This is a genomic window from Mycobacteriales bacterium, assembly GCA_036497565.1.
Lineage (GTDB): Bacteria > Actinomycetota > Actinomycetes > Mycobacteriales > QHCD01 > DASXJE01.
The window spans coordinates 1-45,553 of the sequence record DASXJE010000090.1; the positions used below are offsets into that span (position 1 = coordinate 1).

The 45,553-nt window shown below is 69.7% G+C and carries 43 protein-coding genes and 1 pseudogene; 23 read left to right on the top strand and 21 right to left on the bottom strand.

The features are described from left to right. The 8 genes from VGH85_07950 to typA all read right to left on the bottom strand — a co-directional run. Positions 1–204 (bottom strand): hypothetical protein (locus VGH85_07950; GenBank protein ID HEY2173730.1); only part of this gene is annotated, 204 nt, incomplete at its 3' end. 117 nt (positions 205–321) lie between these two features. After that, positions 322–1,194 (bottom strand): N-acetyl-1-D-myo-inositol-2-amino-2-deoxy-alpha-D-glucopyranoside deacetylase, encoded by an 873-nt coding sequence (gene mshB / locus VGH85_07955; GenBank protein ID HEY2173731.1) that lies wholly within the window; start codon positions 1,192–1,194, stop codon positions 322–324. Between the two features lie 16 nt (positions 1,195–1,210). After that, positions 1,211–2,269 (bottom strand): oligopeptide/dipeptide ABC transporter ATP-binding protein, encoded by a 1,059-nt coding sequence (locus VGH85_07960; GenBank protein ID HEY2173732.1) that lies wholly within the window; start codon positions 2,267–2,269, stop codon positions 1,211–1,213. Then, entirely contained in the window at positions 2,266–3,390 is a 1,125-nt protein-coding gene (locus tag VGH85_07965; GenBank protein HEY2173733.1) for an ABC transporter ATP-binding protein, read from the bottom strand. Before VGH85_07965 ends, VGH85_07960 begins: the two co-directional genes overlap by 4 nt. Next, complete coding sequence (locus VGH85_07970; protein ID HEY2173734.1) at positions 3,390–4,310, bottom strand: ABC transporter permease; 921 nt, start codon at positions 4,308–4,310, stop codon at positions 3,390–3,392. The genes VGH85_07965 and VGH85_07970 overlap by 1 nt, the downstream gene beginning before the upstream one ends. A 36-nt stretch (positions 4,311–4,346) precedes the next feature. Beyond that, positions 4,347–5,324, bottom strand: a complete 978-nt coding sequence (locus tag VGH85_07975) for an ABC transporter permease (GenBank protein ID HEY2173735.1) — start codon at positions 5,322–5,324, stop codon at positions 4,347–4,349. A gap of 149 nt (positions 5,325–5,473) precedes the next feature. Continuing rightward, positions 5,474–7,309 (bottom strand): ABC transporter family substrate-binding protein, encoded by a 1,836-nt coding sequence (locus tag VGH85_07980; GenBank protein HEY2173736.1) that lies wholly within the window; start codon positions 7,307–7,309, stop codon positions 5,474–5,476. Between the two features lie 81 nt (positions 7,310–7,390). After that, a complete protein-coding gene (typA, locus tag VGH85_07985) occupies positions 7,391–9,259 on the bottom strand; it encodes a translational GTPase TypA (protein ID HEY2173737.1) in 1,869 nt (622 codons plus the stop codon). Between the two features lie 158 nt (positions 9,260–9,417). Between typA and VGH85_07990 the strand changes: the two genes are divergently transcribed. From VGH85_07990 to VGH85_08000, 3 genes and pseudogenes are all read left to right on the top strand, one after another. Then, positions 9,418–10,248: a hypothetical protein gene (locus tag VGH85_07990; GenBank protein HEY2173738.1), complete on the top strand. Its 831-nt coding sequence runs from the start codon at positions 9,418–9,420 to the stop codon at positions 10,246–10,248. 10 nt (positions 10,249–10,258) lie between these two features. Next, positions 10,259–12,157: a fumarate reductase/succinate dehydrogenase flavoprotein subunit gene (locus VGH85_07995; GenBank protein HEY2173739.1), complete on the top strand. Its 1,899-nt coding sequence runs from the start codon at positions 10,259–10,261 to the stop codon at positions 12,155–12,157. Beyond that, positions 12,157–12,903 (top strand): annotated as a pseudogene (locus VGH85_08000) (succinate dehydrogenase/fumarate reductase iron-sulfur subunit). The gene VGH85_07995 and the pseudogene VGH85_08000 overlap by 1 nt, the downstream one beginning before the upstream one ends. 244 nt (positions 12,904–13,147) lie before the next feature. Here VGH85_08000 and VGH85_08005 read toward each other — a convergent pair. Then, on the bottom strand, positions 13,148–13,996 hold the full coding sequence (locus VGH85_08005; protein ID HEY2173740.1) for an NUDIX domain-containing protein: 849 nt from the start codon (positions 13,994–13,996) through the stop codon (positions 13,148–13,150). Between the two features lie 84 nt (positions 13,997–14,080). Here VGH85_08005 and VGH85_08010 point away from each other — a divergent pair, with 84 nt between their 5' ends. Genes VGH85_08010 through VGH85_08025 form a run of 4 tightly spaced genes read left to right on the top strand, consistent with a single transcriptional unit; the run spans position 14,081 to position 17,610 of the window. Further along, a complete protein-coding gene (locus tag VGH85_08010; protein ID HEY2173741.1) occupies positions 14,081–14,380 on the top strand; it encodes a 4a-hydroxytetrahydrobiopterin dehydratase in 300 nt (99 codons plus the stop codon). 1 nt (position 14,381) lies between these two features. Beyond that, entirely contained in the window at positions 14,382–15,710 is a 1,329-nt protein-coding gene (locus VGH85_08015; protein ID HEY2173742.1) for a C1 family peptidase, read from the top strand. Further along, the gene (locus VGH85_08020) at positions 15,707–16,765 is read left to right on the top strand and encodes a Gfo/Idh/MocA family oxidoreductase (protein ID HEY2173743.1); all 1,059 of its coding nucleotides are present in this window, start codon (positions 15,707–15,709) and stop codon (positions 16,763–16,765) included. Before VGH85_08015 ends, VGH85_08020 begins: the two co-directional genes overlap by 4 nt. Next, a complete protein-coding gene (locus VGH85_08025; GenBank protein HEY2173744.1) occupies positions 16,762–17,610 on the top strand; it encodes a hypothetical protein in 849 nt (282 codons plus the stop codon). The genes VGH85_08020 and VGH85_08025 overlap by 4 nt, the downstream gene beginning before the upstream one ends. On the opposite strand, the gene VGH85_08030 is transcribed toward VGH85_08025, so the two are convergent. After that, positions 17,597–18,415, bottom strand: a complete 819-nt coding sequence (locus VGH85_08030) for an aminoglycoside adenylyltransferase domain-containing protein (GenBank protein ID HEY2173745.1) — start codon at positions 18,413–18,415, stop codon at positions 17,597–17,599. The two genes, VGH85_08025 and VGH85_08030, sit on opposite strands and share 14 nt — an antisense overlap. A gap of 64 nt (positions 18,416–18,479) precedes the next feature. Here VGH85_08030 and VGH85_08035 point away from each other — a divergent pair, with 64 nt between their 5' ends. Both VGH85_08035 and VGH85_08040 read left to right on the top strand, forming a co-directional pair. Next, entirely contained in the window at positions 18,480–19,124 is a 645-nt protein-coding gene (locus VGH85_08035) for a pyridoxamine 5'-phosphate oxidase family protein (protein ID HEY2173746.1), read from the top strand. Beyond that, positions 19,121–19,729 (top strand): GNAT family N-acetyltransferase, encoded by a 609-nt coding sequence (locus tag VGH85_08040; GenBank protein HEY2173747.1) that lies wholly within the window; start codon positions 19,121–19,123, stop codon positions 19,727–19,729. The genes VGH85_08035 and VGH85_08040 overlap by 4 nt, the downstream gene beginning before the upstream one ends. A 1-nt stretch (position 19,730) precedes the next feature. Here VGH85_08040 and VGH85_08045 read toward each other — a convergent pair whose 3' ends face one another. Then, a complete protein-coding gene (locus VGH85_08045; GenBank protein ID HEY2173748.1) occupies positions 19,731–20,087 on the bottom strand; it encodes a TraR/DksA C4-type zinc finger protein in 357 nt (118 codons plus the stop codon). A 24-nt stretch (positions 20,088–20,111) separates the two neighbouring features. Next, a complete protein-coding gene (locus VGH85_08050) occupies positions 20,112–20,996 on the bottom strand; it encodes a LysR family transcriptional regulator (protein HEY2173749.1) in 885 nt (294 codons plus the stop codon). Positions 20,997–21,088: 92 nt separating this feature from the next. Between VGH85_08050 and VGH85_08055 the strand changes: the two genes are divergently transcribed. Both VGH85_08055 and VGH85_08060 read left to right on the top strand, forming a co-directional pair. Beyond that, positions 21,089–21,880, top strand: a complete 792-nt coding sequence (locus tag VGH85_08055; GenBank protein HEY2173750.1) for a YoaK family protein — start codon at positions 21,089–21,091, stop codon at positions 21,878–21,880. Beyond that, positions 21,877–22,713 (top strand): NAD(P)-dependent oxidoreductase, encoded by an 837-nt coding sequence (locus VGH85_08060; GenBank protein HEY2173751.1) that lies wholly within the window; start codon positions 21,877–21,879, stop codon positions 22,711–22,713. The genes VGH85_08055 and VGH85_08060 overlap by 4 nt, the downstream gene beginning before the upstream one ends. A gap of 323 nt (positions 22,714–23,036) precedes the next feature. Here VGH85_08060 and VGH85_08065 read toward each other — a convergent pair whose 3' ends face one another. Further along, complete coding sequence (locus tag VGH85_08065) at positions 23,037–23,174, bottom strand: hypothetical protein (GenBank protein HEY2173752.1); 138 nt, start codon at positions 23,172–23,174, stop codon at positions 23,037–23,039. Between the two features lie 116 nt (positions 23,175–23,290). After that, positions 23,291–24,364: a redox-regulated ATPase YchF gene (gene ychF / locus VGH85_08070; protein HEY2173753.1), complete on the bottom strand. Its 1,074-nt coding sequence runs from the start codon at positions 24,362–24,364 to the stop codon at positions 23,291–23,293. Positions 24,365–24,495: 131 nt separating this feature from the next. Here ychF and rmuC point away from each other — a divergent pair, with 131 nt between their 5' ends. Both rmuC and VGH85_08080 read left to right on the top strand, forming a co-directional pair. Beyond that, positions 24,496–25,923 (top strand): DNA recombination protein RmuC, encoded by a 1,428-nt coding sequence (rmuC, locus tag VGH85_08075; protein HEY2173754.1) that lies wholly within the window; start codon positions 24,496–24,498, stop codon positions 25,921–25,923. Between the two features lie 92 nt (positions 25,924–26,015). Beyond that, entirely contained in the window at positions 26,016–26,417 is a 402-nt protein-coding gene (locus VGH85_08080) for a DUF6542 domain-containing protein (protein ID HEY2173755.1), read from the top strand. Positions 26,418–26,435: 18 nt separating this feature from the next. Here the strand turns inward: VGH85_08080 and VGH85_08085 are convergent, their stop codons facing one another. Then, entirely contained in the window at positions 26,436–27,407 is a 972-nt protein-coding gene (locus VGH85_08085; protein HEY2173756.1) for a 4-hydroxy-3-methylbut-2-enyl diphosphate reductase, read from the bottom strand. 98 nt (positions 27,408–27,505) lie between these two features. On the opposite strand from VGH85_08085, the gene VGH85_08090 reads away from it, so the two are divergent. Genes VGH85_08090 through VGH85_08100 form a run of 3 tightly spaced genes read left to right on the top strand, consistent with a single transcriptional unit; the run spans position 27,506 to position 29,533 of the window. Beyond that, positions 27,506–28,081 (top strand): lipid droplet-associated protein, encoded by a 576-nt coding sequence (locus VGH85_08090; GenBank protein ID HEY2173757.1) that lies wholly within the window; start codon positions 27,506–27,508, stop codon positions 28,079–28,081. A 1-nt stretch (position 28,082) separates the two neighbouring features. Then, positions 28,083–29,309 carry an exodeoxyribonuclease VII large subunit gene (gene xseA / locus VGH85_08095; GenBank protein ID HEY2173758.1) on the top strand — a complete coding sequence of 409 codons (1,227 nt, stop codon included), beginning with the start codon at positions 28,083–28,085 and terminating at the stop codon, positions 29,307–29,309. Continuing rightward, complete coding sequence (locus tag VGH85_08100) at positions 29,306–29,533, top strand: exodeoxyribonuclease VII small subunit (GenBank protein ID HEY2173759.1); 228 nt, start codon at positions 29,306–29,308, stop codon at positions 29,531–29,533. The genes xseA and VGH85_08100 overlap by 4 nt, the downstream gene beginning before the upstream one ends. Positions 29,534–29,538: 5 nt before the next feature. Here VGH85_08100 and VGH85_08105 read toward each other — a convergent pair whose 3' ends face one another. Continuing rightward, positions 29,539–30,078: a DUF4245 family protein gene (locus tag VGH85_08105; GenBank protein HEY2173760.1), complete on the bottom strand. Its 540-nt coding sequence runs from the start codon at positions 30,076–30,078 to the stop codon at positions 29,539–29,541. Positions 30,079–30,200: 122 nt separating this feature from the next. On the opposite strand from VGH85_08105, the gene glpX reads away from it, so the two are divergent. The 3 genes from glpX (at position 30,201) to VGH85_08120 (ending at position 33,271) form a co-directional block, all read left to right on the top strand. Next, positions 30,201–31,226, top strand: a complete 1,026-nt coding sequence (gene glpX / locus VGH85_08110; protein HEY2173761.1) for a class II fructose-bisphosphatase — start codon at positions 30,201–30,203, stop codon at positions 31,224–31,226. 67 nt (positions 31,227–31,293) lie between these two features. After that, positions 31,294–32,694, top strand: a complete 1,401-nt coding sequence (locus VGH85_08115) for a class II fumarate hydratase (protein ID HEY2173762.1) — start codon at positions 31,294–31,296, stop codon at positions 32,692–32,694. Between the two features lie 46 nt (positions 32,695–32,740). Then, entirely contained in the window at positions 32,741–33,271 is a 531-nt protein-coding gene (locus VGH85_08120; GenBank protein HEY2173763.1) for a ferritin-like domain-containing protein, read from the top strand. A gap of 13 nt (positions 33,272–33,284) precedes the next feature. Here the strand turns inward: VGH85_08120 and VGH85_08125 are convergent, their stop codons facing one another. The 4 genes from VGH85_08125 to VGH85_08140 all read right to left on the bottom strand — a co-directional run bounded on the left by VGH85_08125 (position 33,285) and on the right by VGH85_08140 (position 37,179). Then, positions 33,285–34,580, bottom strand: coding sequence for a PhoH family protein (locus tag VGH85_08125; GenBank protein ID HEY2173764.1), 1,296 nt, complete (start codon positions 34,578–34,580; stop codon positions 33,285–33,287). Between the two features lie 112 nt (positions 34,581–34,692). Continuing rightward, the gene (locus tag VGH85_08130) at positions 34,693–35,202 is read right to left on the bottom strand and encodes a hypothetical protein (GenBank protein HEY2173765.1); all 510 of its coding nucleotides are present in this window, start codon (positions 35,200–35,202) and stop codon (positions 34,693–34,695) included. After that, the gene (locus tag VGH85_08135; protein ID HEY2173766.1) at positions 35,199–36,398 is read right to left on the bottom strand and encodes a DUF885 domain-containing protein; all 1,200 of its coding nucleotides are present in this window, start codon (positions 36,396–36,398) and stop codon (positions 35,199–35,201) included. Before VGH85_08135 ends, VGH85_08130 begins: the two co-directional genes overlap by 4 nt. Positions 36,399–36,411: 13 nt before the next feature. After that, positions 36,412–37,179, bottom strand: coding sequence for an isoprenyl transferase (locus tag VGH85_08140; protein ID HEY2173767.1), 768 nt, complete (start codon positions 37,177–37,179; stop codon positions 36,412–36,414). An 83-nt stretch (positions 37,180–37,262) separates the two neighbouring features. Here VGH85_08140 and VGH85_08145 point away from each other — a divergent pair, with 83 nt between their 5' ends. Further along, positions 37,263–37,955, top strand: a complete 693-nt coding sequence (locus VGH85_08145; GenBank protein HEY2173768.1) for a hemolysin III family protein — start codon at positions 37,263–37,265, stop codon at positions 37,953–37,955. A 75-nt stretch (positions 37,956–38,030) separates the two neighbouring features. Then, positions 38,031–40,457 carry an EAL domain-containing protein gene (locus VGH85_08150; protein HEY2173769.1) on the top strand — a complete coding sequence of 809 codons (2,427 nt, stop codon included), beginning with the start codon at positions 38,031–38,033 and terminating at the stop codon, positions 40,455–40,457. A 10-nt stretch (positions 40,458–40,467) separates the two neighbouring features. On the opposite strand, the gene VGH85_08155 is transcribed toward VGH85_08150, so the two are convergent. Then, positions 40,468–42,474, bottom strand: coding sequence for a thioredoxin domain-containing protein (locus tag VGH85_08155; GenBank protein HEY2173770.1), 2,007 nt, complete (start codon positions 42,472–42,474; stop codon positions 40,468–40,470). 173 nt (positions 42,475–42,647) lie between these two features. On the opposite strand from VGH85_08155, the gene VGH85_08160 reads away from it, so the two are divergent. Both VGH85_08160 and VGH85_08165 read left to right on the top strand, forming a co-directional pair. Continuing rightward, positions 42,648–44,897: an MMPL family transporter gene (locus VGH85_08160; GenBank protein ID HEY2173771.1), complete on the top strand. Its 2,250-nt coding sequence runs from the start codon at positions 42,648–42,650 to the stop codon at positions 44,895–44,897. A gap of 17 nt (positions 44,898–44,914) precedes the next feature. Then, on the top strand, positions 44,915–45,553 hold a 639-nt coding region (locus tag VGH85_08165; protein HEY2173772.1), incomplete at its 3' end, for an alpha/beta fold hydrolase.

Here is a 45,553-nt window from a genome sequence, read left to right on the forward strand (position 1 = left end):
CCGGCGGTCGTCGACCTCGGCGACCAGCCGCAACGACGCCGCCGACAACCGCCGCGCCGCCGTCTCCAGCACCTGCTGCAGGTCGAGCAGCTCCTCATCCCCGCACCGCCACAACGCCGCCCCCGCCAACCCGTCGACCGCCGCGGTCAGGCAGCCGACCGCATCCCACACCGGATGCTCACCGGAACCCGAACCACTGACCATGCAACAACGATAGAACCAGCCACCGACAATTCCCCGAGCCCGGAAACCCCTGCCACACAAGAACTTTCCGTCACCCAACGATCGCTCACGGCATCGGTCGCACCTGCCGACGGAGCACTAGTCGGATTGATCGTCGAGCCCGGCGAACAGGTCCTTCTCCAAGCCGCTGTCGGTGCCGCTGTCGGCGCCGCGGAGCCCACGCACCAGGGTGAAGTGCTCGACGCTGAGCAACGGCTGGCCGAGGTTGTTCGACAGCGCGAAGAACGGCCCGTCGACGCTGATCTGTGTCGCGTGCGCCCGCATCGCCGCCTGCTTCGCGTCGAAGAACGCGGTGCCGTCCAGCTCCGTCGTGATGACCTCGTCGGGTACGCCGATACCGAGATCGTCGGGCGTCGCGGGGAGATCGAAGTTCCGGCCCTCGGCACGCAGGGCCGCGATGCCCTCCGCCAGGAGCGACCGGGGCACCGCCGCCCAGTAGACCTTGGCGACCCGCCACGGCGCGCCGCGGTACGCCGGGTCCGCGGCCACGTCGACCGCAGCCATCGCGACCCGGTGGGACTGGATGTGATCGGGATGGCCGTACCCGCCGCGCTCGTCGTAGGTCACGACCACCTGCGGGCGGACCTCCCGGACGATGTCGGCGAGCAGCCGGGCCGCCTCGCCGAGGTCGGCCTGCCAGAAAGCCCGCGGGGCATTGTTAGTCGCCAGCCCCATCATCCCGCTGTCGCGGTAACGGCCCGTCCCGCCGAGGTAGCGATGGTCGGTGACGCCGAGTGCGGCACACGCCCGCTCCAGCTCGACGATCCGATATCCGCCGAGTTGATCGGCGGCGTCGGCCGCGAGTCCGGCCAGCTCGGGGACGAGGATCTCGCCCTCCTCACCGAGCGTGCAGGTGACGAGGGTGACCGCCACCCCCTCGGCGACGTAGCGCGCCATGGTTGCGCCGGTCGTGATCGTTTCGTCGTCGGGATGGGCATGGACGAGCAGCATCCGCCGATCGGACACGTCAGATGATCTCGATCACTTCGGAGTAGTGACAGGCCGAGGGGTGGCCCATACCCCGGTCCACGAGAGCCGGCTCGTCGTTGATGCAGCGTTCCTGCTGCTCATCGGTCAGCTCGTTGGCGAATTTGGGGCACCTCGTACGGAAGCGGCATCCCGACGGCGGGTTGGCCGGGCTGGGCACGTCGCCGGTGATGATGATCCGTTCCCGTGCGCGCTCCCGGGTGGGATCAGGCAGCGGGATCGCCGACAGCAGCGACTGCGTGTAGGGATGGGCCGGCCGGTCGAAGAGATCGTTGGTGTCGGCCACTTCCACGATCTTGCCGAGGTACATCACCGCGACCCGGTCGGAGATGTGACGCACCACCGACAGGTCGTGGGCGATGAAGAGGTAGGCCAGCCCGAGCCGGTTCTTCAGATCCTCGAGCAGGTTGATCACGCCGGCCTGGATCGAGACGTCGAGGGCGGACACCGGCTCGTCGAGCACCATGACCTTGGGCTCCAGCGCGAGTGCGCGGGCGATGCCGATGCGCTGGCGCTGTCCGCCGGAGAACTCGTGCGGGAAGCGGTTGCTGTGTTCGGGGTTGAGCCCGACCAGCCGCAGCAGCTCCCGGATCTTCGCCGGGCTGTCCTTGTCCCACAGGTCGTGGATCCGCATGGACTCGCCGATGATCGCGCTGACCGGCATGCGCGGGTTCAGCGACGCGTACGGGTCCTGGAAGACGATCTGGATGTCGCGACGCAGCGGCCGCATCTGCCGCTGCGTCAGCGTGGTGAGGTCTTTGCCCTGGAATTCGATCGCGCCCGAGGTCGCCGGCTGCAGGTGCAGGATCGCCCGACCCGTCGTGGACTTCCCGCACCCGGACTCGCCCACCAGCCCGAGCGTCTCGTTCGCATGCAACTCGAAGCTGACGCCGTCGACCGCCTTGATGTCGCCGATGTGGCGCCGGATGATGCCCCGGCTCGTGATCGGGAACCACTTGACGAGGTCGGTGACCCGCAGGACGACGTCGTCGTCCTTGTCGGTGCCGGCGAGGGTATGGGACTCGCTCGTCACGCTCATGACGCGGCGCTCTGCGGGCCGGGGGTCTCGGCCTCGACCGGCACGGACGACTCGTCGGCAGCAGTGACGGCGAAGATCTCGTCGGGAGTGAGGTCGCGTTCCATCAGCTCGTTGCTGTAGTGGCAGGCCGCGAGATGCTGTACGCCGTCGACCGGCTTGAGCTCCGGCTCGTCCGTCTCGCAGTTCGCCTTGCGCATCGGGCAGCGCGGGGTGAACGGGCAGCCGGCCGGCAGGTTGAGCAGGGACGGCGGGCTGCCGGTGATGGGCGTGAGCTTCTGCCGCTCACCACGGTCGACCCGCGGCAGCGATCCGAGCAGGCCCACCGTGTAAGGCATCCGGGGCCGGTAGTAGATGTCGTCGACGTCGCCGTATTCCACCGGGCGTCCGGCGTACATCACCAGGACGCGGTCGGCCATCCCGGCCACGACGCCGAGGTCGTGGGTGATCAGGATGATGGCGGCGTGGGTCTCCGCCTGCGCAGTACGCAGCGTCTCGAGCACCTGCGCCTGGACCGTCACGTCGAGCGCGGTCGTCGGCTCGTCGGCGATGATCACGTCGGGACCGTTGGCCATCGCGATCGCGATCACCACGCGCTGCCGCATGCCGCCGGAGAACTCGTGCGGATACTGGTTGACCCGGTCCTTGGCGTTGGGGATGCCGACGAGGTCGAGCAGGTCGATGGACCGGCGTTGGGCGTCCTTGTCGGACAGCCCGTGGTCGTGCACCTTCAGGGCCTCCGCCAGCTGCACGCCGATCTTGTAGACCGGGTTGAGCGAGGTCATCGGGTCCTGGAACACCATCGAGATCCCCAGGCCGCGGACCCCGCTCATCGCCCGGTCGTTGAGCCCGAGGAGCTCACGACCGCGGAACTTCACCGATCCGGTGACCCGGGCCGTCTTGGGCAGCAGGCCCATGACCGCGAGCGACGTGACCGACTTGCCGGAACCTGACTCGCCCACGATTCCGAGAACCTCGCCGGGCTCCAACTTGTAGGAGACACCGCGGACGGCGTGGACGACGCCGTCGTCGGTCGGAAACCGGACCTCCAGATTGTCGACATCGAGGATCGTCGACGACGTCTCGAGCCGCTCCCCCTCGTGCATGTCGAGGAGCTCTGCCATCAGGCCCTCACCCTCTGCTGGGTCGGGTCGAGCGCGTCACGCAAACCGTCTCCGATGAAGTTGACCGTCAGCACCAGAAGGATGATGACGAAGCCGGGGAAGTAGAACAGCCACGGCCGGGTCTGCGAAGCCGCGACCCCGTCCTGGATCAAGGTACCCAGGGAAACGTCGGGCGGGGTGATGCCGAAGCCCAGGAAGGACAGCGACGCCTCGGTAATGATCGCCAGCGCGAAGGTGAGGGTCGCGTCGACGATGATCGGACCGAGGGCGTTGGGCAACAGATGCCGCATGATGATCCGCTTGTCGGTCGCCCCGAGCGCCCGGGCCGCCTCGACGTACTCCCGCTCCCGAAGGGAGAGGAAGACGCTGCGGACCAGCCGGGCCGTGAGGCCGGCGCCGAGCCCACCGATGATCAGGGCGATGATCCACCAGCTGCCGCCGGTGATCTTCTGCAGTACCGCGATGAAGACGAACAGCGGCAGGGTGAGGAGTACGTCGACGGCCCGCATCAAGGTCGCGTCGAGCTTGCCCCGGTAATAACCGGAGAACGCGCCGATGAGCACTCCGGTGGTCTCACCGACGATCATCGCCAGCGCCGACACCTTGATCGACGTCTGGGTGCCGCGGAGTACCTCGGCGAAAACGTCGTGGCCGAGCGAGTCGGTCCCGAACGGGTGCGCCCACGAGGGCGCCGCCGACAGCGTGTTAGTGATCGAGTTGTACTGGTACTTCCAGAAGAACGGGACGATGAAGGCGGCCAGCAGCATCAGGACGAAGACGACCAGACTCCCGACCGCGAGCTTGTGCGCGAAGAAACGGCGGGTCACCATCTGCCGCTGGGTGCGGGCCTTGACGGTGAATTCGCGCTCGGGCTGCGCCCCGACCGACGTCGATGCCGGGGTGACCGGTGTGCTTGTCATGACGCGGATCCTTCTCCGGTGAGACGAGCCGCCCAACTAGCCAAGGCGGATCCTCGGGTCTAGCGCGGCGTAGAGGATATCCGCAATGAGATTGAATAACACGACACCCACCGCCGCCACCAGGAGCCAGGCCAACGTGGTGTTGATGTCGGTGCGGTTCAAGGCCGTGATGAGGTATTCCCCCATCCCATGCCAGTCGAACACCGTTTCGGTGATCACCGCGCCTCCGATGATCGCGCCGAACCCGATTGCCACGACCGTCGTGAGCGGGATCAGCGCGGTGCGCAGGCCGTGCTTGATCAGCACCCGCCGCCACGGCACGCCCTTGGCCCGGGCCAGGCGGATGTAGTCGGAGTTGAGTACGTCGAGCATCGTGGCGCGCTGATAGCGGCTCCACGCGGCGTAACTCAGCAGTGCCAGCGAGATCGTGGGCAGGATGAGGTGGCTTGCGCGGTCGGAGAGGTTTGCGAAGAATCCGCCGTTGAAGCCCGGTGTCTGCTCGCCCGAGACTGAGAAGATCGTGCTGCCGGCCGCGGTATTAGCCCGGATCGCGACGTCCTTTAACAGCCCGGCAAACCAGAATGTCGGGATCGAGATCAGTAAGAACCCGAATAAGGTCGTTGAGTAATCGATGAAGCTGTACTGCTTCACCGCCGACACCACACCCGAGATCACCGCTAGGACCAGGGCCAGCAGGCTGGCCAGGATGACGAGCCTGAGGGTCACACCGAGCCGCTGGAACAGCTGCGGCCGGACCGCGTTGCCGTCGATGTCCTTGCCGAAGTTGCCGCGCACGACGTTGCCCAGCCAATAGGCGTAGCGCACCGGAATCGGCTCATTGAGGTGGAGCTGGTTCTCCAGTGCCTTGATGGTCGACGGAGGCGGCGGAGGCTGCCTGGTCTGCAGGGTCGCGAGGGGATTCCCGCTGTTCGCCGCCATCACGAAGACCAGGAAGGTGCTCACGATGAGGACGAGCACGGCGACGACGAGTCGCCGGATGATGAAGGGCAACATTGCCAGACCTTCCGACTCCGCGGGATCAGGCTACCTCCGCGTAGGTGGCCGTGCGGTCGGTCCACCGTACGTGAGCGCTCCCGGCGGGGGCTGGCAGCCCCCGCCGGGAGCACCGGAGAGTTCCATTGAACCTGACTTGGTCGATTCTGCTACTTGACCGACCAGGTCTCGGAGTTCCACAACGGGCCCTGCGAGGACGCATTGTCAGAGATCCCGCTGTAGTTGTTGCTGTAGGAGATCACAGTGGGCTTCTGATACAGCGGCAGGGTGAACATGTCGCCCCACAGCAGCTTGTCCACCTGGTTCCAGAGCGCGATCGCGGCGCTCGGGTCAGTAGTAACGACGGCCTTGTTCATCAGCTTGTCGACGGCCGGGTCACACCCCAGGGTGTAGTTCTGCTGCTCCTGCGCCCGGGAATTGTGCGGCGCACAGGCGTAGATCGACTTGTTTTGGCTCAAGGCCGGCGTCGCCACCCAGGCGAACAGGTTCAGATCCCAGTCCCCGGCCGCCGTGGCGCCCTGGGTCTTGTAGTCGCCGAAGAACGTGTCCGCATCCACCTGCTTGGGCTGCAGGTTGATGCCGATTGCCTTCAGCTGGCTCTGAACGAAGACCTCGGTGTCCTTGCGCAGCGCGTTGTTGGTCGTCGTACCCATGGTCAGGCTGACGGCCTTGCCGTTCTTGGTGAGCGAGCTGCCCTGGTACTTGTAGCCGGCGCCTTCGAGCAGCTGCTTGGCCTTGGCGACGTTCCGGCTGTTGTACTGGGGAGGCGCGTTGTCCTGGTAGCCCGGCTGGTTGTTGACGAAGATCCGGTTGTTCAGAGGCTTGATGCGGTTGTCGAACTGACCGGCGGTCCGGGCGACGAGCGCATTCCGGTCGATCGCCAGCGCGATCGCCTGTCGCACCGCCTTGTCCTTCAGGTACGGATTCTCGACGTTGAAGTCGATGTGCTCGAAGCTCAGCCCGAGGCTCGTCGTCGTGGTGATGTTGGGAACCTTCTTCAGCAGCGAGATCAGGTCGAGCTGCGGCTGGGGGTAGATCATCTGGGTCTCGTTGTTCTGCATATCCTGCGCCAACGAGGTGGAGTCGGTTCCGACCGTCTTGTAGATGAGCTTCGACAGCTTCGGCTTGGTGCCCCAGTACTTGTCATTGGGCGTCAGTGTGAAGGTCTGATTGGTCTTGTCGACCGCGCTCATCTTCCACGGGCCGCCCGAGATCGGCAGCGGCTTGTTGGCCGGCCAGCCGGTGTTGAAGGCCTTGCACGTCGCCGCCGGCGAGGACTGCATGAACAGGTGTGCCGGGAGCAAAGTGGAGAAGAGGCTCTGGTAGTCCGGGAACGGCGTGCTGTAGACCATCGTGACGGTGTGGCCACCATCGCTGCCGGTCACCGACTTGATCAAGTTGTAGTTGCCGGCGATGGTTTGGCAGGCATTGTCGCCGAGCTTGCTGCCGCTGCCACCGTAGGTCGTGTCGTCGGGGTTGTTGACCTTCCAGTTGAAGATGAAGTCGTCGGCGTTGATCGGCTTGCCGTCGCTCCACACCGCCTTCGGATTGATCTTGTACTGCACGGTGAACGGATTCTGGCTGGTCACCTTCGGCGTCTCTGAAAGCAACTCAGAGTCCGCCTGGTACTTGAACTTTGGATTGGTGTAGAAGGCGGACGGCAGAATCCGCACGATGCCGTTGGCGGTTGCGGTCAGGTTTCCCGCGCTGATGTCGGGCTGCCAGTTGGCCGGGAACTGGTCGGCGCCGTAGATGAGCTGGTTGCTCTTCTTCTGCGAACTGGCTGTATTACCGGCACATGCCGACAGCACGATCGCGCCCACGGCGGCCGATGCCACAAGCACCGCGCCCTTGCGACTGAAACTCACGACTGGGGGCCTCCTCATCTCCGCACTTGCGGAGAGAACACGACGGATCGCCGGGATTGCCGGCTGCGGGGAGACCGTACCTAGCGCGAGGCCCCGTACCGGACCGACAGACCACATCGTGATCAATCAGTGACCCCGATCTTGACCCAACCGTGACGCGTGCCTGCGAGCGGTCGAATCACCCTTGCGCCAGACGGATCAGCCCGCGTGGGGCCGACGGCCGCGCAGCTTCGCCCGCTCCTGTGCCGGGAGGACCACCTTGCGGAGCCGCACCATCCCGGGGGTCACCTCGACACATTCGTCCTCCCGGCAGAACTCCAGGGCCTGCTCGAGGGACAGGACCCGATGCGGAATCAGCCGCTCGAGCTCCTCGCTCGTGGACGACCGCATATTGGTGAGCTTCTTCTCCTTGGTGGGGTTGACGTCCATGTCGTCGGCCCGGGCGTTCTCGCCGACAATCATCCCCTCGTACACCTCGGTCGTCGGACCGACGAACATCGTCCCCCGCTCCTGCAGGTTGAACAGGGCGTACGACGTCACGGCACCGCTGCGGTCGGCGACCAGCGACCCGGTCGGCCGGGTACGCAGGTCGCCGGCCCACGGCTCGTAACGCTCGAAGACGTGGTGCAACAGACCGGTGCCCCGCGTCTCGGTGAGGAACTCGGTCCGGAAGCCGATCAGGCCGCGCGCAGGGACGACGTACTCCATCCGGATCCACCCGGTGCCATGGTTGACCATCTGCTCCAGGCGCCCCTTGCGCAGCGCCAGCAACTGGGTCAGGACACCGAGATAGTCCTCGGGTACGTCGATGGTCAGCCGCTCCACCGGCTCGTGCAGCGTCCCGTCGATCGTGCGGGTGACGACCTGCGGCTTGCCGACGGTCAGCTCGAACCCTTCCCGTCGCATGATCTCGACGAGGACGGCGAGCTGCAGTTCGCCGCGGCCCTGCACCTCCCACGTGTCCGGGCGCTCGGTGGGGAGCACCCGGATCGAGACGTTGCCGACCAGCTCCGCGTCGAGCCGGTTGGTCACCAACCGGGCGGTGAGCTTGTTGCCGGACCGGCCGGACAGCGGCGAGGTGTTGATGCCGACGGTCATCGACAGGGACGGCTCGTCGACGGTGATCACCGGCAGCGGGCGGGGATCGTCGGGGTCGGCGAGAGTCTCGCCGATGGTGATGTCCGGGATCCCGGCGATGGCGATGATGTCGCCCGGGCCGGCCTCGTCGACCGGAACCCGGTCCAGCGCTTGCGTCATCAGCATCTCGGTCAGCTTGACCCGGGACACCGTGCCGTCGGTGCGGCACCATGCCACCTGCTGCCCCTTCCGCATCCGGCCGTTGCGAACCCGGCACAGGGCGAGCCGGCCCAGATAGGGCGAGGCGTCGAGGTTGGTGACATGCGCCTGCAAGGGGGCGTCGGCGTCGTAGGAGGGCGCCGGCACCGTGTCGAGGATCACGTCGAAGAGCTCGCCGAGGTTCTCGGCGTCCGGCGAGGTGCCGTCGTCCGGGCGCTTCCTCGACGCCTTCCCGCTGCGGGCCTCGCAGTAGACGATCGGGAAGTCCAGGGCGGAGGCGTCCGGAGACTCGTCGAGCAGGTCGATGAACAGTTCGTAGGTCTCGTCCACGACCGCCCCGATCCGGGCGTCCGGCCGGTCGACCTTGTTGATCACCAGCACCACCGGCAGCCGTTTGGCCAGCGCCTTCCGCAGCACGAACCGGGTCTGCGGGAGCGGGCCCTCGCTCGCGTCGACGAGAAGCAGAACCCCGTCGACCATGGACAAGGCGCGCTCGACCTCGCCGCCGAAGTCGGCGTGACCCGGGGTGTCCAGGATGTTGATCGTCACCGGGTGTGACGGGTCGACGGCGTAGCGGACCGCCGTGTTCTTGGCCAGGATCGTGATGCCCTTTTCCCGCTCGAGGTCCATCGAGTCGAGCACCCGGTCGTCCACCGCCTGGTTGTCGCGGAAGGCTCCGGACTGCCACAACATCGCGTCGACCAGCGTGGTCTTGCCGTGGTCGACATGGGCGATGATCGCGACGTTGCGCAGATCGTCACGAGTGGGCACGTGGGCTCCCGGGAGAAGTGGGTGTGGGGGACGTCACGGCGCGGGAACCGCGCCCGACGACACCATGGTAAGTGGAGCGGAGGGCCGCCACCCCCGCCGCGCGCGACGATCACGCGCGGGGCATGCTTGACCGCGTCATCGAGGAGGACAGGAGACCCATGGCCACCGATACCAGGACGTCGGAACCCTCCGGGGCGTCGTCCGGGGGTTCAGGCGTCAACGCCCCGGGCCGGGCCCGGATCGGGGTCCGGACGCTGCGGACCGACCAATGGTGGCGGCAGCCGCTGCTCAACGGCGGCATCCTGGCGGTCTGCGGTGCCTACCTGCTCTATGCGGTGCTCGTGAACAATAACTACTTCTGGGAGCCCTACATCTCCCCGATGTACTCCCCGTGCATCACCGCCAACTGCGTCCCGGGCAGCGGCTGGCACTGGCTGCCCAGCATCGCGCCGGTCACACCGGCATTGATCATCATCATCTTCCCGGCCGGGCTGCGGGCCACCTGTTACTACTATCGCAAGGCCTACTACCGGGCGTTCTGGTTCGCTCCGCCCGCCTGCGCCGTGGCCGAGCCGCACGGCAAGTACACCGGCGAGAGCAGGTTCCCGCTGGTCCTGCAGAACGTGCACCGCTACTTCTTCTACATCACCCTCGCGTTCAACGCCCTCCTGACCTACGACGCGGTGATCGCCTTCCGCAACCACCAGGGTCAGTGGGGCCACATGGGCTTCGGGACCCTCGTCCTCATCGTCAACGCCGCGCTCCTGTGGCTCTACAACCTCTCCTGCCACGCCTGCCGGCACGTGGTCGGCGGCCGGATCAAGCACTTCTCCAAGCACCCGGTCCGATACTGGATGTGGACCCAGATCTCGAAGCTGAATGGCAAGCACCAGCAGATCGCGTGGGCTTCCCTGGTGTTCGTGACCCTGACCGACGTCTACGTACGGCTGGTCGCGAGCGGCACCATCAGCGACCCCCGATTCTTCTAGGAGCGACATCGTGAGTGAGCTGGAGCGATGGAGCTACGACGTCCTGATCATCGGCGCGGGCGGATCGGGGCTGCGGGCCGCCATCGAGGCGCGTGAGCAGGGCAAGCGGACCGCGATCATCTGCAAGTCGCTGTTCGGAAAGGCCCACACGGTCATGGCCGAGGGCGGCATCGCGGCGTCGATGGGCAACTCCAACCCGCGCGACAGCTGGCAGGTGCATTTCCGCGACACGATGCGCGGCGGCAAGTTCCTCAACAACTACCGGATGGCCGAGCTGCACGCGAAGGAGGCGCCGGAGCGGGTCTGGGAGCTCGAGACCTACGGCGCGCTTTTCGACCGCACCCCGGACGGCCGGATCAGCCAGCGCAACTTCGGCGGCCACGAATACGCCCGGCTCGCCCACGTCGGCGACCGCACCGGGCTCGAGCTCATCCGCACCATGCAGCAGAAGATCGTGTCGCTGCAACAGGAGGACGAGCGCGACCGCGGCGACGCCGAAGCGATGATCAAGGTCTTCGCCGAGTGCTCGATCACCGATCTGCTGCACGACGGCGACCGGGTGGCCGGTGCCTTCGGTTACTGGCGGGAGAGCGGCCGGTTCGTGGTCTTCGACGCGCCGGCGGTGGTGATCGCGACCGGCGGGATCGGCAAGTCCTTCAAGGTCACCAGCAACTCCTGGGAGTACACCGGCGACGGCCATGCGCTCGCCCTGCGGGCCGGCTCGACGCTGATCAACATGGAGTTCGTGCAGTTCCACCCCACGGGCATGATCTGGCCGCCGTCGGTCAAGGGCATCCTCGTGACCGAGTCGGTCCGCGGCGACGGCGGGGTGTTGCGCAACGCCGAGGGCAAGCGCTTCATGTTCGACTACGTCCCGGACGTCTTCCGGTCGCAGTACGCCGACACCGAGGACGAAGCCGACCGGTGGTACGAGGACCCGGACCACAACCGGCGGCCCCCCGAGCTGCTGCCGCGCGACGAGGTCGCCCGGGCTATCAACTCCGAGGTGAAGGAAGGGCGGGGCACCGAGCACGGCGGCGTCTTCCTCGACATCGCCTCCCGCCGCTCCCCCGAGTTCATTCACAAGCGGCTGCCGTCGATGTTCCACCAGTTCAAGGAGCTGGCCGACGTCGACATCACCAAGGAGCCCATGGAGATCGGCCCGACCTGCCATTACGTGATGGGTGGGGTCGAGGTCGACCCGGACACCGGGGCGGCCGCCCGGGTGCCCGGGCTCTTCGCGGCGGGCGAGGCCTCCGGCGGAATGCACGGGTCCAACCGGCTGGGCGGCAACTCGCTGTCCGACCTGCTGGTCTTCGGCCGCCGGGCCGGGCTGGGCGCCGCGGCCTACGTCGAATCACTCGGTGACGACCGGCCGAAGGTCTCCGACCCGGAGATCGCATCGGCCCAGCAGACCGCGGTGGCTCCGTTCGAGTCCGACGGCGGCGAGAACCCGTACACGCTGCACCAGGAACTGCAGCAGACCATGAACGACCTGGTCGGCATCATCCGGCGGGAAGAGGAGATGCGCGACGCACTCGAGCGCCTCGAAAAGCTCCAGGACCGGGCCCGGCGGCTCAGCGTCGAAGGCCACCGGCAGTTCAACCCGGGCTGGCACCTCGCACTCGACCTGCGCAACATGCTCGCCGCCTCGGAATGCGTGGCACGCGCGGCGCTGGAACGTGAGGAGAGCCGCGGCGGGCACACCCGCGACGACTACGCCGACATGCGGCCGGAGTGGCGGAAGGTCAACGTCGTCTGCTCGCTCGAGGACGACCGCCTGCGGGTCGACCAGCAGCCGGTACCCGAGATCCCCCTGGAGCTGTTGTCGTTGTTCGAGCGGTCCGAGCTGTCGAAGTACATGACCGATGAGGAGCTTTCGGCTCTGCCGGAAGGGAGCGACGCCTGATGGCCTCCTACAAGGCCCAGTTCCGGATCTGGCGAGGGGACGCCGAGAGCGGCGGCCTGCAGGACTTCACCGTCGAGGTCAACGACGGCGAGGTCGTCCTCGACGTCATCCACCGGCTGCAGGCGACCCAGACACCCGACCTCGCCGTCCGGTGGAACTGCAAGGCCGGCAAGTGCGGGTCGTGCAGCGCGGAGATCAACGGCCGGCCCCGGCTGATGTGCATGAGCCGGATGAACAACTTCACGCCGGAGGAGACCGTCACGGTCACGCCGCTGCGCGCGTTCCCGGTGATCCGCGACCTGGTGACCGACGTGTCGTTCAACTACGAGAAGGCGCGTCAGATCCCGTCGTTCCAGCCACCGCCGGAGCTCAAGCCGGGCGAATACCGGATGGCGCAGGTCGACGTCGAGCGGTCACAGGAGTTCCGCAAGTGCATCGAGTGCTTCCTGTGTCAGGACACGTGTCACGTGGTCCGCGACCACGAGGAGAACAAGGAGTCCTTCGCCGGCCCGCGCTACCTCATGCGGATCGCCGAGCTCGACATGCACCCGCTCGACCAGATGGATCGCCGGAAGCAGGCGCAGGACGAGCACGGTCTCGGCTTCTGCAACATCACGAAGTGCTGCACCGAAGTGTGCCCCGAAGGCATCCACATCACCGACAACGCGCTCATCCCGATGAAGGAGCGGGTCGTTGACCGCAAGTACGACCCGCTGGTGTGGCTGGGGAGCAAGATCGGACGCCGCGAGGGTGCGGCCCCGATCGAGGAGCCGCCACCGGTGCGCCGCGCCCCCGCTCCGGCCGCGCAGGCCGCGCAGGCCGCGGCCGGCACGATGAACGTCTCGGAGTTCACCTCGGAGCTGCAGGGCGCGCTCTCGCCGTTCGGAGAGGGCCCGGAGTTGCCCCTACCCACGGACTCGCTGTCCTACGAGCACCCGGGGCCCGAGGACCGGCCCAACCTCTGACCGCCGCCGGCGCGGATCGCGCCGGTCAGGAACCCTCGAGCAACCGGCGCAGATCCGGGACGAGCGCTCGGTCGGCCGGCAACCAGTCGGTGCCGTCGATCTGGTCGGCCGTGAGCCAGCGCAGCGCGCGGTGCTCCCGGGCCGTCGGGCGGCCGGACAGGATCCGCGCCGACCACACCTGCAGCCGCGTCCCGTCGGTGCCGATCGGGACGTCGCCGCCCACCCGGTGACCGGCGGTGACCTCGATGCCGAGCTCCTCGCGGCACTCCCGGCGCAGCGCGTCGAGGGACGACTCCCCCGCCTCGACCTTTCCGCCGGGCAGCTCCCAGCCGCCGGCGTCTCCGGCCGGATAGGAACGCTGGGCGGCGAGCAACCGCCCGCCGTCGAGCAGCGCCACCGCGACCACGACCCGCCCGCCGACGACGCCGAGACCGTCGCCACCGGCGAGCCGCCGGAGGCGGCGGCCACGGTCCAGCAGCAGACGCAGTGCCGGGCGGCGGAGGATGAACGCGTCGACGGCCGCGCCGAGCGCCCCGCCCCGGCTCCGCCACTCCAACTCGTCCGTGACGAGAGTGCCGGCGCCCGTACTGGCGAAGGACTGGCGATAACGGAGCACCCGCCACGGACCACGCTCGAGCTCCAGCAGGAGCTGACTCGGCGCAACGCACTCGGCCACAGCCATCGACGTACGCGGCCGGACGATCCCCCTCGAAGGCCGGAGCAGCAGGCGGTCTCCGTGCACAAGCAGACCCCGGGTCACACCCGGCGCGATCGGCCGAAGACGGTCGCCGACGAAGCCGCCGACATCGCGAGCGGCGTCGAAGACGGCCGCTCGCGGGGCGACCACGATCGTGGAGGTCCGGACCACGGGCACCCGTTCACGATGACAGACCTGCCAGACGCACCGTTTCCGGCCCGAGGCCGTACGGTGGTGCACATCGGACGGAGGCTGATCTTCATGGCGCAGACGTTGGACGACGCAGCGGTTCGGGCGGCGCTTTCCACCCTCGACGGGTGGACCGGTGACACCGCCGGGCTGCACTGGAGCGTCAAGCTCCCGGACTTCCCGACTGCGATCGCCGTCGTCGACGAGGTGGCCGGGGTCGCCGAAGGCATGGACCACCACCCCGACATCGACATCCGCTGGCGCACGCTCACCTTCAGCTGCGTCACCCACTCCGCGGGCGGAGTCACCGACAACGACGTGCGACTGGCCGGCCAGATCCGCCAGATCGCCACCGGAAAGGGAGGTCACTGACGTGACGGCTCCAGGATCACTCGGCCGGGCAGACGTCGAGCTGCTGCGGAAGGAATTCGCGGCCGATCCGGCATACCGGCGTACGCAGAACGCCGTAACCCAGGTGACCGTCGACGACATCGCGCTGGACCGCGACGTCGTGATGGGCACCGACCACACGGTGTCGCACCTGCTCGACGACTGGAAGGTCACCAACCAGAAGCAGAGCGGTCGCTGCTGGCTCTTCGCCGGGCTCAACCTGATCCGGCCCGGCGCAATGAAGGCCTTGAACCTCAAGGACTTCGAGTTCTCCCAGAACTACACCATGTTCTGGGACAAGCTCGAGCGGGCCAACTACTTCCTCGAGGCCGTCATCGAGACCGCCGACCGCGAGGTCGACGACCGCACCGTGGCCTACATACTCGACTCGGTGGCGAGTGACGGCGGGCAGTGGAACATGTTCGTGGCGCTCGTCGCCAAGCACGGGTTGGTGCCCAAGTCGGCGATGCCCGAGACCCAGAGTTCGTCGAGCACGGCGCGGATGAACGCCGTCCTGCGCTCCGTACTGCGCCAGGGCGCGCGGACGCTTCGAGGGTTGTCGTCCGTCGACGAGATGCGGGCCTACAAGCGGGAGATCCTCACCGTCGCCCACCGCACCCTGTGCATCCACCTCGGCACACCTCCGGAGCGCTTCACCTGGCAGTGGACCGACGCGGACCGCGAATTCCACCGGGACGGCGAGCTCACCCCGCAGGAGTTCGCCGCGAAGTACGTGACCCTCCCGGTATCCGACTACGTCTGCCTCGTCGACGACCCACGTCCGACCAGTCCGCGCGGCCGCACCTTCACCGTCGACTTCCTCGGCAACGTCGTCGGCGGACCACGGGTCGTGTATCTCAACGTCGGGCCGGCGGTGCTCAAGGACGTCGCGATGCAGGCGATCGTCTCGGGTGAGCCGGCGTGGTTCGGCTGCGACGTCGGCAAGATGATGCGCCGTGACCTCGGCATCTGGGACGCCCGGCTGTTCGACTACCCGTCGATCTACGACACGCCGTTCGACCTCGACAAGGCCGCCCGCCTGACCTATCACGAGACCCAGATGACCCACGCGATGCTCTTCACCGGGGTCGATGTGCACGACGGCGCCCCGCGGCGTTGGCGGGTCGAGAACAGCTGGGGCGATGAGGGCGGGGTCAAGGGCTTCTACACGATGAACGACTCGTGGTTCGACGAGTACGTCTTCGAGGTGGCGACCCGCCGGGATCGGCTGCCGGCCGACCTGCAGCAGGCGCTGAGTCAGGAGCCGATCGTGCTACCCGCGTGGGATCCGATGGGCGCACTCGCCCGATGAGCGAGCCGCTCGGCGTCGGCATTCTCGGTGCCGGACCGGTCACGCAGTCGATCCACCTGCCGGTCATCGCCGGTCTGGCCGACCGGCTGCGGGTCGTGCACGTGATGGACGTCGACGCGAGGGTGTGCGCCGAGGTGGCCCAGCGCGTCGACGCCCGGGCCAGCTCGACCGTCGACGCCGTATTGGACGACCCGGCCGTCGACATCGTGGCGATCTGTAGCCCGCACCAGTTCCACGCCGATCAGGTCGCCGCCGCATGCACCGCCGGCAAGCGGGCGGTCCTCTGCGAGAAGCCGCTGGCGACCTCGCTCGAGGACGCCCAGCGGGTCATGCGTTCGACGACGGGCGCCGGCGTACCGCTGGTCGTCGGAGCGATGCACGCCTACGACCCGGGATGGGTCGGTGCGCGCGACTACTGGGAGGACGCCGGCGCCGACGCGACGGTCGTGCGGTCGGTGATCTACCTGCCGTCCAACGACGACATGATCGGACTCGCCACCGATCCGGTTCCGGCCGCACCGGCGGCGCCGCCGACCGATGCCGGTCCGGCGGTCGACCCGGTGGTCGAGCTCGACGCAGACCTCGAGCGCCTGCGCGGCGGGATCATCGGGCTGGCGATTCACGCGATCCCGCTGGTCCGGCGACTGATCCCCAAGCTGAGCCGCGTGACGTCCGCGCGGGTGCTCGAACCGTTCGGTTACCTCGTCACGGTGGCCGACAACGACGATCGGGTCGCGCAGCTGATCGGGCTGATGCCGGGCCGGTGGCGCCCGGACTGGAGCCTTGACGCCTGGGGAGCGAACGGCCGCCTGCACGCGGATTTCCCGCCGTCGTTCGTCCTCGCCGGATCGGCGACCGCCCAGGTGCGGATCGGCGACCAGAGCCGTTCGTGGCGCTACCCGGAGAACGGCTACCAGGCCGAGTGGCGACATCTCGCCGACATCGTCCGCGAGGGGCTACCGCCGCCCATCCCGGTGCAGGACGCCGTCGACGACGTGTCCCTGGCGCTGACCATCGCCGACGGCGCCGTTGATCTGATCCGGGAGGGTCGATGACGACACCGCTGCTCACGGTCGATCTCGATCCGGCCGATCCCGACGTCTCGTCGGTGCATCACGCGACCCTCGCGAGCCTCCCCCGGCACTTCCGGGTGGCTGCCGGTGGGCCGGCCGACGTGGCGATGATCTCCGGTCGGTCCGGCGACTGGCCGGCGGCGGTGACGGCGGCGATCGACGCCGGCCGCCGGGCGATCGTGCTGACCAGGCCGGCACCGGTCGCTCTCGCCGATGTCGTCGCGGCTGCCGACCTTGCAGCGCAGGCGGACGCCATCGTCGCCGTCGAGACCTCCTACGCAGGGCATCGCACCTGGGCCGAGGTCCGTCGGCAATTCGGAGCCGATGCGGCGGATGCAAGCCTGCTCGACAGCGTCCTCAGCACACCGGCGGCGGGGGGCGGCCTGTACGCCGTGCTGCTCGACCAGCTCGCCGTCGTACGGCCGTTGCTGGATCGAGCGCTATCGCTTGAGGTGGTGCACCGATCCGACGACCACTACGTCCTGCATTCCACCGCCGGCGAACCGGTCGTCAACCTCGTCGGGCTGCTGTCGCCAGGAGTGGCTGCGAGTTTGCAGGTCGATCTGGTCTCCCCCGAGCGTCATTGGCGGGTCCGGTTCGGCCCGCCCGACGAGGCGGCTCCGATCGACGTGGAGCGCCACGATGCCGGCGGTACCACGTCGTGGCTCCCGACGTATCAGACGTCCTGCCGCCAGCTCTGGGTCGATCTGCACGCCACTCTCACCGGCGCGCCGGCGCTGCGACACACGTTGGCGGAGCTGGCCGGCGATGCGGCGGTCGCCGACGAGCTGCTCGGGCAGGCGACGCGCGCCCTCAGGACGCGTTAGCCGCCTCGGACTCGAACGCGTCGGCGAGCAGGAGTACGTCGTCAATGAACGCCCACGTGGCGTCGACCGTCCCGGGGTGGGCCCGCCGATGGACTCGTAGCCACGGGTCCGGCCGGTCGTCGAGTGCCTGCTGGATCAGCGGATTCCAGCGCGCGTCGAGATGCGACAACGCCCACCGGCCGGCGTCCGGCTTGGAGGTCACCCGCCCGACGGCCAGGGTGTGCAACGTCCGGCAGTAGGACAGGACGACGTGCGGTTGCCGCCACGCGTTGTCCATGCCGTCGGGGTCGGCCCGCAGGTCGACCGCCCAGTCCCGGATCGTCGCGAGAACCTCGGTCCGGAGGACCTCCGCACTCACCGGATCGACGAGCGTCTTCGGATCCGGTCCGGCCAGCACCACCCCGTGCTCGCGCAACGTCCAGCGCGTCACGGCGTTGTTGTCGTGGTCCGAGCGCTCCAGCCGGGTGCTGCCATTGTCGAAATAGATCCAGCCCGCGTGCGTGGGGTCGACGCGGCGCACGGCCGCCTTCTCGACGTAGGACCCCTCGAGGTGTTGGGCCCACGGGATCGGCCCGGCATGGACCTGCGTGTGCCGGGCGGCGATCGCCCGGGTCTGCTCGGTGCCGATTTCATCGTGCGTCACGACCATGAAGTCGACGTCGCTGTAGACGTCGGCGTCACCGACGGCGAACGAACCCTGCAGGTAGGCGCCGCAGAAGTTCTCCGAGACGGCTTCGCGCGCGGCAGAGACGAGCTGCCGCAGAACCTCGTTCAGCTCGGGGAATCCCGTCGGCTCGTCGGTCATTCCCGGACGCTAGCGCACGGCGATGCGACACTGGGACACGGAGCAGCCGACGGGATGAGGAAGCATGGGGAGCCAATCGACTGACCCGACCCGACTCCGCGGTCTCTATGTGGACGACCGGTCCGCGCTCGACCAACTCCTCGACGAGGTCGTCCTCGCGCAGGTGGGCCTGATCGCCGCCGATCGCGCCGTGGTGATCCCGACCGCGATGGCGCGGGACGGGGACCGCCTGCTGATCCATGGCTCCACGGGCTCCGGGTGGATGACGGCCCTCGCAGCGGGTGCGGACGCCTGCGTGTCGGTCACCGCACTCGACGGGGTCATCGTCGCGCGTTCGACGTTCGAGTCGTCGTTCGCCTACCGAAGCGCCACCGTGTTCGGACACTTCGTCGCCCTCGCGGGCGGGGACAAGAAGCGCGGCCTGACCACGCTGACCGAGAAATTCATCCCGGGCCGTAACGGTGAGGTGCGGGCATCGACCGCACGGGAGCTCGCGGCGACCCTGGTGCTGTCCATGCCGATCGAGAAATGGACCGTGAAGGTGTCATCGAGCTGGCCGGAAGATCCCGACGACGACGTCACCGGACCGGCGTGGGCCGGCATCGTGCCGTTCGGGCGGCAGCCGGCCGGTCCGGCCCGCTCCGCCCCCGACCTGACGCCCGGTATCGACGTACCTCCGTCCGTGCTCGCATTGATCGACGGCCAATGACCGCAGCCGACGTCGGTCCCCATATCGCGACGGCCGACGACCGCGACGACGTGGTTTCGATCCTGACCGGCGCGTTCCATACCGACCCGACCTGGAGTTGGGCCTTTCCCGATGCGTCGATGCGTGCCGCGCAATACACGCGGCTGTGGGGGCTGCTGGTTGACGGCGCATTGCGCTACCCGTGGGTGTGGCTGACCCCGGGAAACACCGCCACGTCGGTGTGGATCCCGCCCGACGGAACGGATCTGTCCGACGAGCAGGAAGCGCTGGTGGAACCGATGGTCGTCGAACTGCTCGGTGCCGATGCTCCGCGCGTCATCGAGACGATGGCGATGTTCGATGACGCGCATCCTCGGGCGGTTCCGCACTTCTACCTGACACTGTTGGGAACCGCGACCGCGCATCGTGGGCATGGATACGGGCTCGGTCTGCTGGCCGAGAACCTTCGCCGGATTGACGAGTTCCGGATGCCCGCATACCTCGAGGCCAGCAACCCGGCCAACGTCGCGCTGTACGCACGGTACGGGTTCGACGTGTTCGCCTCGTTCACGCTTCCCCAGGGCGGACCCGAGGTGATCACGATGTGGCGGGACGCGGCTGCCTAGGTCAGCTCATACAGCGAACACATGTCGTGGCCGTAGGGCGTGCGGTGAGTCGTTCTGCGGCGATGTCCTCGCCGCACACGTCACACCTCCCGTAGGTTCCACGATCCAGCCGCTCGATCGCGCGGTCGACGGCGTCGAGGCGGGCCTTCGAATTGGCCAGCATGGCGGCGATCTGGGCCCGCTCGAAGGCGATCGTGGCACCCTCCGGGTCGTGCTCGTCGTCGGCATTCGACGACTCGGACGCCTCGACCACGCCGTCGAAGTCCCGTTGGAGAGCGGCGATGTGATCAGTGACCCGGAGCCGTTCGCGTGCCAGGCTCTGCGCCACCTCCTCAGCGTCGCGGCCGTTGAGAGTCACACATCACACGCTAACCGCCGACGGTCAGCGATCCGGTGCGGCCCGGGTGATGAGTCGCCACAGCTCACGGGCGGCCGGATTGGTCGGCCCGGGAGCAGCGGCGACCGCGCTGATGATCCAGTCGATCTTCGGGCCGCGGAGCGCGACCGCACGCAGAGTGCGTCGCTGTGTCGCGATCGCCTCGGCGATCAGTGCGACCCCTAGCCCGGCCTCGACGAGGTCGAGCAGGGTGGGGGTGTCATTGACCTCGAGGTTGATGTCCAGCTGCATGCCGGACCGACGCATCATCCGGTCGGCGAGGCCGCGCATGGCCCAGCCGCGCGGGTAGCCGATCAGACTTCGCCCGGTGAGATCGCCGGCACCGACGGTCTTCCGGTTTGCGTAGCGGTCGTCGGAGCGGCAGGCCAGCACCATTGGCGTGTGAAACAGGTCGACCGCCACCAAGTGTTCCGTGGCGGGTTCCGGCGGTGAGACGACCGCGAGGTCGAGTGCGCCGTCGACCAGAAGCTGGTGCAGCTCCGAGGCGGACGCCTGGCGGATGCGCAGCTCGATCCCGGGGTAGCGGCGCTGAAACTGCGCAAGGGTGCGTGGCAGGTCGACCAGGCCCATCTCCTGCATCACACCGACAGCCACCGTTCCGCGCTGCAGACCTTGCACGGCGTCGACCGCGTCCGCTCCTGCTCGGGCGGCGGCGAGCGCGCGACGCGCATCCGGGAGGAGGGCCGACCCGGCCGTGGTCAGCCGGACCCGCCGGGTGGTCCGCTCGAAGAGCGCCGCATGCAGTTCGGTCTCCAGCGACCTGATCGTCGCCGACAGTCCCGACTGCGAAACGTGCATCCGCGCGGCCGCACGGGTGAAGTGCCGCTCATCGGCGACCGCGACGAAGTACTCCAGCGCCCGCAACTCCATTCAGCAATTCTAGTTCTTACTGCGATCGGATTCTTCTGTTGGACAGCTGAATCGTGACGGCCCACGCTAGGGCTGTCCACGAAGGAGCAGACATGACCACACACCTCGCATCAGTCGCAGCATCGACGACCGTCCGCCCGGTGTGGCGGCGGCTGACGGCGGACCCGGCGCACGGTCCACTGCCCGCCCTGCTCCTCGGCCTCACCCTGCTGACCGGCGTCGTCGACGCGGTCAGCATTCTCGCGCTGGGCCGGGTCTTCGTCGCAAATATGACGGGAAACATCGTGTTCGTCGGGTTCGCGCTCGCCGGGGCGGCCGGGTTCTCCCTCGCCGCATCCCTTTCCGGACTCGCCGGCTTCCTCGTCGGCGCCCGCTTCGGCGGAAAGTTCATCCACCGGTTCGGCGGCGACCGTGCCGTCCTGCTTGCCGCGGGGTCCGGAGTCGAGCTCGCCCTCGTCTCGACCGGGCTCTTCCTCGCCGCGGCGTCCGGAGCCGCGCCGTCGCCCATCGCCCGAGACGTGATCGCGGGCGTGCTGGCGGTCGGCACCGGCCTGCAGAACGCCGTCGTACGCCGCCTCGCCGTCCCGGACCTCACGACGACCGTGCTGACGATGACCCTCACCGGAATCGCCGCCGATCACCGCAGCGGCACGCCGAACCCGGCATTCGCCCGGCGGCTGGTCGCCGTCGCGACGATGCTTGTCGGTGCGGTCGCCGGAGCGGAGCTCGTCCTGCACGACGGCGCGACGGCCGGGCTCGCGCTGGCCACGGTGTTGCTGGCCGGCGTGACCGTCGCCGCCGCACAAACCACCCGCCGGCCGGCCACCTGGCGCCCGACACTGGGAACGGATCGGAAGCCGGCCGTAGAAGGAGGAAGACGATGAATGTCACGATCATCGGCGCGGGACACATGGGGTCCGCGATGGCTGCCCGCCTGGCGGACACCGGCCACGACGTCACGCTCTGGGACCGCACCCCGGACCGGCGCGACCATCTCGCCGATGCCGGCGTCACGGTCGTCGCCGATCTGGCCTCCGCGGTCGCCGATGCGTCGGTCGTCATCACGATGGTGACCAACGGTACGGCGGTCAATGCGGTCGCCGGCCAGATGCTGGACGCGACCCCGGACCACGCGGTGTGGGTGCAGGCGTCGACCGTCGGTGCCGAATGGGCGGACCGGCTGCGCGCCCTTGCCGACACGCATCACCGCCAGATGCTGGACGCCCCGGTGTCCGGCAGCACCCAACCGGCGCGGGAGGGCAAGCTCAGCTGGCTCGTCGCGGGCCCTAGTTCTGCGGTGGATGTCGCGCGACCCGTCCTCGACGCCCTCGGTGAGCGTGTCCTCCACGTCGGAGCAGGGCAGGAGGCCAGCCGGCTCAAGCTTGTGGTCAACACGTGGATGACCGCGGCGACCGTCGCGATGGCCGACGCGCTCGTCGCCAGTGACCGTCTCGGCATCCCGCGATCGGCGCTGCTCGAGGTGATGGCCGGCGGCCCGTTGGCCATGCCCTACGCCATACAGAAGGCGAAAATGATGACCGACGGGAACTACACCGCGGGCTTCCCGGTCGAACTCGCGCTCAAGGACATCCGGCTCACCGAAGCGGCAGAAGGCACTCAGCCGCCGCTCATGCGCGCGGTCGAGGAACGACTCGTCCGCGCCGTCGATGCCGGGCACGGCCGCGACGACATCGCCGCCGTAGGCGCGGTCGACTAGGGTCAGCCGCCCTTCGACAGCAGCAAGATCACGACCGAGGTGGTGAAGAATGCCAGCGGAAGGAGGGCGAAGCCCAGAGCCAACTGCCATAGCGAGTACTCGGGGGACGGTTGGTTGGCCTCATCGCCGCCACCCCCGTGCCGACCGCCACCACCGCGACCACCGCGATAGCCGCCACCCCCGTGCCGACCGCCACCGCCGGACCGCGATGGTCCGCTCCGGCGACGACTCCACCTGGACCGCTGCGGCGCCTTCATGAGCACGTCATCGACGCTAACACCGCAGCTGCGGCGGCACGCCCGGACTAAAGAGAAGGCCGCGCGTTACGTGCGTTGGTTGGTCGGTGGCACGATCTGAGTATTGCCCTTGGCCTCTGCCTTCGAGTGCTTCTCGGCGCGCTTTTCCTTGAGCGACTTGCCCGTCTTCTTCGACATGTGTTGCCGAGGCGATTTATCGGCCATGGCTGCTCCTTTGAGCGGAAGCCTGGCTGGCTTCCTGACCACCGTACGCCGGGATGGGCGCGTCTGGTCGTCGGCGCGAGCCTCGCCGTCACGCAGGTGCGATGCAGCGACCGGCGTCAGACGTTGAAGCGGAACTCCACGACGTCACCGTCGGCCATGACGTAGTCCTTGCCCTCCATGCGGACCCGGCCCGCGGACCGCGCCGCATTCATGGACTCTGCGGCGATCAGGTCGTCGTAGGAGACGACCTCGGCCTTGATGAATCCGCGCTGGAAGTCGGTGTGGATCACGCCGGCGGCCTCTGGCGCGGTCGCGCCGACCGGGATGGTCCACGCCCGCGACTCCTTCGGCCCGGCCGTGAGGAAGGTCTGCAACCCGAGGGTCGCGAAACCGACCCGGACCAGCTGGTGCAAGCCGGCCTCCTCCTGGCCCACCGCCGCCAGCAGCTCGGCCGCTTCGTCATCGGGGAGCTCCACCAGCTCCGACTCGGTCTTGGCATCGAGAACGATCGCCTCGGCCGGCGCGACCATCGCGCGCAGCCGGTCGAGGTATTCGGAGTCGGCGAGTTCACCCTCGTCGACGTTGAAGACATACAGGAAAGGTTTCGTCGTCAGCAGGCCGAGTTCGCGCAGCATCTCCGCGTCGACGCCCGCGGAGAAGAGCGTGCGCCCGGAGTCGAGGATCTCGCGCGCCTCCTGCGCCGCCTCGAGAAGCGCACGCCGGTCCTTGTGCAGCCGAGATTCCTTCTCCAGCCGGGGAATCGCCTTGTCCAGGGTCTGCAGATCGGCGAGCACGAGCTCGGTGTTCACCGTCTCGATGTCGTCGCTCGGGGACACCTTCCCGTCGACGTGAGCGACATCGGGGTCGCCGAAACCGCGGATCACCTGGCAGATCGCGTTGGCTTCGCGGATGTGGGCGAGGAACTGGTTACCGAGGCCCTGGCCCTCGCTGGCCCCCCGCACCAGGCCGGCGATGTCGACGAAGGAGACCGTCGCCGGTACGACGCGGGCGCTGTCGAAGAGCTTGGCGAGTACGTCGAGCCGAGGGTCCGGGACACCGACGACGCCGACGTTGGGCGAGATCGTGGCGAACGGGTAGTTGGCGGCGACGACATCGTTCTTGGTCAGGGCGTTGAAAAGGGTCGACTTGCCCACATTGGGCAGGCCGACGATTCCGATGGTAAGAGCCACGGGCACCGATGCTAGGCGTCGGCAGATCCGCTCCGAGCAGCGCATTCGCCCGACCGGAGCCCAGCTCCTGCAATAGGGGGTGTCGGCGCGGCATCCCGGAAACTGTCGGTGTCCGATGTCAGCATTTCCTCATGGACGTCACCACTGTGCTGATCGGCCTGCTGATGCTGGCTGCCGGACTGGTGGCCGGGCTCGCGCTGGGTCGTGGTGCCGCCCGGACGGCTGCCGCACAGCGCGACTCCCTGCGGGCCGATCGCGAGACGCTGCGGGCGGAGCGGATCGCGCTCGATGAGCGCGCCCGCGCTGCGGAGGCGGAGTCTGTCCGACTCGACGCCACGCTGGAGCACGAGCGCCGGGCGGCAGGCGAGCAGATCGCCCGTCTCGAGGAGGGCGAGCAGCGGCTCCGGGACACGTTCAGCACCCTGTCCCAGGAGGCGCTGTCCCGCAGCTCGCGGGAGTTCATGACGCTCGCGGAGACCCGGTTGAAGCAGGCCGGCGTCGTCGCCGACGGTGACCTGGCCGCGCGCCAGCAGGCGATCGAGAGCCTGGTCGGCCCACTGCGGGATGCCCTCGGCAAGGTCGAGGAGCAGATGCAGACCGTGGAGCGCGAGCGGGTCGGCTCCTACCGCGCGCTGCGCGAGCAGGTCCTGACGATGCAGCAGAGCTCCGCACGCCTCGAGCAGGAGACCAGCCAGCTCGTCACCGCGCTTCGCGCGCCGCAGATCCGGGGCCGGTGGGGTGAGCTGCAGCTCGAGCAGATCATCCGCACCGCCGGGATGGTCGAGCACTGCGACTTCGTCACCCAGGCAAGCGTGAGCAACGCCGACGGCGGCGCGCTGCGGCCCGACCTCGTCGTCCGCCTCGCCGGCGACAAGAACGTCGTCGTCGACGCCAAGGTGTCCTTCATCGGTTTCCTCGAGGCGATGGAGGCGCGCGACGACACGACCCGCACCGCCCGGCTGCGGGCCCATGCCCGGCATATGCGCGAGCACGTCGACCGGCTCGCCGACAAGGCGTACTGGAAGCATTTCGACGCGACGCCGGAGTTCGTCGTGATGTTCGTGCCGGCCGAGGTGTTCCTCAACGCCGCACTGGAACATGATCCCTCGCTGCTCGAGCACGCCTTCGAGCGCAACGTGGTGATCGCGACACCGTCGACCCTCATTGCGCTACTGCGCACCGTCGCCTACACGTGGCGCCAGGAAGCCCTCGCGGAGAACGCCGCGAAGATCCACCAGCTGGGCAAGGAGTTGCACGGCCGGCTCGCGACCATGGGCGGGCACTTCGCCCGGATGGGCGGCCAGTTGAGCAGGACGGTCGACCAGTACAACCAGACCGTCGCCTCGCTGGAGAGCCGCGTACTGGTCAGCGCGCGCAAGCTCACCGAGCTCCAGGTCAGCGGCACCGAGTTGGCGGCGGCGGAGCAGATCACCGCGGTGCCGCGCCGGCTGCAGGCCCCCGAGCTGGTCGCCTCGGCCAGCGACGCCCTGATCGCCCTCCCCGACTCGCCCCCGCAGAGTCGCCCGACGCCCGAGAGCGGTACGGCCGGGGGCGGGTGAGCGCAGGGAGGCGCCCTCTTCCGGCCGAGCACGCGGCGCGCCACCGGGCCAGCTAACGTTGGGTCATACCCATCGAGTGGCCGGAGGCACGTGTGTCGACCAAGGTGGAACCGCCGCGCAGCGGCTCGCGGAAACGGACTACGCCGAGCCCCGGGATGGCCGGCCCGGTCGCGGCGCTGCTCGTATTCGTCGTGTCGGGGATCGCCGGGTCCATCGACGTATTCACCGGTCCCGGACTGCGGCTGCTGTTCACCATCTGCCTCGTCGTCAGCACCGCGGTCGCCGCCGCCCTGGTACGCCGCGGCGATCTGCTCTGGGTCGTGCTGGCACCGCCCCTGATCTGCCTGGCATTGGCGATGGTCAACGTGTTGACCACCGCGCACAGCGCGACCGGCCTGACGATGGACTACCTGGCCCACGGGTTCCCGGCCATCGCGATCGCCGTCGGCCTCGCCGCGCTGATCGGCGGCATCCGGCTGCTCAACCGGAAGTGAACCGCGGCCGGACTCCGGTCAGCTGGACGGGGTGGCCGCCGTGCGCGACGGCGCACGCAGCTCGCGGGGAAGGGCGAAGGTCAATCGCTCGTCGGCCGCGCTGATCTCGTCGATCGCGTCGAAGCCCCGCTCGGCGAGCCACTCGAGCACCCCGGTGACCAGGACCTCCGGCACCGACGCGCCGCTGGTCACCCCGACCGTGCTTACGCCGTCGAGCCAGGCCGGGTCGATCTCGCCGGAGTGGTCGACGAGGTAGGACGACCGTGCGCCGGCTTCGAGGGCCACCTCGACCAGTCGCACGGAGTTGGAGGAGTTCGCCGAGCCGACGACGATCACGACGTCGCAGTTCGCCGCCATCTGCTTGACCGCACTCTGCCGGTTCTGCGTCGCGTAGCAGATGTCGTCACTGGGTGGGGACTTCAACGCCGGGAACCGCTGCTGCAGCCGGGCCACCGTCTGCAGGGTCTCGTCGACCGAGAGGGTGGTCTGCGACAGCCACACCACACGCTCGGGGTCACGGACCTCGACGTTGTCGACGTCCTCGGCACTGTCGACGAGATGGATCCGGTCGGCAGCCTCCCCCATCGTCCCGACGACCTCCTCGTGGCCGGCGTGGCCGATGAGCAGGATGTCGTAGTCGGCGGAGGCGAAGCGACGTACCTCGGCGTGCACCTTCGTCACGAGCGGGCAGGTCGCGTCGATCGTCTGCAGCTGCCGGCGCTCGGCCTCCTCGTGAACCGACGGGGCGACGCCGTGGGCCGAGAAGACCACGGTCGCGCCCTCGGGCACGTCGTCGGTCTCGTCGACGAAGATCGCCCCGCGACCTTCCAGCGAGGAGACGACGTGCTGGTTGTGCACGATCTGCTTGCGGACGTAGACGGGAGCGCCGTGCAGGTCCAGCGCACGCTCGACCGCGATAACCGCACGATCGACGCCCGCGCAGTACCCGCGAGGCTTGGCGAGCAGGACACGACGGGTCGGCGAGGTCATGCCCCGATGGTACGTGCGCGCGCCGTCGGCGCCCCCGGTGCGGGGGCCGCGACGGTACCTGACCCGACGCTCCGGCGGCGATGGTGCACCCTTGTCCCATGAGCACCGCGATACCGACCCCGCTGCGTGCCGCGGCCGGCCTCGCCGCAGCGACCATCGACGAAGCACGGCGGCTTCCCGGTCAACTCGTCGCCCTGCCGGTCCTGGCGGTCAGCAGCGCCCTGCAGGTGTCCCTCAAGGCGCAGCAGCACTACGCCGACCTGGTGATCCGCGGCGACGCCCTGCTGAGCCAGCTGCAACCGGAACCGGCCGACCCACCCCCGTGGGCCCGGTTCGACGAGGACGAGGTGGCCGTCGGCGACTTCTCCGGCGAGGCCACCTTCCCGGCGACCGAAGACTTCCCCGCGACCGAGGACTTCCCGCCCACCGAAGACTTCCCGGTACCGGGCGCCACCGAGACGGTCACCCCGCCGGTCGCCGGCGCATCGGGCGGCTCCGACCCGGCGTTCCTTCCCGGTTACGACGACCTGCGGCTGGCCCAGCTGCGGGCCCGGCTGCGCCGGCTGTCCGCCGAGCAGGTCGAACAGCTGCTCGACTACGAGCGGCGGTATCAGGCCCGGCCGGCGTACCTGACGATGCTCGGCAACCGCCTCGACACGATCCGCTCCAGCTGACGTGGCCAACCCGACCACCGCCGAGGCACCGTGGCCGGTGCGCACCGTCGCCCGCAAGATCGCGGACTGGATCGCCCGCCTCGGTGAGGTGTGGGTCGAGGGGCAGGTGACGCAATTCACCAACCGGCCCGGCACCCGCACGGTCTTCCTGACGCTGCGCGACCCCGCAGCTGAGGTCTCGCTCACCGTCACCTGCCCGCGCGAGGTGGCCGACGCGGTCGGCACGCTGCGCGACGGCGCCCGGGTGGTCGTGCGGGCCCGCCCCGACTTCTACCCTTCCCGCGGGACCCTGTCGCTGCGGGCCAGCGAGATCCGGCCGATCGGGGTCGGCGAGCTGCTCGCCAGGCTGGAGCGGCTCAAGCGGGCGCTGGCCACCGAAGGACTCTTCGACCGGGACCGCAAGCGCGCGGTCCCGTTCCTTCCCCGGCAGGTGGGACTGATCACCGGCCGGGCCAGCGCCGCCGAGCGCGACGTCCGGGAGAACGCCGTACGACGGTGGCCGGCGGTCCGGTTCCGGATCGAGAACGTCGCCGTGCAGGGCCCGGCCGCGGTGGCGCAGGTGATCGCGGCGATCCACCACCTCGACGCCGACCCCGAGGTCGACGTCATCGTCCTGGCGCGCGGCGGCGGGTCGGTGGAGGACCTGCTCCCGTTCAGCGACGAGGCGCTGTGCCGGGTGGTGGCCGCCGCCCGTACCCCGATCGTCAGCGCCATCGGGCACGAGTCCGACACCCCGCTGGTCGACCTCGTCGCCGACCTGCGCGCATCCACGCCGACCGACGCCGGCAAGCGGGTCGTGCCGGCGGTCGCGGACGAACTCGCGGCGGTCGGCGAGCGCCGGGCCCGGTTGCGCCGCGCGATCGGGCACCGGCTCGACACGGAGGCCGAGCGGCTGCGCGCCATGCGGGCGCGGCCGGTGCTGGCCGACCCGGCGCACCTGATCGACGGGCGCCGGATCGATCTCGACGGGTTGCGGGACCGGGCCCGTCGTAGCCTCGGCCACCGGCTCGACGCGGCCGCCACCGACCTGATCCACACCCGGTCCCGGGTGCGCGCACTCAGCCCGGCGGCCACCCTCGACCGCGGCTATGCCGTCGTTCACGGCCCCGACGGCGCCGTGCTGCGCAGCGCCGGCGCTGTCGACCCCGGGGCGGCACTGTCCATCCGCCTCGCCGACGGCTCGCTCGACGCGACGGCCGGCCCGGCCCACACCGGGGCAACCCCGTGACCGAGACCGGCCCGAGCTATGAGAAGGCCCGCGATGAGCTCGCCGACGTCGTACGCCGCCTCGAGTCCGGCGGGCTGACGCTCGAGGAGTCGCTGACCCTGTGGGAGCGCGGTGAGGAGCTCGCCGACATCTGCCAGCGCTGGCTGGACGGCGCCCGGGCGACCCTCGACGAGGCGCTGGCGAAGCGGGACGGCGACCGCCCCGCCGACGCCGGCACGGATTAGCCCGCTCAGCGCAGCGAGCCGGCCAGCGTCCGCTGTTCGGCGAGCGAGGCATTTCCGGTGATCATCACGCCGATGCGGCCCAGCGTCGCCGCCAGCACGAGTTCGCCCCGGTCGGTGCGGTAGCGCGCCCAGGTCCGGCCGGCGATCGTGACCACCCCGGCCCGGGTGGGCGCACCCAGCTCGGCGCGGACCACCGCCGCCGCGGGACGACCGCTCTCGACGAGCCGGGCGAAGTTGCCGCCCGGGGTCAGGTAGCCGACGTCGACCGACGCGGCGGCCCGCCCGGGGGCGGCGGAGGCGACGTCACTGCTGGTCGACCGCCAGCCCTTGGCCAGGCCATGCGGGCTGGGGACGGCCGTCCGCAGCTGGCTGGCGACGTAGCCGAAGTCCGGCGCCGGGTTCACGGTCGGGGTGCTCGTCCGGTGCCCGGGCTGGAACACGACGACGAGGACGACGATGAGCACGGTCAGCGGCACCAGCGACCGGAACATGTTGACCACCGTCCGGCGGGCACCCGAGGACGCCGGCCGCACCTGCTCACTCACCCCCTCATCCTCGCCCACCCCCTCCGCCGCCGTTCACCCGCGGTGACGGGTGTCGGCGGCCGCCGCCGGACTCTGCAAGGATCGAGGAGACCCCCCGCCGACGTGAGGCCACGGGAGTGACGATGACCGAGGTACCTGCCGAGCTCGCCGTACGCCACGAAGCGCCCGACCGAAACCTCGCGTTGGAGCTGGTCCGGGCGACCGAAGCCGCCGCCATGGCCGCCGGCCGGTGGGTCGGCCGCGGCGACAAGAACGGCGGCGACGGCGCGGCCGTCGACGCGATGCGGGCCCTGATCGGCACGGTCGCCATGCGCGGCACCGTGGTCATCGGCGAGGGCGAGAAGGACGAAGCGCCGATGCTCTTCAACGGCGAGGAGGTCGGTGACGGCACCGGCGCCGAATGCGACGTCGCCGTCGACCCGATCGACGGCACCACGCTGATGGCCAAGGGGATGCCCAATGCGGTGTCCGTCCTGGCGGTCGCCGAGCGGGGCACGATGTATGACCCGTCGGCGGTCTTCTACATGGAAAAGCTGGCCACCGGCCCCGAGGCCGCCGATGTGGTCGACATCACCGCGCCGCCCGGGGAGAACATCCGGCGGGTCGCCAAGGCCAAGGGACTGGATGTCGAGGACGTCACCGTATGCGTCCTGGACCGGCCCCGGCACGAGGACCTCGTCCAGCAGGTTCGGGCCGCCGGTGCCCGGATCACCTTCATGTCCGACGGCGACGTGGCCGGGGCGATCATGGCGGCCCGGGAGACGACCGGGGTCGACCTGCTGCTCGGCATCGGCGGTACGCCGGAGGGCATCATCGCCGCGGCCGCGATGACCTGCCTCGGCGGCGTACTGCAGGGACGCCTCTGGCCGCGCGACGACGAGGAGCGGGCCAAGGCCATCGCCGCCGGCCACGACCTCGACCAGGTCCTGACGACCCGCGATCTCGTCCGCAGTGACAACGTGTTCTTCGTCGCCACCGGGATCACCGACGGCGAACTGCTGCAGGGCGTGCGCTACCGCCACGGCGGCGCCCAGACCCACTCGATCGTGATGCGCTCGAAGAGCGGCACCATCCGGCTCATCGACAGCTCCCACTCGCTGACCAAGCTGCGGGCCTACAGCGCGGTCGACTTCGACCGGCACGGCTGAACCCCGGCCGGGCTGGCTAGCATCGGCGGAGAGTAACCAACAGCCCCCACACGCCGAGGAGTGGACAGTGTCCGACCCGGAGTTCCGCATCGAGCACGACTCCATGGGCGATGTCCGGGTGCCGGCGACGGCGAAATGGCGGGCACAGACCCAGCGGGCGGTGGAGAACTTCCCCGTATCCGGGTTGTCGATCGACGCCGCGCTGATCTCGGCGCTGGCGCAGATCAAGGGAGCGTCGGTGCGGGTCCGGGCCGAGCTGGGCCTGATCGACCCGACCCTCGCCCAGGCGATCGCCGACGCGGCTGACGACGTCGTCACCGGAGCATGGGACGAGCACTTCCCGATCGACGTCTTCCAGACCGGATCCGGCACCAGCTCGAACATGAACGCCAACGAGGTGCTGGCCACGCTCGCCGCCGAGCGCCTCGAGACGGCGGTCCACCCCAACGACGACGTCAACGCGCCGCTCTCCTCCAACGACCAGTTCCCGTCCGCCATCCACCTCGCCGCGACCGAGGGGATCGTGCGCAGCCTGATCCCGTCGCTGGACCACCTCGCCGAGACGCTGGAGGCGAAGGCCCGGGAGTTCGCGGGCGTGGTCAAGGCGGGCCGCACCCACCTGATGGATGCGACCCCGGTCACCCTCGGCCAGGAGTTCGGCGGCTACGCGGCGGCGATGCGCATGGGCGTCGAACGCCTGCAGTCCGTGCTCCCCCGGGTCGGCGAGCTCCCGCTCGGAGGTACGGCGGTGGGCACCGGCATCAACGCCCCGGCCGGCTTCGGCGGCCGCGTGGTCCTCCGGCTCGCCCAGAACCTCGACCTGCCGCTGTCCGAGGCCCGCGACCACTTCGAGGCGCAGGGCGGCATGGACGCCCTGGTCGAAGCCAGCGGCGTACTCCGCACGATCGCGGTCGGCCTCAACAAGATCGCCAACGACATCCGCTGGATGTCCTCCGGGCCGCGCACCGGGCTGGCCGAGATCCACCTGCCCGACCTGCAGCCGGGTTCGTCGATCATGCCCGGGAAGGTCAACCCGGTCATTCCCGAGGCGGTCTGCCAGGTGGTCGCCCAGGTGATCGGCAACGACGCCGCGGTCGCCTTCGGCGGATCGGCGGGCAACCTCGAGCTCAACGTCATGCTGCCGGTGATCGCGCGCAACCTGCTCGAGTCGATCCGGCTGCTCGCCAACATCTCGCGGCTGCTCGCGGACCGGACCGTCGCGGGCATCACCGCCGACGTCGACCGCTGCCGGACCTACGCGGAGTCCTCCCCGTCCATCGTCACCCCGCTGACCCACTACATCGGCTACGACGAGGCGGCCAAGGTCGCCAAGCAGTCGCTGGCCGAGCAGAGGACGATCCGGCAGGTCGTCCTCGACCGTGGATACCTCGACCGCGGCGAGCTGACCAAGGAACAGCTCGACGCCGCGCTCGATGTCCTGGCGATGACCCGGCCGATCCAGGACTGATCACAGCAGGAACGGACACAAGGCACCACGACCGAGGGGACTACTCATGGGTGACTTTCTGACCGACGTCCAGACCCTGCGCGCCCGGGCCCGCGAGGAGATCGAGAAGGGCCCGGTCACCGCCAACTACGGCGCGGACCTCGAGCGGGTCCTGTCGGTGCTGCAGGACGCGCTCGCCACCGAACTGGTCTGCGTGCTGCGCTACAAGCAGCACTACTACGCGGCGACCGGCCTCAACGCCGAACCGGTCGCTGCGGAGTTCCTGCAGCACGCCGGCGAGGAACAGAACCACGCCGACCAGCTCTGCGAACGGATCAACCAGCTGGGCGGGGTGCCGGACCTCAACCCGGACACGCTCACCTCGCGGTCGCACTCGGAGTATCAGACCGCCGAGGCACTGCTCGACATGGTCAAGGAGAATCTGGTCGCCGAGCGGGTGGCGATCGCGTCCTACACCGAGATCATCGGCTGGCTCGGGGATGGCGACCCGACGACCCGGCGGGTCTTCGAGGGCCTCCTCGCGACCGAGGAGGAGCACGCCGAGGACATGCTCGGCTTCCTGCAGAACATGACCTGAGCGACGCCCGCGGTTACAGCGGGAGATCCTCCAGCATCTCGGTGACCAGCGCCGCGATCGGAGACCGCTCCGAGCGGGTCAGGGTCACGTGGGCGAACAACGGGTGGCCCTTGAGCGCCTCGATCACCGCGGCCACCCCGTCGTGCCGGCCGACCCGCAGGTTGTCCCGCTGGGCGACGTCGTGGGTGAGCACGACCCGCGAGCCGGCGCCGATCCGGGACAGCACGGTCAGCAGCACTCCACGCTCGAGTGACTGCGCCTCGTCCACGACGACGAACGCGTCGTGCAGCGACCGGCCGCGGATGTGGGTCAGCGGGAGCACCTCGAGCATGTTGCGGCCGAGCACCTCGTCGATCACGTCCTGGCCTACCAGCGCGCCGAGGGTGTCGAAGACCGCCTGCGCCCAGGGCGCCATCTTCTCGCCCTCGCTCCCGGGCAGGTAGCCGAGCTGCTGCCCGCCCACGGCGTAGAGCGGGCGGAAGACGATGACCCGCTTGTGCTGGCGGCGTTCGACGACGGTCTCCAGCCCCGCCGCGAGGGCCAGCGCCGACTTGCCGGTGCCGGCCCGGCCGCCCATCGACACGATGCCGACGGATGGGTCGAGGAGCAGGTCGAGCGCGATCCGCTGCTCGGCCGACCGTCCGTGTACGCCGAAGGCCTCCCGGTCGCCCCGGACCAGCGTCACCGCCTTGTCCGGGGTGACCCGGCCGAGTGCCGAGCCCTGCCCGGAGGCCAGCACCAGACCGGTGTGGCAGGGCAGCTCGGCGGCGCCCGCGATCTCGACCGCCTCGCCGGCGTAGAGCCGGTCGAGCTCAACCGGTGCCACGTCGACCTCGGCCATTCCGGTCCAGCCGGCATCGACCGCGAGATGGGCGCGGTACTCCTCGGCCGCGACCCCGACCGAGGCGGCCGTGACCCGCAGCGGCATGTCCTTGCTGACGAGGACCACGTCGCGGTCCTCGGCGGCGAGGTTCAGCGCGACCGCGAGGATCCGGGCGTCGTTGGTCTCGGTGCGGAACCCGGCCGGCAGCAGCGCCGGATCGCTGTGGTTGAGCTCCACGTGCAGCGTGCCTCGTCCGTCGGCCACCGGCACCGGCGCGTCGAGTCGACCGTGTCGCAGCCGCAGGTCGTCGAGCAGACGCAGCGCCTGCCGGGCGAACCAGCCCAGCTCCGGGTGGTGCCGCTTGCCTTCCAGCTCGCCGATCACCACGAGCGGAAGCACGACGTCGTGCTCGGCGAAGCGGTGCAGCGCGAACGGGTCGGACAGCAGGACACTGGTGTCCAGGACGTAGGTACGACGAGTTGGCACGGGCCCTCCCCCTGGCGCCCGGCTGTCGGATCCGGACCGCCGACCTTGACGCTATCGACGTGCACCGACGCCGGTCGGTCGCGACACGCCAGCCTGCGGGGGCCTGGTTGCGCTATCCCGCCGCCGAGGCCAGCGACACCCTGCGCAGGTAGGCAACCGTTCCGTCCTCGTCCACCAGCGCGCCACCTGCGCGTGGTCTGCGGCGGGCCACCAGCACCACGCGGACGCCGACCTGGACGGACAAGGTGCGCGACACCGGGCCGGCCGGCACCGGCACCGGGCCGTCGGCGGTGGACAGGACGAGGCCGGACCGGGTGTCGCCCACGACCAGCCGGCCGGGAGTCACGCGGACCCGGCCGGTGCGCACCGCGCGATCCATCCGGGCCGGCGTCCGGGCCACCCGCCACAGCGGACCGATGAGCAGCAGGACCGGCAGCGCGATCGCCCACCACTGGGCGGACGGGTCGCCGGCGAACGCCAACCCCACTCCCGTCAGCAGCGCGACCACGGCGACGAACACCGCCCGGTCGCGGACGATGGGGTAGAGCGTCGGCCACGCGGACGGCCAACGGTCGGGAAGCAGGACCGGCTCCGCGCCGATCGGCTCGCGATGCTCGATCACGGGCGAAGGTCGGCCGCCACCCGGGCCGGGGTGAGCGGTTCGTCGAGCAGCCGCCGGAACCTGTCGGTGACGGCCTCGCCGACCGGTCGGGCATCGAGCCAGGACGAGAGCAGCCGGTAGCCCTCGACGTAGGTCGAGGTGTAGGCGCGCCACAACGGGTGGGACAGGAACCGCAACATCTGCCGGGCCCGGTCGGCCGGGATCAGCAGCCACCGCTGCAGGTAGGCGACCACATCGTCGGAGCCGGCGCCACGGTCGTGCAGCATCAGCGCGGCATCCTGGCGTACGGCGTCGAGGCCGGCGGCCGCCGCCGCGACCCGCTCGGCGACCTCCCCGTCGACGACGAGCCCGAGGTCGCCGAAGATCTCCGCCGCCCACTTTCCCCACCCGTCCCCGACGCTGACATGCACGCCGAGGTCGGCGAGTCCCTCGGCCATCAGGCATTCCGGGGTGTTGACGAGGAAGACGGTGTGCTCGACGTGACGGTCGCGCTCGACCAGGCCGCGTTCCTTGCGGCAGTGCTCGGTGTGGTGCCCGGGGTAGGACTCGTGCGCCACGAGGTGCGGAAGCTGCATCAGCCGGTGGGGCAGATCCGCGTTGATCGCGACCCGGGACTTGTAGTCCCCGAGGTAGTAGTTGAAGCCGCTCCACGGCTCGTCGGTGACGATCTGGTAGTCGACCGTCTCCTCCTCGGGGAGCCCGTAGGCCGCCCGGGCCCGGTCCCGCAACGCGCTGGACAGGGCGTGGACGGCGACACCGAGGCGCTCGGGCGGGCACTCCCCCCGGCGCCGGTAGTCCGCGTACCGGGCCGCCAGGTCGCCACTGCCCGGCAGAACGTCGTCAAGCGCGCGATGCGCCTCGGCGTAACGAGCCGGGTCGCCGGGTTCGGGTCGGACCTGGAAGTAGGCATCGACCTCATCGACGAACCCCACCTCCTCGCCGGCGAACCGGCGGGCGCTGCATTCCAGTCCGGCGAGCTGACCGGACAGGAACGCGATGCGCTCGGCCGGCAACCCTGAGGTCGGCAGCTCGGCGAGCAGTTCGCGGGCCCGGCGGACGAGCGCGGTCGGCTCGGGCGGCGGTTCGTTCTCCACCTGCCTGCGCACCTCCGGTGCACCGGTATAGGCGTCGACGAAACCGCGTTCGAGCCGGTCGAAGCGCAGGCCGAGCGCGACGTACTCGCGGGCGACGTCCATGCCGGCCAGTCTGTCAGGCGCCGTAGCGGCGATGCCTGGCGGCGTAGTCGCGCAGGGCGCGCAGGAAATCGACCCGGCGGAAGTCCGGCCAGTAGGCGTCGCAGAAGTAGAACTCCGAGTGCGCGCTCTGCCACAGCAGGAACCCGGACAGCCGCTGCTCGCCGCTGGTGCGGATGACCAGGTCCGGATCGGGCTGCCCGCGGGTGTAGAGGTGCTCGGCGATGTGGTCGACGTCGAGGATCTCGGCGAGCTCCTCGATGGACGTGCCGAGCGATGCGTGCTCGTGCAGCAGCGACCGCACGGCGTCGGCGATCTCCCGCCGCCCGCCGTAGCCGACCGCGACGTTGACGCGGACTCCGGTCCGGCCCGACGTACGCTCGGTCGCGGCTTTGAGGACGGTGGCGGAGGGGGCAGGGAGCAGGTCGAGCGCGCCGACGACCGAGAGCTGCCACGTCTTGCCGGGCGCCGCCAGGTCGTCGACCACGTCCTCGATGATGCGCAGGAGCGGATCGAGCTCGTCGGTGGATCGGACCAGGTTGTCGGTGGACAGCAGCCAGAGCGTCACGACTCCGACGCCGGACTCGGCGCACCAGCCGAGCACTTCCTCGATCTTCTCCGCGCCGCGCCGGTAGCCCTGGCTCACATCGTCGCGGCCGGACGCGCGGGCCCATCGCCGGTTGCCGTCGAGGATCACCCCGACGTGCCCGGGGCGGGGCGCGCCCGCCAGTTGGTGCATGAGACGTCGTTCGTAGACCGAATACACGATGTCCGCGACGCTCACAGGCAGTGAGACTACGCGCCGCCCGCCCGGTCGCCCGGCAGGCTCGGTAGCCCGACCGACCGGCCTGCCGTAACTTATGCCCTATGAGCGGGCTCACCGGGGCGGTTGTTCGCACGGGGCTTCCCGTCAAGCCGCGGTGGCGCGGCTGGCTGCACTTCTGGGCGTTCGTCGTATCGTTCGCGACCGGCGCCGTCCTGATCTCGCTGGCCGCCTTCAGCAGCGAACGGGCCGTGGTCGGCGCATCGATCTACGCGGTCACCGTCTCGCTGTTGTTCGGGACCAGCGCGCTCTATCACCGGCGTAACTGGGATGCGCACGGGCGCTCGGTGATGAAGCGCCTCGACCACTCGATGATCTTCGTGTTCATCGCGGGGACCTACACGCCCTTCGCGCTCCTCGTGCTGCCCCGCGAGTTCGGCGAGGTCATCCTCGCGGTGGTCTGGCTCGGTGCCCTCGGCGGCATCGTGCTCAAGCAGGCGTGGATCACGGCCCCCCGCTGGGTGACCGTGCCGCCTTATCTCGCCCTCGGCTGGGTGGCCGTCTTCGTGCTTCCCGCGATGCTGCGCCAGGCCGGCCTCGCCTCCCTCCTGCTGCTGGTCATCGGCGGCCTCATCTACACCTTCGGGGCGATCGTCTACGCGACCCGCCGCCCCGATCCGGCACCGTCGGTGTTCGGCTACCACGAGGTCTTCCACCTCTGCACCATCGTGGCGGCACTCTGCCACTACGTCGCGGTGTGCCTGGCGCTCTACGTCACCACAGTTCCGCTGCACTGACCGACGGCCCGCCCGGCGTCTGCGGGGCGCGGTGCCCGGGCGTAGCATCGCGCCAGCGTCGAAGGGGGATCGCGCGTGGCCGAGACGACATCGGTGTCACGCAGGCCCGCCGAGCCAACTGCGGCCGAGGTGCACCGGGCGGTCGACGAGTTCTTCCTCAAGGCCGTCACCGGTGTGGCAGTCGCCGACCTCGCTGGCACGGTGGTCCAGGCAAACCCGGCATTCGCGGCACTGGTCGGCCGCACCATCGCCGATGTCATGGGCCGGCAGTGGGTCGATCTGCTTCCCGTGCCGGCCGACCCGGCCGGCGTCGACGAGGTCCATACGACCGCGCACGTCGTGCGGCCGGACGGTGCGCAGATCACCGCCGCGGTATCCGTGCTGACCCTGCGCACCCCCGACGACCGGCCCTACAGCCGGCTGGTGCAGGCCCAGGAGCAGGCGCCCGACGAGGCGGGCGCCGTACGCCGCAGCGACCTGCTGTACCGGCAGCTCGCCCGAAGCATGCCCGACGCCGCGATCCTGCGGTTCGACCGCGACCTCACCGTCGTCGGCGCCGAGGGCCTGGCGCTCGGACGGGAGGGGCTCGCCGCCGGTGACATCGAGGGCCGGCCGCTGCACGAGGTCATCTCGGCGGAGCGATACGCACGGGTCGCCCCGCATCTGGCCGCTGCACTCCGCGGTGTGGTGCGCGTCTTCGACAGTCCGGGCGAGAACGACTCGACCCTCTACCGCAGCCGGACGGCGCCGGTCCGCGAGGACGACGGGGCCATCACCGGCGTGCTCCTGGTCAGCGAGGACGTCACCGGATCCCGGCAGGTGGAAAACGCCCTGCGGGAGAGCGAACAGCGCTTCCGCGATCTGTTCGAGTTCGCCCCGATGGGCATCGCCTTGATGTCGACCGAGCCCCGGGTACTCGCGGTGAACGGTGCCGCCTGCACGATGTTGGGTCGCAGCAGATCCGAGCTCGAGGCATGGCAGCCGGGTGACTACATCGTCGACGAGGACGCCGCGATCCCGCGGAGCATCTACGACGAGCTGGTCCGCGGCGACGGCATCAGCCGAGGCGAGCTGCGGCTGCTCAAGCCGGACGGCGACGCGGTCTGGGTGTCGGTCAGCGCCGTCCGGATGGACCAGACGGCGGGCAGCATGCTGGTGGTCTATCTGCAGGACGTCACCGCCCGCAAGGTGGTGGAGAGCCGGCTCTCGCACGCCGCGCTGCACGACAGCCTCACCGACCTGCCCAACCGGGTGCTGTTGCTCGACCGGCTGCGCAGGGCGCAACTGCGTGCGGCGGTCACCGGCGACCGCATCGCCGTACTGTTCTGCGACCTCGACAACTTCAAACGCATCAACGACTCGCTCGGCCACGACGTCGGCGACGACCTCTTGGCGGAAGTGGCGCATCGGATCACCGGCTGCCTGCGACTCACCGACACCGCGGCACGGCTCGGCGGCGACGAGTTCGTCGTGCTGTGCGAGTCCCTGCACGACGTCAGTAACGCGACGAGCGTCGCCGTGCGGATCCAGGAGTCGCTCGGCCGGCCGATCCAGGTGGCCGACCACCAGATCCATCTGTCGGCCTCGATCGGCATCGCCCTGGTCGACAAGCTCGACCGCCGGCCGGAGGAGGTCCTCCGGGTCGCCGATGCGGCCATGTACCGCGCCAAGCGCAACGGCCGGGCGCGCTACGAGTTGGTCGACGACGAACTCGAGGCGCTGGCCGAGCGACAGGTGCGTCTGGAGGCCGAGCTCACCCACGCCATCGCCAACGGCGAACTGCGGGTGCACTACCAACTCATCGTCGACGCCAACCGGGTTCCGCGCGCCGTCGAGGCGTTGGTGCGCTGGCAGCACCCGACCCGCGGCCTGCTCGGCCCGACCGAGTTCCTCGACGTCGCCGAAGCGGCCGGGCTCGTCGTCCCGCTGGGTGGCTGGGTCCTCGACCAGGCGTGCCGACAGGGAGCGCAGTGGCTGCGCCGCTGGCCCGATCGCTCACTGCGGACGTGCGTCAACATCAGCGCCAGCCAACTCGGGCGACCGGACTTCGTCGCCACGCTACGTCGGGTGCTGGACGAGACCGGGCTGCCGCCGGAGCAGCTCTGCCTCGAGCTGACGGAGTCGCACATGCTGGAGCTGACGCCGTCGGTGCGGGGCGAGCTGGTCGCGCTCCGGTCGCTCGGCGTTCTGGTCGCGGTGGACGACTTCGGGACCGGTTACGCGCCGTTGACGTTTCTCACCCGGCTGCCCGCGCAGGTGCTGAAGGTGGACCGGTCGTTCGTGTCGGGGATCGGCACGGACCTCGCCGACACCGCAATCGTCGACGCCCTCCTCCGGCTGGGCCGGGCGGTCGGGTGCGAGGTCGTCGCCGAGGGCGTGGAGACCGCCGACCAGTGGGAGCGACTGCTCGCGATGGGCTGTTCCCGCGGTCAGGGCTTCCTGCACGCCGTCCCGGCAGAAGCACCGACCGCCGAGTCGCTCCTCGCCGCGGCGTTCGACTGACGGTCCGAGCTCAGCCTTCGGCGCGGGCGAGCAGACTCCGGCGCAACACCGCCGGATCGGTCACCGGGGCGTCGCAGACGAAGCCCCGGCAGACGTAGGCCGCGGGCTGGCCGTCGACGAGCGGGCGCCCGGCGAGCAACGGCGTACCCGACTGGTCGGACGCGCCGGCGACCACCACGGTCCCGGGCGCGGCACCCATCCGGGCGGCGCGTTCGAGTTCCGCGCGGGCGGCGACGTCGCCGACCACCGCCACCTCGGCCGGTCCGGCCTGCAGCGCCTCGCCCACCGCCGCGAGCCACCCGACCGCGCGCGGGAACCGGCCCACCAGCGTCGAGGACCGGGCGACGGCCGCCTCGGCCGCCTCGCGGTGCCGCACCGAGCCGGTGAGGGCGGCGTGGCCGAGCAACGCGCCGGCCAGCGCCGAGCTCCCGGACGGTGTCGCGCCATCGGTCGGGTCACGCGGCCGGCGGACCAGCCCCTCGGCATCGTCGGCGGTGTCCCAGAAACCGCCCTCGTCGGCGGCGAAGCGGGCCAGGGCAACCTCCAGGAGGTCGCCGGCGGCCGCGAGCCAGCGGCCCGAGCCGGTGGCCTGGTGCAGCGCGAGCAGGCCGTCCGCGACGTCGCCGTAGTCCTCGAGCACCCCGGCGCCGGGGCCGGCCCGGCCGGCCCGCGAGGTGCGCCGCAACCGACCGTCGACCAGGTGCAGCCGGAGCAGCAACTCCGCCGCATCCTCGGCCGCCGCCAGGTAGGCCGGATCCTCCAACAGCACGCCGGCCTCGGCAAGCGCGGCGACGGCCAGGCCGTTCCATGCGGTAACGACCTTGTCGTCGCACGACGGCTGGGGGCGGGCGGCGCGGGCGGCCGCGAGCGTCTTGCGGATCGCCTGCCACCGATCAGCGTCGGTCGGGTCGGTGCGCAGCTGCAGGGTCGAACTGCCGTGCTCGAAGGTCCCCCGGTCAGTCACGGTGAGCAGGTCGGCGGCCCACCGGCCGTCGTCGTCACCGAGCACGTCGACGAGCTGCTCGGGCGTCCACACGTAGGTCGCGCCCTCCACCCCGTCGGTGTCGGCGTCGAGCGCCGAGGCGAACCCGCCCTCGGGGGTGCGCATGTCGCGGACCAGGAAGTCTGCGGTCTCGGTCGCGACCCGGCGCGCCAGCGCCGAACCGGTCTGTCGCCACAGATGCAGGTAGACCCGCAGCAACAACGCGTTGTCGTAGAGCATCTTCTCGAAATGCGGGACGACCCAGCCGGCGTCGACGGCGTACCGGGCGAAGCCACCGGCGAGCTGGTCGTACATCCCGCCGCGGGCCATCGCCGCCGCGGTGCCCTCCACCATGCGCAGGGCGCCGTCGTCGCCGGTACGCGCGGCGTGGCGGAGCAGGAACTCCAGCACCATCGACGGCGGGAACTTCGGCGCGGAGCCGAAGCCGCCGTTCTCCTCGTCGTACGCCGTCGTCAGCTCGCGTGTCGCCGTCTCGAGGGCGGCGGCGTCGAGAGTGGGACCGCTCGGCACGCGGTCGCTCGTGTCGAGCTGCGAGACGACCTGCTGGCCGACCGCGAGGAGCTCGTCGCGACGTTCGCGCCATGCCTCAGCGACCGCCCCCAGCAGCTGCGGGAACGAGGGCATCCCCGGCCGCGGACGAGGCGGGAAGTAGGTGCCGCAGAAGAACGGCTCGCCCTCGGGGGTGGCGAAGACGGTCATCGGCCACCCGCCCTGGCCGGTCATCGCCTGCGTCGCCTCCATGTAGACCGCGTCGACGTCCGGCCGCTCCTCCCGGTCGACCTTGATGCAGACGAAGTCGGAGTTCATCGCCTCCGCGGTCGCGGCGTCCTCGAACGACTCGTGGGCCATGACATGGCACCAGTGACAGGCGGCGTAGCCGATCGACAACAGGACCGGTGTGTCACGCCGCCGAGCCTCCTCGAACGCGTCGTCGCCCCACTGCCTCCAGTCGACGGGGTTGTCCTTGTGCTGTAGCAGGTACGGACTCGTCGCATCGGCCAGCCGATTCGGCACGGACCCTCCCTCTCCGGTCGCGGATCGTCGTCCACTGTCCTCTACCCAGACTGGCCTACCCAGATTGGCGTGGGTCGACAGCCGTAGCCGCCGTTTCCCCGCTCAGCGCCGTCCGGTGCAGCTACGCTCCATGAGGACGGGGCCCGGCGTGCTCGGCTCGGGGGGGTCGCGGAATGAACGCGCTGCTCGAACGACTCGGACGGTTCGCCGTACGCCGGCACTGGCTGGTGATCGTCGGCTGGCTGGTCATCCTGGGCGCGGCCGTGCTCCTCCGGAACAACTTCGGCGGGAACTACGTCAACGACTACAACGTGCCGGGGAGCCAATCGGCGCAGGGGCTGTCGCGCCTTCAGTCTGACTTTCCGTCCCAAAGCGGAAACTCCGGGCAACTGGTATTCCACTCACATCATGGCACGGTGGCCGAGCAGACCACCGCGGTGAACCAGGCCGTGAGCAACGCGAGCAAGCTCCCGCACGTCATGAGCGCGGTGAGCCCGTTCGCCTCCTCCAACTCCACCCTGGTCTCGAAGGACGGCACCATCGCCTACGGGACGCTGTCTTTCAATGTCGTGCCGGCGACCCTCGACACGGGATACCTGGACAAGCTGAACACAGCCGTGCAGCCGGCCCGGTCCGCCGGTCTCGAGGTGGAGTACGGCACCGGCGCGGGCCAGATCGGGCAGGAACCCGACGACCTGACGTCGGAGATCATCGGGCTCTCGTGCGCGCTCCTGCTGCTGATCGGGATGTTCGGGGCACTCATCGCCGCGGCGATCCCCTTGCTGTCCGCCATCTTCAGCGTCGTCACCGGGCTGTCCCTGGTCGGCCTGCTCGCGGCCGCCACAAACCTGCCGACCACCGCCGCGACGGTGGCAACCCTGCTCGGCCTGGGAGTCGCCGTCGACTACGGGCTCTTCCTCGTCGCCCGGCACCGGGAGCAGATCGACTCGGGAATGGGGGTCGAGGAGTCCGTCACGCGGGCCGAAGGTACGTCCGGCGCGGCGATCGTGGTGGCCGGCAGCACCGTGGTCGTGGCGATCCTGGGGCTCTACGTCTCCGGCGTGCCGTTCGTCGGGGCGCTGGGCGCCGCGTCGGCGTTGGTCGTCGCGGTCACGATGCTCGCGGCGCTGACGCTCGTGCCCGCGTTCATGGGGGTGGCGGGAAACAACATCCGCGCGTTGCGCGTGCGCCTGCGCGCGCGCCGGGCCAGGCGCCGGGCCGGCCACAACGGCTCGGTCGAGAAGATCACGCCCCCCGACCACGAGAACTCGCCGTTCGCCCGGTGGGGACGAAAGGTCAGCGGGAACCCGTGGCCGTGGGCGATCGGCAGCGTCGCCGTACTGGTGCTCCTGGCTGTGCCGTTCTTCTCCATGCGGCTCGGGCAGCTCGACAACGGCTCGAACCCGACCTCGCAGACCAGCCGACGCGCGTATGACCTGATAAACCAGGGATTCGGGCCCGGTTACAACGGCCCGATCACCGTGGTCGTCGTGCTGCCCAAGGCGTCGACGTCGTCGAACCAGTCGCTGCTCAGCTCCATGCAGAGCACCCTCACCAAGACGCCGGGCGTCGCCGTGGTGCCCGCACCGGTGGTGAACAGCGCCGGCACCACCGCGATCATCAACGTCATCCAGACGACCGAGCCGCAGGCCGAGGCGACGACGAACCTCGTCGACAACCTCCGCAATTCGGTGTTGCCGCCGTTAGGAGCGAAGACCTATCTGACCGGGGCGACCGCCGGCGGCGTCGACTTCACCGAGAAGGCAGCCGACCGGATGCCCTACCTGATCCTCGCCGTCGTGTTCGTGGCGTTCATTCTGCTCACCATCGCCTTCCGGTCGGTCGTCATCGCCACGAAGGCAGCGATCCTCAACCTGCTGTCGGTCGGCGCGGCGTACGGCGTCATCGTCGCGATCTTCCAGTGGGGCTGGGGCTCCTCGTGGCTCGGCATCGACGAGAAGTTACCCATCCCGGCCTACGTACCGATGCTGGTCTTCGCGATCGTCTTCGGACTGTCGATGGACTACGAGGTGTTCCTGCTCTCCCGGGTGCACGAGGCCTACGTGCGCACCAAGGACGAGCAACGCAGCGTCGCCCTCGGGATCGGGAGCACGGCCAGGGTCATCACGACGGCTGCGGCCATCATGGTCGTCGTGTTCACCAGCTTCGTGCTCAACCCTGATCCTGCGGTGAAGATGCTGGCGATCGGTATGGCGGTGGCCGTACTCATCGACGCGAGCCTGGTACGGATGATGCTGGTCCCGGCGATCATGTCGCTGCTCGGCAGTCATGCCTGGTGGATGCCGCACTGGATGGAGCGGATCGTGCCCAACCTCGAACTGGAGGGCAGCCCGCCGGGTCCGCCGCCGACCCCGCCCGCACCGGCCAAGCCGGGCGTCCCGGAGACGGTGCCGCCGAAATAGCCCCTAGGATGCCCCGAGTGGAGTGGCAGGGGTTCGTCACTGCGGACGACGGGTGTCGACTGTGGACCGAGGTCGCTGGTGACGGACCCCCGATGGTTCTGTGCCACGGCGGCCCCGGTCTGTGGGACTACCTTTCACCGGTCGCCCGGTCGATCGGTGCCGGCTACCGCGTGCACCGCTACGACCAGCGCGCCGGCGGCCGGTCGAGCCGGGAGCGGCCGTGGACGCTCGACCGGTTCGTCCGCGACCTCGACGCCGTACGCGCTCATTTCGGCTACGAGCGCTGGCTGGTCGGCGGGCACTCGTTCGGCGCGGACCTCGCCTTGCGCTACGCCTGCGCCTACCCGGAACGCACGATCGCGGTCGTCTACGTCGCCGGGGTCGGGATCGCCTGGACCACCTACCGCGCAGCGTTCGGCGCGGCCGTGACCGCGCGACGGCCCGCCGACGACGAACGCCGCTACCGCGAGCTGTCCGACCGGGACCGCACCGATGCCGAGGAACGCGAGTTCCGCATCCTGTCCTGGACCACGGACTACGTCGATCCCGCTGTCGGCAAGGCGAATGCCGCCGGGATGGCCGACAGCGGCATGTCGGTCAACTACGAGCTCAACCGAATTCTGGGCGCGGAGTCGAAGATGGAGAGCGCGTCCGCT

Coding starts and splice junctions, on each gene's coding strand:
- mshB (HEY2173731.1), bottom strand. CDS start 1,194: ATGCTGCTCGTCCATGCCCATCCCGACGACGAAACGATCACGACCGGC.
- VGH85_07960 (HEY2173732.1), bottom strand. CDS start 2,269: ATGAGCGTGACGAGCGAGTCCCATACCCTCGCCGGCACCGACAAGGAC.
- VGH85_07965 (HEY2173733.1), bottom strand. CDS start 3,390: ATGGCAGAGCTCCTCGACATGCACGAGGGGGAGCGGCTCGAGACGTCG.
- VGH85_07970 (HEY2173734.1), bottom strand. CDS start 4,310: ATGACAAGCACACCGGTCACCCCGGCATCGACGTCGGTCGGGGCGCAG.
- VGH85_07975 (HEY2173735.1), bottom strand. CDS start 5,324: ATGTTGCCCTTCATCATCCGGCGACTCGTCGTCGCCGTGCTCGTCCTC.
- VGH85_07980 (HEY2173736.1), bottom strand. CDS start 7,309: ATGTGGTCTGTCGGTCCGGTACGGGGCCTCGCGCTAGGTACGGTCTCC.
- VGH85_07990 (HEY2173738.1), top strand. CDS start 9,418: ATGGCCACCGATACCAGGACGTCGGAACCCTCCGGGGCGTCGTCCGGG.
- VGH85_08010 (HEY2173741.1), top strand. CDS start 14,081: ATGGCGCAGACGTTGGACGACGCAGCGGTTCGGGCGGCGCTTTCCACC.
- VGH85_08020 (HEY2173743.1), top strand. CDS start 15,707: ATGAGCGAGCCGCTCGGCGTCGGCATTCTCGGTGCCGGACCGGTCACG.
- VGH85_08025 (HEY2173744.1), top strand. CDS start 16,762: ATGACGACACCGCTGCTCACGGTCGATCTCGATCCGGCCGATCCCGAC.
- VGH85_08030 (HEY2173745.1), bottom strand. CDS start 18,415: ATGACCGACGAGCCGACGGGATTCCCCGAGCTGAACGAGGTTCTGCGG.
- VGH85_08035 (HEY2173746.1), top strand. CDS start 18,480: ATGGGGAGCCAATCGACTGACCCGACCCGACTCCGCGGTCTCTATGTG.
- VGH85_08040 (HEY2173747.1), top strand. CDS start 19,121: ATGACCGCAGCCGACGTCGGTCCCCATATCGCGACGGCCGACGACCGC.
- VGH85_08050 (HEY2173749.1), bottom strand. CDS start 20,996: ATGGAGTTGCGGGCGCTGGAGTACTTCGTCGCGGTCGCCGATGAGCGG.
- VGH85_08055 (HEY2173750.1), top strand. CDS start 21,089: ATGACCACACACCTCGCATCAGTCGCAGCATCGACGACCGTCCGCCCG.
- VGH85_08060 (HEY2173751.1), top strand. CDS start 21,877: ATGAATGTCACGATCATCGGCGCGGGACACATGGGGTCCGCGATGGCT.
- VGH85_08065 (HEY2173752.1), bottom strand. CDS start 23,174: ATGGCCGATAAATCGCCTCGGCAACACATGTCGAAGAAGACGGGCAAG.
- rmuC (HEY2173754.1), top strand. CDS start 24,496: ATGGACGTCACCACTGTGCTGATCGGCCTGCTGATGCTGGCTGCCGGA.
- VGH85_08085 (HEY2173756.1), bottom strand. CDS start 27,407: ATGACCTCGCCGACCCGTCGTGTCCTGCTCGCCAAGCCTCGCGGGTAC.
- VGH85_08090 (HEY2173757.1), top strand. CDS start 27,506: ATGAGCACCGCGATACCGACCCCGCTGCGTGCCGCGGCCGGCCTCGCC.
- glpX (HEY2173761.1), top strand. CDS start 30,201: ATGACCGAGGTACCTGCCGAGCTCGCCGTACGCCACGAAGCGCCCGAC.
- VGH85_08120 (HEY2173763.1), top strand. CDS start 32,741: ATGGGTGACTTTCTGACCGACGTCCAGACCCTGCGCGCCCGGGCCCGC.
- VGH85_08135 (HEY2173766.1), bottom strand. CDS start 36,398: ATGGACGTCGCCCGCGAGTACGTCGCGCTCGGCCTGCGCTTCGACCGG.
- VGH85_08145 (HEY2173768.1), top strand. CDS start 37,263: ATGAGCGGGCTCACCGGGGCGGTTGTTCGCACGGGGCTTCCCGTCAAG.
- VGH85_08160 (HEY2173771.1), top strand. CDS start 42,648: ATGAACGCGCTGCTCGAACGACTCGGACGGTTCGCCGTACGCCGGCAC.